This is a genomic window from Achromobacter sp. Bel (genome assembly GCF_012928505.1).
Lineage (GTDB): Bacteria > Pseudomonadota > Gammaproteobacteria > Burkholderiales > Burkholderiaceae_B > Achromobacter.
Window position 1 is genome coordinate 112,984 of sequence record NZ_JABBJN010000004.1, and the last position, 57,671, is coordinate 170,654.

The following is a 57,671-nucleotide window of genomic DNA, read 5'->3' on the forward strand; positions in this document are numbered from 1 at the left end:
GCGTCGCAGCGGCCCGATTCCAGCAAGCGGAAGTTCTCGTCGTAGTTCTCGACCAGCACCGGCTTGAAGGTCAGGCCGCGGCTGCGGAAGTAGTCGGCCAGGTTCAGTTCGGTGGTGGTGCCCGGCTGCACGCAGATGGTGGCGCCGTCCAGTTCCTTCACGCTTTTCACGTTCATCGACTTCTTGACGATCAGGCCTTGCGCGTCATAGAAGTTCACGCCCACGCCGATCAGGCCCAGCGTGGTGTCGCGGGTCAGCGTCTGCGTGGTGTTGCGCGACAGCATGTCGATTTCGCCCGATTGCAGCGCGGTGAACTTCGCTTGCGCCGTCAGCACGTTGCCCTTGACCTTGGAAGCGTCGCCGAACAGGGCGGCGGCCACCGCGCGGCACATGTCCACGTCCAGGCCGGTCCATTCGCCTTTGCTGTCCAGCACCGAGAAGCCGGGGATGCCGGCAAAGCCGCACTGCAAAAAGCCCTTCTTCTTGACGGCGTCGAACGTCACGCCGGCTTGGGCGCCGGAAGCGGCGCACAGCAAGGTCGCCGCAACGGCGGTGGTCAGAAACTTACGCATGGAGATTGCTCCTGGGGAGGTCGAAAGCGCTTGGGATAAGCGGGGGAGTCAAGACCATTCACGCGTGCGCCGGCGCACCCCGGACAAGAGCCGGAGCAAGCGGGGCCGCGTAAGCGGACGGGTAGGGAACGGTGAGATTCGCGGCGGGGCCGCTTGCGACCGGAAGCCGGTCAGGTGATAAGCCGATGAATGCGCGTGGCGTAGCGGTGGAACGTCGTGCGAAGGGAAAGGATCGGGTTCATCGGCGGCACTTGTACAACGTGGGTCATACGGTAGCGGGGCGCCTTGTCCGCCTATCTGGCGGCCACGCGCGACGCTAAGTCATAAGACGTATGATGGCAGCCGTCATACAAGTAGGCAAGTAAGGGGAATCCCGTAATTGCCTGGTGCCTGAGGCCGACGCCGGCGGTGACGAGCCGCCGGTTAGCCGTGCCGCTATTGCGCGGGCGCTTGCGACAGCAGCTTGCGATAGCGCGCAATGCTGTCGCCCAGGTGGCGCGCCATCGCGGCGCGCGCGGCGCCGGGGTCGCGCCGCATGATGGCGGTCAGGATGGCTTCGTGTTCCCGCACGTTGCGTGTCTCGTAGGTTTCAAGCTCTTCGGGCGTCTTGCCGCCATGCTTGATGTTCAGGTCCAGCATCACGTCGCGCACCGCGGCCTTCAGCAGCGCCGGAAAGTGCGGGTTGTTCGATGCCTTGGCGATGGACAAGTGAAATTCGTAGTCTGCCTTGACGGCCGCTTCCATGTCGCGCGTGGCGCGGTTGAAGGCGTCGAACGCTTCGATGATGCCGCTCAGGTCGGTGGCCGTGCGGCGCTCTGCCGCAAGCCCACAGGCCTCGACTTCAAGCCCGGCGCGCAATTCCATGATGTGCAGCGCCCAGCGCGGGTCCGCGGCGGGTTCAATGACGAAGTCGATGGGCTTTTCACGGTCTTCCGTGACGAACACGCCGATGCCGGGTTTGCTGACCAGGCGGCCGCTCAGGCGCATCGACGCAACCGCTTCCCGGATCACGGTGCGGCTCACGTCGAATTCGTCGCAGAGCTGGTGTTCCGAAGGCAGTTTGTCGCCCGCGCGGTACAGGCGCGAATCCAGGCGTTTGGTCAGTTCTTCGATCACCACGTCGGTCAGGCGCGAACGCGGGCGGGGCCGGGCGGGAGTTTGCATCGTCTCTCTTATGGGTAAGGCGGAACGCAGGCCGTAAGCCAGCGGCCGGAGCCGCAAGTGTACGCTTTTCAAGTGCCGCATCCGGGTGTCCGGCCCGGCGGCGGCAGTCTGGCAACAGGCCGGCAGACCGCAAAAAGGATAGCCATATGACAACATACAGCGGGGATTTCCGCCAACTTCTGTGTGACGGTGGGGCCAGCCGTCCGCCAAACGAAGCGCCCCGTTCCGCGCCCGGCAACAAAAACGCCCTCCGGAGGGAGGGCGTCGGGCGTTACTGTCGCACGGGCTTACTGCGGGCCGAGCTTCTTGATCAGGGCGTTGAGCATGTCGAGTTCTTCGCCGGTCAGGTCGGTCAGCGGGGCGCGCACGGGGCCCGCGTCATGGCCGACGAGCTTGGCGCCGGCCTTGACGATGCTGACGGCGTAGCCGGCCTTGCGGTTGCGGATTTCGAGGTAGGGGAGGAAGAAGTCGTCGAGCAGGCGGTTGGTGGTGTCGGAATCGCCGGCGGCAATGGCGCGATAGAAGTCCATGGCCGTCTTGGGCACGAAGTTGAAGACGGCCGACGAGTAGACCGGCACGCCCAGTGCGCGGTAGGCGGCGGCATAGACTTCGGCGGTGGGCAGGCCGCCCAGGTAGGAAAAGCGGTCGCCCAGCTTGCGGCGGATGCGGACCATGGCTTCGATGTCGCCGATGCCGTCCTTGAAGCCGACCAGGTTGGGGCAGCGTTCGGCCAGTTGCGCGAGGCTGTCGGCCGACAGGCGGGACTGGGCGCGGTTGTAGACGATGACGCCGATCTTGACGGAGTTGCAGACCTGCTCGACGTAGGCGGCGATGCCGTCTTGGGAGGCTTCGGTCAGGTAGTGGGGCAGCAGCAGGATGCCCTTGGCGCCTTGGCGCTCGGCTTCCTGGGCGTAGGCGATGGCGGTGCGGGTGGGGCCGCCAGCGCCGGCCAGGATGGGCACCTTGCCGGCGCAGGTTTGGACGGCAGTGCGCACGACGTCCGAGTACTCCTGGGGAGCCAGGGAGAAGAACTCGCCGGTGCCGCCGGCGGCAAAGAGGGCGGTGGCGCCGTACGGGGCCAGCCATTCAAGGCGGGCGGCGTAGCTCTTGGCGTTGAAATCGCCGTTCTGGTCAAAGTCCGTCACGGGGAAGGAGAGCAGTCCTTCCGATACGATTTCCTTGAGTTCCTGGGGAGTCGTCATGCCTGTCATCCATTAAAAGGGAATGGGTAAAGAGGGAAAGCGAAAAAAAGCAGGGCTGGAACAACGCAGCCGCTGTGGCCGATCAGTAGATGTATGTCATCGTACAACATACAACTGAAGCAAGCAACAAGTCTGGAAACCCTGGCGTTTCTGCCTACCATTGCCTAGTTCTTAACCTGACAAATTCGGAATTACCCTAGATTGAACCGCCTGCGGGATGAAAGTACTCTCTTTCTCCGAAAGTCGTACGACAACGTACAAGATATAAAACCATTCCCCACTTTCAGGAGACAAGCTTGAAGGCATTCCCCCTGCTGCGTCGCACGTTCGCCGTTTTGGCCCTGACCACCTTGGGCGCCACCAGTGCCCAGGCCATGGACGATTGGCCCCGCGCTAAACCCATCACGCTGGTGGTGCCCTTTGCCCCCGGTGGCACCTCAGACATCCTGGGCCGGCTGATCGCGCAGGAACTGGGCGCCAGCCTGAGCCAGACCGTGCTGGTGGAAAACAAGGGCGGCGCGGGCGGCGTGCTGGGCGCCGACGCCGTGGCGCGGGCCAAGCCCGACGGCTACACCTTGCTGCTGGGCACGATCGCCACGCACGCGATCAACCCATCGCTGTTGCCGGGCATCAACTACAACGCGGCCAAGGATTTCGCGCCGGTCATCCTGTTGGGCAGCATTTCGAACGTGCTGCTGGTAGGCGCAAACCAGCCATACAAGTCCGTGCAGGACGTGGTGGCCGCGGGCAAGGCCAATCCGGACACGATCGCCTTCGGCTCGGCCGGGCAGGGGACGTCCCAGCACTTGTCAGGCGAAGTCTTCAAGCAATTGACGGGCGCCCACCTGACCCACGTGCCGTACCGGGGCAGCGCGCCCGCCATCCAGGACCTGATCGGCGGTCAGATCCCCAGCTCGTTCGAAACCGCGCTGGTGGCGTTGCCTTACGTGCAAAGCGGCAAGGTGCGCGCGTTGGCGGTCACGTCGGCCAAGCGCACCGAGGTGATGCCCGATGTGCCGACAATGCAGGAGGCAGGCGTCGCCGGCTTCGACGTCAGCAGCTGGCAAGCCATCTACGCGCCGGCCAACACGCCGCCGGCCGTGGTCGACCGCCTGAACAAGGCCATCGCCGCCATCATCGCCAAGCCGGACGTCAGCGGCAAGATGAAGGGCCTGGGCCTGGCCTATACGCCGAATACGCCCGCGGAGTTCACGGCGTTCCAGACCGGCGAGCAAGCCAAGTGGGCGAAGATCATCGCGGACGGGAAACTGCGGGTGCAGTGAAGAAGTGGCGCGCGGCGTCAGACCACGTCGCGCCGCCGCCGAATCCCGGGGCTCAAGTGTTGCCGGGCGTGGGAGGCGCAAGCGGCTGCACGGCCAGCCGCAAGCCCATCGCTTTGAGAATGGCCGCAAGGCTGCTCAGAGACGGGTTGCCTTTCGGCGACAGCGTGCGGTAAAGCTGTGTGGGATTCAAGTGCGCTTGCTCGGCAACCGCCTGAATCCCGCCAAACGCTTGCGCCAATTGCCGAAGCATGACCAGCAGGTCAGCTTGGTCGCCGTCCTTCAAGGCACGGCGAAATTTTTCAAGGGTGATGATGTTGTCCACCCCGATCGACGGTGAAACGCGCGACTATGCCGGCCGGCTTTGCAGCGCCTTTTCCGCCCTGAGAAGGTCATCGGGATGATCGATGTCCTGGACGCATCCATGGTCGGCAATTGGCAGCGGATGCATCGTGCCCCGTTGGACGGCCTGGCGAACGAGTGGCATCGCGCCGGACTCCCCGCGAAGGCCCAGCAACGCGTCTTGCCAGGCGGGTCCGAAGCCCACCGGGTGGCCGGGTTGGGTCGTGCCGTCTGGCATGGCCACTTGGGGCCGCACTATCGCCCAGGGTTCGGCAAGGGCCGCGTCGCGCAACGACTGGGCGATGCTGAGCAGGCTGGCCGGTTCGATCAGGGGCAGGTCGCCGGGCAGGATCAGCCAACCGGGCGCGTCCGGCCGACGGGCCACGCCACGCGCGATGGAGTCGCCCATGCCGTAGGCGTCGGGTTCGTGCTCGGGCCGTTCCACCAGCACCCACGGCAAGCCGCTGGCGCGTACGGCGGCCAGCGTCCAGTCCAGCACCGGGCGGCCCAGCAGGTGGGCGTGAAGCTTGCTGCCGGTGCCGCCCGCCAGGCGGAAACGGCGTCCGGCGCCAGCGGCAAGAACCACAACGATGGGAGAGGAGGAAATGTCGGCCATGGGTTCAGGATATCGCGTCCCGTGCGAGGTCACCGAGATCATTGCGCCAGGCTGACTTTACCCAGATTCCACGGCGGGCGCCTGATCGGATTGCGGGGAGGCCGGTCCCTTTCCCATGGCGCCAAACCATGTATAGTCCAGCGCTTAGGCCAATAGCAGCGACTGCGCCCGGATCATCCCGGCGCCCGCTTTGTCGCACCGCTGGGCCATGCTCCCCCCTACATTGAATCCGTCACCCGCTACCATGCCGAATCCGTCGTCGCAGCCTGCCAACCGCTATGTCTTTCCCCGGACGCTATTGGCCGGATTCCTGACGGCGGCGTTGGCCACGCTGGTCATTGCCTTCGTCAATGTGCGTTCGGCGGACACCCGCCAGCAGGCGGTCAAGGCAGTGGACCGAACGACGGAGACCTTGCGCGAGTTGAGCCTGTTCAATTCGGCGCTGAAGGATGCCGAGATCGGGCAGAGGGGCTATCTGCTGACCGGCGACGTGACCTACCTGCAACCGTACCTGCGCTCCTTGGGGCTGATCGATCAGCGTCTTGCCCGCGTGAAAGAGGCGACGGCCAACGATTCGGCGCAACGCCGTATCGTCAGCGATATCGAGGGAATCACGCGCCAGAAGCTGACGGAACTGCACGAGACCGTCGAGATGCGCAAGGGCGGCAACGTCGAAGGCGCGATGGCCGTCGTGCGTACCGATTCGGGCAAAGAGGCGATGGATCGGCTGCGCGACCTGGTGGGCGACCTGTATGCGCGGCAGATGGACGAACTGGCCGAGGGCAAGGATGCCTGGGCCGCGGCCGCCGCCACGTCGACCTATTACTCGTGGGGCGGTTCGCTGCTGCTGCTGTTGCTGATCCTGGCGTCGGCGGGGATGACCGTGCGGGAATACCGGGCGAAGGCGCGCCAGTCCTGGGTGACGGCCGGCCTGTCGGGCCTGAGCCTGCGCCTGCAAGGGGATCACCGGCTGGACGAGATCGGTAAGCGCGCGCTGGACTATCTGGCCGAATATCTGGACGCCGACGTGGGGGCGGGCTACGTGGTGGACCGCAGCAGCGGCGAATTGGTGCTTTTCGGCGGCTTTGCGATGCCACCCGAGCGCCTGGCGCAAAAGATCCAATCCGCCGAAGGCCTGGCCGGGCAGGCGGCCAGTTCGCGCCGGTTGCTGCATGTGCGCAATGTGCCGGCGGGGCACCTTGAGGTCGCCTCCGCGACGGGCCGCTCGAATCCCGTCGAGCTGGTTTTGGCGCCGGCCATCCAGAACGGGCGCGTGTATGCCGTGATCGAGCTGGGTTTCAACCACCCGGTGGGCGAGAGCGAACGCAACCTGCTGGATGGGGCCTCGGAAATGCTGGCCTCGGCGATTCGTTCCGGCCAGGACCGCAGCCGCCTGGAAGCGCTGCTGGAGGAAACCCAGCGCCAGGCGGAAGAACTGCAGACCCAGCAGGAGGAATTGCGCGTCAGCAATGAAGAGCTGGAGCAGCAAAGCCGGATTCTGCAGGAGTCGCAGGCGCGCATGGAGCTGCAGCAGACCGAGCTGGAGCAGACCAACGCCAATCTGGAAGCGCAGGCCGAGCAACTGCTGCGGGTGCAGGGCGCGTTGACCGAGAAGGCCCGCGAGCTATCGCAAGCCAGCCAATTCAAGAGCGAGTTCCTGGCCAACATGAGCCACGAATTGCGCACGCCCTTGAATTCGACGCTGATCCTGGCCAAGCTGCTTTCGGACAACAAACCCGGCAACCTCAGCCCCGAACAGGTCAAGTACGCGCAGACCATTTATTCCGCCGGCAGCGACCTGCTGACGCTGATCAACGACATCCTCGACCTGTCGAAGATCGAAGCCGGACAGGCCACGCTGGAAGTCGAGCAGGTGGCCGTCGCCCCGATGCTGCAGCGTCTGCTGGAGCCGCTGCGGCCAATGGCGCTGGACAAGGGGCTGGCGCTGGAGCTGGACATCGATCCGGCCGTGCCCGCCACCCTGCATACCGATCCGCAACGCCTGGGCCAGGTGCTGAAGAACCTGCTGTCCAATGCCCTGAAGTTCACGCAACGCGGCACGGTCGCCCTGCGGGTGTCGCGCGCTTCGCGCGACAGGCTGTCGTTTGCGGTGCAGGACACCGGTATCGGCGTGCCCGCCGATCAGCAGGAATTGATTTTCGAGGCGTTCCGCCAGGCTGACGGCAGCACGCACCGCAAATTCGGCGGCACGGGGCTGGGCCTGTCGATCTCGCGCGACCTGGCCACGCTGTTGGGTGGCAGCATTTCCGTGACGAGCACACCGGGTCAAGGCAGCGTATTCACGTTGGAGGTGCCCCTGCGGCTGGAAGGGGAGCCGTCCGTACCGGGCGCCCGCAGCGTGGCGGTGCCGTTCGGCATGCCTTACGCTCCCGCGCAAGTGGCGTCTTCGGCGTTCCGGGACGACGCGCCGGCCGTGCCGGCCCGCCCGGCGGCCACTACGGCGGCGGCAGCTCCGGCAGCGGCGGACCATCCCGGCCCGAATGCGCGCAGCATGCTTGTCATCGAAGACGATGAGCGCTTTTCCGCCATTCTTGCCGACCTGGCGCGCGAGATGGGCTTCGGGTGTTTCGTGGCCCACACCGCCACGGACGGCTTGGCGCTGGCCTCGCGCGAGCGTCCCAACGCCATCGTGCTGGATATCAATCTGCCCGATTTTTCGGGGCTGGGCGTCCTGGACCAGCTTAAACGCAACCCGCAGACCCGGCATATTCCGGTCCATGTGGTTTCAGTGGCCGACTATGCCCGCGAGGCCATGGGCCGTGGCGCGGCCGGCTACGCGTTGAAACCGGTCAAGCGCGAAGAACTGGTCCACGCATTGCGGCGCCTGGAAGCCAAATTCACGCGCCATGTGCGGCATGTGCTGGTGGTTGAAGATGATGACCGTCAGCGCGAAAGCGTGCGCCAGCTGCTGGCGCGCAACGACGTCGAGATCGCGCCGGCGGCCACCGCGGCGGATGCGCTGGCGCTGTTGCGCCAGACGACGTTCGACTGCGTTGTCATGGACCTGAACCTGCCCGACATGAGCGGCTACGAGCTGCTGCAGCAGATGACCGAGCAGGAGGGCGTGTCGTTCCCGCCCGTCATCGTCTACACGGGCCGCGCGCTGTCGCGCGACGAAGAGCAGCATCTGCGCCGCTTCTCCAAGTCCATCATCATCAAGGACGCGCGCTCGCCGGAGCGGCTGCTGGACGAAGTCACGCTGTTCCTGCACCAGGTGGAGGCGGAGCTGCCGCCCGAACAGCGCCAGATGCTGGAACTGGCCCGCAGCCGGGATTCCGCGCTGGAGGGCCGCACCGTGCTGGTGGTGGAAGACGACGTGCGCAACGTGTTCGCGCTGTCCAGCATCCTGGAACCCACCGGCGTGCGCGTGGAGATCGCCCGCAACGGCCGCGAGGCGCTGGACGCGCTGGGCCGTGCCGGATCGGACGGCCAGCCGGTCATCGACCTGGTGCTGATGGACATCATGATGCCCGAAATGGACGGCTACACGGCCATGCGCGAGATACGCAAGCGGCCCGAGTGGCGGCGCCTGCCGATCATCGCGCTGACCGCCAAGGCCATGAAGGACGACCAGGAGAAATGCCTGGCCGCCGGGGCCAACGACTACATCGCCAAGCCGCTGGACGTCGAACGCCTGCTGTCGCTCGTCCGTGTCTGGATGCGCAGCTAAGGCGTCCGCCCGCGCAACGCCCTGTTGATCATCAACATGCCATCCACCGCCAAAGCGCGCATTGCAGACATCGAGCAGCGGCTGCTGCTCGATGCGATCTATCACCGTTACCACTATGACTTCCGCGAGTACGCGCAGGCGTCGCTGAAGCGGCGCCTGCAAAGCGCGCTGACGCAGTTCGGCTGCAAGACCCTGTCGCAGTTGCAGGACCGCGTGCTGCACGACCCGCCGGTGTTCACCGAGCTGCTGCAGTTCCTGACCGTGCAGGTCAGCGACATGTTCCGCGATCCGAGCTATTTCCTGGCGCTGCGCAACGAGGTCGTGCCCATCCTGCGCACCTATCCGTCGATCAAGGTGTGGGTGGCGGGATGCAGCGCGGGCGAAGAGGTCTATTCGCTTGCCATCCTGCTGGCCGAAGAAGGCCTGCTTGAGCGCGCGATGATCTACGCGACCGACATCAATCCGCATGCGTTGCGCACGGCGGAGCAGGGTGTTTTCGATATGGACCGGGTGGCCGCCTTTTCCGCGAACCACGCCCGGTCGGGAGGCCGCAGTTCGCTGTCGGACTACTACACCGCCCGCTACGGCCGGGTGGTGTTCGACAAGCGGCTGCGCGAGCACATGGTCTTCTCTGATCACAGCCTGGCCACGGATAGCGTGTTTGCCGAGGTCCATCTGATTTCGTGCCGCAACGTCCTGATCTATTTCGAACGCGATCTACAGAGCCGGGCCCTGGGCCTGTTCCATGAGGCGCTGGTGCATCGCGGCTTCCTGGGGCTTGGGTCGCGGGAGTCCTTGCGGTTTTCCGCGCAGGCCGGCAATTTCGACGATTTCGTCCTGGAAGACCGCATTTACCGCAAAAAGGCGGGGCAATGAGCAGGGGTGCGTCCGTTTCGCGAGCGCCGGCGGCGGCCTGCCCCTGGGAGACGATCGTCATTGGCGGCTCTTCCGGCGCGATCGACGCGCTGAACACACTGCTGCCCGCCTTGCCGGCCAACCTGGGGGCGGCGGTGATTGTGGTGCTGCACCTGGTGCGCGACCGCCGCAGTCTGCTGGTGGATATCTTCCGCGATCGCTGCGCATTGACCGTGCAGGAGGCTGAGGACCAGCTTCCGATACGCCCAGGCCACCTGTACTTCGCGCCGCCCGATTACCATTTATTGGTGGATCAGGGCCCCAGGCTGGCGCTGTCCGTCGGCGAACCGGTGTATTTTTCCCGGCCCTCGATCGACGTGCTGTTCGAGTCCGCCGCCGACTGCTATGGCCCGAGGCTGCTGGGCGTGCTGCTTTCGGGCGCCAATGAGGACGGGGCTGCCGGCCTGGCGGCGATCCATGCCGCAGGCGGCCGCACGATCGTCCAGGCGCCGTCCAGCGCCGCGATGCCCGTCATGCCCGCAGCGGCGCTGGCACGCCAGCCGGCGCACGAGGGGCTGACGCCCGCTCAAATCGCCAACCTGTTCACTCAACTGCGCGCGCCGCGCCTGCCGTAACCCCAACCTGTTCCGACACTATGTTCCTGACATCCGCCAAACCGCAAGACGAACGCATCAAGTGCCTGCTGGTCGATGACGTCCCGGAAAACCTGGTCGCGCTGGAAGCGCTGCTGGAAAGTGGCCGGGTCGAAGTGCTGAAGGCGCAATCCGGGCCGGAGGCCCTGGAACTGCTGCTGCATCATGGCGATGTGGCGCTGGCGCTGCTGGATGTGCAAATGCCCGACATGAACGGCTTCGAACTGGCCGAGCTGATCCGCGGCAGCGAACGCACGCGCCACATTCCGCTGATTTTCATGACCGCCGGCTCGCGCGAGCAGAACTGGCAGTTTCGCGGTTACGAGAGCGGCGCCGTCGACTTCCTGTACAAGCCCATCGATCCGCACATGCTGAGCATGAAGGCGAACGTCTTCTTCGAGCTGCACGAGCGTAAGCGTGCGTTGGGCAAGCAACTGGAAGAGCGCACGGAAGCCCTGCGGATCAATGAGATGTTCATGGCCGTGCTGAGCCACGATCTGCGCACGCCGCTGCAATCCATCGTCATGGGCGCGGCGTTGTTGCAGCGGCAGAACGACAGTGCGCGCGTGGCCAGCCTGGCCCAGCGCATGCTGCAAAGCAGCGAGCGCATGGCGCGCCTGATCGACGACTTGCTGGATGTGACGCGTATCCGGCAGGCTGGCGGCCTGACGCTGGAGCCGGCCTGGATCGGCCTGGACGCGTTGCTGCAACGCACCGTCGACGAGGTGCAGACCGGCTATCCGGATCGCCAGATCGAATGCGAGTGCGTGGGCAACCTGGCGGGCGCCTGGGACGCCGAGCGGCTATGCCAGGTCTTCACGAACCTGATCGGCAATGCGCTGCACCATGGCAGCCGCGACATTCCCGTGCGCATCCGGGCAGACGGGGCGGCGACTGAGCGCGTGGCCGTCACGGTCAGCAACGGCGGCAGCATTCCTCCGGCGTTGCTGCCGCACCTGTTCAACCCGTTCCGCGGCGGCGAGCGCCGCGCCGAAGGTCACAAGGGCCTGGGCCTGGGGCTGTTCATCGCGCAGCAGATCGTGCTGAGCCACGGCGGGCGCATCAGTGCGTCGTCGGAAGACGGCCTGACGCACTTCCGGGTGGACCTGCCACGCGAGTTCCCGCGCGGCGGGGAGTAGGCCCGCCACGCGGACGGCGTGGGTTCCGGGCGGGGTCAGAACTCCGCCGAGACCGACAGCAGCACCGTCAGCGGCGCGCCGACGGTCAGGCCTTCGCGGGCGGCGGATTGCCAGTAGTCCTTGTTGAACACGTTTTCCACGGTGGCGCGCACGACCATCGGCGTGCCGTTGGCCTTGAACGCATAGCGCGCGCCGACGTCGAAACGCGTCCATCCCGGAATCTGTTGGGTATTGCCGACGTCGACATACTGGCTGCTTGTGCGCAACATGCGCGCCGTCAATGTCAGGCCGGGCAGAAACGGGGTGTCCCATTCCGCTGCCGCATTGAACTGGAAGCGCGGCACAGCGGGTGCGACGTTGCCATCGTTCACGCCGCCTTCGGTGCGCGTCAGGCGCCCATCGGTGTAGGCCACGCCGCCCAGCAAGCGAACCCCAGGCGCGGCGTCGCCCTGCACCAGGAACTCCAGGCCGCGGTTGCGCTGCTGGCCGTTGGACACATAGCGGCGGCTGACGGGATCCAGGTAGCTGCTGGGCTTCTCGATCTGAAACGCGCTGAGCGTGGTGAAGAAGTCGCCAAAGTCGTATTTGCCTCCGACTTCGAATTGCTTGGAGATCTCGGGCGGGAACATCTGTCCGGCATTGACGGCGCCTTCCGGCGCGGTGCCGCCCTGGCTCAGGCCTTCGATGTAGTTGCCGTACAGGGACAACTGCTGGGTGGGCCGGACCGTCAATGCGAAGGCGGGCGTCACGGCCGATTTTTCATACTCGGAAGCGGTGCGGCCGGTGGCAGCGTCAAAGTTGGTGGATTCGATCCGCTGGTGCCGGAAGCCCGCGATGACCTGGACCCGGTCTTCGGCGAACGAGATCTTGTCGGCCAGCGCAATGCTGTAGAGCCGGGACTCGCTGGTCTTGGGCAAGTCGCCCGGCCGGGCGATGTCCGGCTTCGGCAAGTCGGCGGGGTGGTACAGGTTCGAGAAGACCGTGCTTGAGCGGATGCGAGCGGACGAATAGTCGATCGCCAGGGCGCTGGCCGAGAGCGACGGCTCGTGCTTGAGCGGGCCGGTATTGAAACGGCCGCGCACGCCGATTTCTCCCGTCTTGCTGAGCAGCGACTCGTTCAGACGGGAGGGGACGGCGCCGATGTCGCCCGCGCTGTCCAGCATCAACCAGCTGGTCTGCATGCTTTCGAAGTCGTGCTTGCGGGCGCCCACGGCGCCATATACCGTCCAGTCCGGCGTCACATCGAACTCGGCCCTGAGGGCGCCCGACCATTCCTTGGTCTTCCAGTAAGTCCAGGACGGGAAGAAGTTGCGGCGCGCATCAGGCGGCGGGCCGATGTCCATCCCGGGCTCCGGCGGGAACAGCAGGCCGCTGCGCGCATCGGTGGTCCGGTTTTGATAGTTGATGTCACCGTCGACGCGAAACCGCTCGCTCTGGTAGTCCAGGCCAAGGGCGACCGCGCCCAGGTCTTCCTTGGAGCCGTCCTGGGGCAGGTCGCCGCCGCTGCCGGCCACGTTCAGCCGCACGCCCCATTCCTGATTGTCGCCATAGCGGCGCGCCAGATCGGCGTGGACGCCGAACTGGGAGTCGCCGATATAGGTCAGCGTATAGCGGTTGAGAGGGTCGGGGCCAGCACGCTTTGGCACGAGGTTGATGGCGCCGCCTACGGATCCGTAAGGCGCCATGCCGTTCAGCAGCGCATTCGGACCGCGCAGGACCTCCACGCGCTCCACGCCGATCAGCGAACTTGCGTTGCGCGGCGAGACGCCATAAAGGCCGTTGAATGCCACGTCGTAGTTGAACAGGGTGAAGCCGCGGATATTGAATTCGTCGCGCCCGGCGCCGCGCGAATAGGTGTTGCGGACGGACGGGTCGTTGACCAGCACGTCGCCGATGTTCTGCGCCTGCTGGTCCTCGATCAGCTTGGCCGTGTATTGCGTGGCGCTGAAGGGCGTGTCCAGGTCGCCCAGATTGCCCAGCAGGCCGACACGCCCGCCGCTGGCCACCTGGCCGCCTGCATAGACGGGCGGCAAGCCACTCGCCAGGGCGCTGGCGGTCACCGTCACCGTATCCAGCAGCGCGGTGCCGGTCTCCGGGGCAGCGACCAGCCGGTATTGGTTCGGCGCTTCGCGCGTGGCGCGCAAGCCCGTGCCGGCCAGCGCAAGGTCCAGGGCCTCCGGGCGGGAATAGTGCCCGCGCACGCCGCCGCTCTGGCGTCCGGCCAGCAGCTCCCGGGGGGCCGCCAGCAAGATGCCCGATTCGTTGGCCAGGCGCGTCAACACCTGGTTCAACGGGGCCGCGGGAATGTCGAACATCAGCAACTCGGAAGCCTGGCCGGTACCGGCGGGCGCGGGCTGGGCGTGCGGCGCCGGCGTCCAAAGCGCCGAAAGGGCAATGGCAAGCGCCAGCGGCAGCCGGGATCCGTGGGAGTGGCCGCAGAAGGCCATGGGCCGCGCGGGAGGCCGGGCGGAAATGGTCAGGGCGGGCGGGAAACGATGGGGCATGACGGGACCTGTGCGCTCGATCAAGGGATAGGAAGGAAGCGAGAGGCGCGGCGGCCGCAACGGGAACGGAAAAGCCGTTCGGCGGCTGGACTCTCGGACTCTCACTTTCCTTAATCGAACAGGACGGCGAAATGCGGAACCGCCAGGACCATTTATTTTTGCAATTTCAATCCGACGCTCAATCGCGCAGTTCGATGCTTACCCACCAAGGCAGCGGGCGGCTCAGGCGGATCGGCAGCACCGAAGCCAGCATGTCGAGCGCGCGATCCGTGTCATTCAGGGGATAGCTGCCGAATACGGGCAATTGCCCCACCTGGGGCGACAGGCCCAGGTGCCCGCCGTGGTAGCGGCGCAGTTCGGCCACAACGTCGGCCAAGGGCAAGCCGTCTGCCAGCAGCAGGCCGTTGCGCCAGCTTTCCCGCGCGGGGTCGGCTGGCATCTGCGGCTGTAACCCATCGGCGGTGAATCGGGCCTGCCGGCCTGCCTGCACGACGGCGCTTGCGCCCGAGCCCGCCGGGGTCACGCGGACGGCGCCGTCGTAGACCGCGACCAAGATGCCGGCATCGTCCTGACTGACAGAAAAGCGCGTCCCCAGGGCCTGCAAGCGGCCCTCGGCGGTATCGACGACGAAGGGGCGCAGCGGATCCTTGCCGGTGTCGATCAATATTTCCCCGTCCACCAGTTCCAGGCGGCGCTGCGTGCCGCTGTAGGCCCGGTTGAACCCGCTTAGCGCCTTGATCCAGACCGTGGTGCCGTCGGACAGGGCGACCTGACGCGTTTCCCCCACGCCGGCGCGATATTCCGCGCCCCATAGCGTTGCCAGGGCGGACAAGGGTGTCTGGCGCCAGGCGGTCCATCCCAGCCAGGAGAGCCCCAGGGTTCCGGCCAGACCCAGCAGGACCTGACGCCGCCGACGGGGCGCGGTGCTGACGGTCTGGTGAAACGCCGCCACCGCGGCGTCGCGATCGGGGCTTGATTGCAGCGGGCTGAAGCGGCGGCCGACACGTTCGACATAGCTCCAGGCCAGCCGGTGCGCGTCATCGCGGCCCAGCCACTGATTCCATTTCTGCTGTTCAGCGGCGGAAGCCTGCCCGGTACGCAGCAAGGCATACCACTCGGCGGCTTCTTCCATCGCGCGATGCGAGGGTTCGGGCGAGAGCGTCACGGTCATGGCGCGGCGGGCAAGGGGGAGGGCGCCGCCGGGGACGTTTCGGCCAGGCCGGCGGTCAACCGGGCTTCGAGCTTCATGCAGCAGAGCATGGCCTGCGCCACATATTTGCGCACCATGCGCGACGACACGTTCAGCGTCGCGGCGACTTCGTTGTCCGTCATGTCGCAAGCGACGGCCAGGACGAAGGCGTGGGCCACCTTGGCGGGCAAGTCGCGCAGCATGGCGTCGATTTCGCCCAGGGCTTCAAGCACCATGGCCTGCTGTTCCGCGGAAGCCGCCGTGGGTTCCGGCTGCGCCGCAAGCGCTTCCAGCCACGCTTGCTCCAGGCTGCGCCGGCGCCACAGGTCGACGCACATGCCATTGGCCATTTTGCGCAGGTAAGCGCGAACCTGCTGCGGGCTCTCGAACTGGCAGGGGCGCGTCAGCAGGCGCACGAACGCGTCGTGCGCCAGGTCCGCCGCATCGGCCGCATTGCCCAGACGCCAGTTGACCCAGGCAAGCAACCAGTGGTGGTGATTGCCATACAGGTGCTCGAAGTCCTGGGACAAACGTTGTGATGCGCTCACGATCTCGCCCGCTCGCGATAAGGGGCCGCACCATTGCTAATGCGAACACGTATCAATTAATAAGTGAGCGCAGATTATGGCGCGTCGCGGACCGCCTTGGCAACCCTGGGGAAAGCCGACTGTGGCGCGCCGGCCTCAGGCTGCTGAAGGCGCAAGCCTTGGGCGCGACGCGTCCACAACGCGTGGCGCCGGCGTCAACCGGCCGTCATCACCCCGTCGACCATGCGCATCAGATCCAGCGGATTTCCGCGCTTCACCCCTTCGGGCAGCAGAGCGTCGGGCAGGTCCTGGTAGCAGACCGGGCGCAGGAAACGACGGATGGCGGTGGCGCCCACCGACGTGGAGGCGGCGTTGGACGTGGCAGGGAAGGGGCCGCCATGCACCATGGCGTGGCTGACTTCGACGCCGGTCGGGTAGCCGTTGGCCAGGATGCGGCCGGCCTTGCGTTCCAGCACGGGCAGTAGCGTTTGGGCCTGCGGCACGTCGGCGTCATCCACGAAAATCGTGGCGGTGAGTTGGCCTTCCAGGTGTTCGGCCACGGCCTTCATCTGGGCGATGTCCTTGCAGGCGACCACCAGCGAGGCGGGGCCGAAGACTTCGGCCTCAAGTTCGTGCGAGGCCAGGAAGCGGTCGGCCTGCGTGCCGAAGACGACGGCGCCGGCCGCGTTGGCGGCCGGTTTCGAGGCTTCGCCGCGGCCCAGGGTGGCGACGCTGGCGTGCTTGGCCAGCGCGTCGGCGCCTTCCTGGTAGGCCGCGAAGATGCCCGGGGTCAGCATGGTGGCCGCGCCCTTGGCCTGCACCGCTTGCGCGGCAGCCTGGCGGAAGCGTTCCAGCGCGGGGCCCTCGATGCCGATGACCAGGCCGGGGTTGGTGCAGAACTGGCCGACGCCCAGGGCCAGCGAATCCACGAAGCCGCGGGCGATGGTTTCGGCGCGGGCCTCCAGCGCGGCCGGCATCAGGAACACCGGGTTGATGCTGGACATCTCGGCGTAGACGGGAATCGGCACGGGGCGTGCGTTGGCGGCGGCAACCAGGGCCAGGCCGCCGCGGCGGGAACCCGTGAAGCCGACGGCGGTGATGGCCGGGTGCGTCGCCAGGGCCGTGCCGATGTCGCTGCCTGCGCCGAACAGCAGCGAGAACGTGCCTTCCGGCAGGCCATGGCGGGCGACGGCGGCCTGGATCACGCGGCCCACCATTTCAGAGGCGCCCGGGTGAGCGTTGTGGGCCTTGACGATGACAGGGCAACCCGCGGCCAGTGCGGACGCGGTGTCGCCGCCGGCCACCGAGAACGCCAGCGGGAAGTTGCTGGCGCCAAAGACCGCTACCGGGCCCAGCGGCACGTTGGCCAAGCGCAGGTCGGCGCGCGGCAGCGGCTGGCGGTCGGGCTGGGCGGGGTCGATGGTGGCGTCCAGGAAGTAGCCGTCGCGGACCACGCGGGCGAACAGGCGCAGTTGGCCGACGGTGCGACCGCGTTCGCCCTGCAGGCGGGCCACGGGCAAGCCGGTTTCCTGGTGGGTGCGCTCGATCAGCGCATCGCCCAGCGCCAGGATGCCTTCCGCGATGGTCTCCAGGAACTGCGCGCGGGTTTCCAGCGGCGCAGCGCGATAGGGATCGAACGCGGCGCGGGCCAGTTCCGCCGCGCGTGCGACGTCGTCGGACGAACCGGCCGGGAAGCCGGGTTCCAGGCGTTCGCCGGTGGCGGGGTTGATGGCGTGTTGGGCGGCGCCCGAGCCCAGGACGGCGGTGGCGCCGATCAGCATTTGGCCGGTCAAGGTCATAGGGATTCTCCGAAAAAAAGCGCCCCCGAATCGGGGGCAGGAATGCGTGGCGGTATTGCGCGCCTGGCTTGCGCTTACTGCGGGCCGAGCTTCTTGATCAGGGCGTTGAGCATGTCGAGTTCTTCGCCGGTCAGGTCGGTCAGCGGGGCGCGCACGGGGCCCGCGTCATGGCCGACGAGCTTGGCGCCGGCCTTGACGATGCTGACGGCGTAGCCGGCCTTGCGGTTGCGGATTTCGAGGTAGGGGAGGAAGAAGTCGTCGAGCAGGCGGTTGGTGGTGTCGGAATCGCCGGCGGCAATGGCGCGATAGAAGTCCATGGCCGTCTTGGGCACGAAGTTGAAGACGGCCGACGAGTAGACCGGCACGCCCAGTGCGCGGTAGGCGGCGGCATAGACTTCGGCGGTGGGCAGGCCGCCCAGGTAGGAAAAGCGGTCGCCCAGCTTGCGGCGGATGCGGACCATGGCTTCGATGTCGCCGATGCCGTCCTTGAAGCCGACCAGGTTGGGGCAGCGTTCGGCCAGTTGCGCGAGGCTGTCGGCCGACAGGCGGGACTGGGCGCGGTTGTAGACGATGACGCCGATCTTGACGGAGTTGCAGACCTGCTCGACGTAGGCGGCGATGCCGTCTTGGGAGGCTTCGGTCAGGTAGTGGGGCAGCAGCAGGATGCCCTTGGCGCCTTGGCGCTCGGCTTCCTGGGCGTAGGCGATGGCGGTGCGGGTGGGGCCGCCAGCGCCGGCCAGGATGGGCACCTTGCCGGCGCAGGTTTGGACGGCAGTGCGCACGACGTCCGAGTACTCCTGGGGAGCCAGGGAGAAGAACTCGCCGGTGCCGCCGGCGGCAAAGAGGGCGGTGGCGCCGTACGGGGCCAGCCATTCAAGGCGGGCGGCGTAGCTCTTGGCGTTGAAATCGCCGTTCTGGTCAAAGTCCGTCACGGGGAAGGAAAGCAGTCCTTCCGACACGATTTCCTTGAGTTCCTGCGGGGTGGTCATAGCGCGATCGTCCGGTGTGTCCGTTGCGGCCGGGTGTCGTGGCGTCGAACGGTTGGCGGGGTTAAAAGGTAAGTCATCGTACAACACGAATTTACGCATTTCAAGGCATCTTTCCCTATGAACATACTTGTAGACAAGGGGAAACCCGAAATTTATTTTTGATACTGTTCGAAGATATTCTCTTAGTTGTACGATAACGTATCGGATGCCAGCCTTACGCGCATCCTCATGTGAAAGGATTCTTCATGCAGGTTGCGGCAGACCAAGCGCCGGTGCTTATCAAGATTCACCCCCAGGACAATGTGGCGATCGTGGCCAACGAAGGTGGCTTGTCCGCCGGCACCGTGCTGCCGGACGGACTGCGGCTGGTGGACACCGTGCCGCAGGGGCACAAGGTCGCGTTGGCGGATCTGGCCGAAGGCGACGCCGTGGTGCGCTACAACGTGGTGGTCGGGTTTGCCGCGAAAGCGCTGCCGCGCGGCAGCTGGATCAATGAACGTGTCACGACCATGCCGGCGGCGCGCACGCTGCAGGATCTGCCCGTGGGCACGCGCATTGCGCCGCTGCCGCCGCTGGAAGGCTACACCTTCGAAGGTTTCCGCAATGCGGACGGTACCGTGGGCACGCGCAACATCCTTGCCATCAGCACCACCGTGCAGTGCGTGCAAGGCGTGGTCGAGCACGCCGTGGCCCGGATTCGGCAGGAAATGCTGCCGCGCTATCCCAACGTGGACGACGTGGTGGGCATTGAGCACACCTACGGCTGCGGCGTGGCTATCGACGCCCCGGGGGCGGCAATCCCCATCCGCACCTTGCACAACATTGCGCGCAACCCCAATTTCGGCGGCACGTCGATGGTGGTCAGCCTGGGATGCGAAAAGCTGCAGCCGGAACGGCTTCTGGCGCCGGGCGCCATTCCCATCCGGGCGGGCGAGGGCATGGGTGCCGACGGCGAGGGCGTGGACACCATCGTGCTGCAGGACGAAGAGAACATCGGCTTCCAATCCATGATCGACCTGATCATGCGCACGGCAGAACGCCATTTGCAGAAACTGAATGCGCGCCGGCGCGAAACCTGCCCCGTGTCGGACCTGACGGTCGGCGTGCAATGCGGCGGCAGCGACGCGTTTTCCGGGGTGACCGCCAACCCTGCCGTGGGCTTCGCGACCGACCTGGTGGTGCGGGCGGGCGGCACGGTCATGTTTTCCGAGAACACCGAAGTGCGCGACGGCATCGACCAGTTGACCGCGCGCGCCGCCACGCCCGAGGTGGCGCAGGCGTTGGTGCGCGAGATGGCCTGGTACGACGATTATCTGCAGCGCGGCATGGCCGACCGCAGCGCCAACACCAGTCCAGGCAACAAGAAGGGCGGCTTGTCGAACATCGTCGAAAAGGCGATGGGGTCGATCGTGAAGTCGGGCTCGTCGCCGATCCATGGCGTGCTGTCGCCCGGCAACCGCCTGACGCAAAAGGGCCTGATATTCGCCGCCACCCCAGCCAGCGATTTCATTTGCGGCACGTTGCAGTTGGCGGCGGGGATGAACCTGCATATTTTTACCACCGGCCGCGGCACGCCTTACGGGCTGGCGCAGGTGCCGGTGATCAAGGTGGCCACGCGCGACAGCCTGGCGCGCCGCTGGCATGACCTGATGGACGTAAACGCCGGGCGCATCGCCACGGGCCAGGCCACGATCGAAGACGTGGGTTGGGAACTGTTCCGCCTGATGCTGGATGTGGCTAGCGGCCGCCAGCAGACCTGTGCGGAAAAGCTCAAGCTGCACAACGCCCTGGCGTTGTTCAACCCCGGCCCGGTGACCTGAGGGCGCCCGCGCGCCGTCTTTGCCGCATTGCCATCGCCATACACCGACAACAGAGGAGACACCGATGGAGCATGCCCCCTTGGCCCAGCCTGGCCGCCGCCGGCTGCTGGGCGCCGCATTGGCGCTGGGACCGGCCGCGCTGGCAGAAGCGCAGTCGTTCAGTTTTACGCCACAGCAGCGTTATCCGGACCCGTCCGTTCGCATCCTGGACCCGGAGTTTTCCAAGTACCGCATCTACAGCAGCAGCGTCGAACAGCTGGCCAGTGGGTTCCGGTGGCTGGAAGGGCCGGTCTGGGTCGGTGATGGACGCTATCTGCTGGTGTCCGACATACCCAACGACCGCATTCTGCGCTGGGACGAAACGACGGGCGCGGTCAGCGTGTTCCGTCATCCCGCCAACTTCAGCAACGGGCTGGCGCGCGACCGTCAAGGCCGCTTGCTGGCCTGCGAACACCTGACGCGACGGGTCACGCGCACGGAATACGACGGGTCGATCACCGTGCTGGCGGACCGCTTCGACGGCAAGCCCTTCAATTCCCCCAACGACATCGTCTGCCAGCGCAATGGCGCGGTCTGGTTCACGGACCCGCCGTTCGGCATCGGCGGCCATTGGGAGGGCGACAAGGCCAAACCCGAACTGCCGCACGGCGTGTACCGCATCGACCCGTCGGATGGCCGCGTGACGCGCGCGCTGGCCGATCTGGCCGGCCCCAACGGGCTGTGCTTTTCGCCCGACGAAAAGCGCTTGTACGTGGTGGAGTCCCGCCATCAGCCCAACCGCGTGATCTGGGCGTACGACGTGGGCGCGGACGGCGCGCTGTCGGGCAAGCAGGTGGTCGTGGACGCGCAGGGCCCGGGCGCCATCGACGGCATCAAGTGCGACGAAGACGGAAACCTGTGGTGCGGCTGGGGCAGCAACGGCGCGCCCAACGCCAAATCCGAAGAGTTCGACGGCGTGATGGTGTTCAACCCCGCCGGCAAGCCCATCGGCCACATCCGGCTGCCCGAGCGCTGCGCCAACCTGTGTTTCGGCGGCGCCAAGCGCAACCGCCTGTTCATGGCCAGCAGCCATTCCCTTTACGCCCTATACGTTGAAGCGCGCGGCGCCGCCTGAATGCCGCGCAAGACGGCGATACCGCCGCCTGCGACCGCTTTACCGACAACACATCAAACCGTGTGGAGACAGCATGAATGCAAGCAAGAGGCAGTTCCTGGGCGGCGCCGCGGCGCTTTGCCTGTCGCCGTTGGTGCCCGCCTGGGCGCAACAGGCCAACGCATCGACGGCGGACGCTGCCGCCAACTGGCCGACGCGCCCCGTGCGCATCATCGTGCCGTACCCGCCTGGCGGATCGTCGGACATCATCGCCCGCATCCTGGCGCCGCGCCTGGCCGATGCGCTCAAGCAGACCGTAGTCGTCGAGAACAAGCCGGGCGCCAACGGCAACCTGGGCGCAGGCCTGGTCGTGCAGTCGGCCGCGGAGGGCCATACCGTGCTGCTGTGCGACGTGGGCGCGCTGGCGATCAGCCCGTCCGTCTACACCAGATTGTCGTTCGACCCGTCCAAGGACCTGCGCGCCGTCAGCATGCTGGCCTATTCGCCGCACGTGCTGGCCGTGCATCCCGACGTGCCGGCCAAGACCGTCCAGGAACTGGTGGCGCTGTCCAAGCAGCAACGCCTGAACTTCGCGGTGACGGCGATCGGCAGTGCGCCGCACCTGGCCGCCGTGGCCGTGCAGCAGGCGACCGGCGCCCAGTGGGAATACGTGCCCTACAAGGGCGGTTCGCAGGCGGTGACGGACACCATCGGCGGGCAGACGCAGGTCATCATGAACGGGCTGCTGGCCACCTTGCCGCACATCAAGGCGGGCAAGCTGCGGCCGATCGCGATTTCAAAGGGCGAACGCATGCAGCTGGTGCCGGACATCCCGACGATCTCGGAGCAAGGCGTCAAGGGATTCGAGTCGGGCACCTGGCAAGGTGTCATGGCGCCGATCACGACGACGGATCCGGTGGCGGAAAAACTGGCGATGCTGATGGCGCAGATCGTCAGCCAACCGGACGTGAAGGCGCAGTTGAACGAGCAGGGCGCCGAAATCGTGATCCGTAACCCGGCGGAGCTTACGCAGTTCTTCAACAGCGAGCGCGCCCGTTGGGCCAAGGTGGTGCAAAGCGCGGATATCCGGTTGGATTGATGCTGCCGACGGGGCCGCACCTTGCGAGGCGCTGGGGATGGGCGCACACTGGCCGGCATGCCGCGTTGCCACGGAGCTGCCATGAAAGCCCTGACCCTTGCCGCATGGATGGTGCTGGCCGCCGCTCCCGCCTTGGCGCGGGACGGCGTACCCAGCGTACCCCAGCCGCCCGCGTCCGCGCGCACCTTGCCGGACGCCTGTTTGGGGGCATCGTGCCCGAAAAAGGTCGATCCCGCGCAGACGAATTCCCCCTGCCTGGGGACGGCGTGTGCGGGGTCGGGATCATCCGTGCCAGGGACGAAGCCCGGCGCAAGCCCACCCCCCGCGCCATGGAGCGGCCCCGCCCAGCCCAAGTTGCCGCCGATGCCGTCGCGGCCTGGGCAACCCGCAGGGCCGCTGTCGCCGGGGCCCGCGATGCCGCGTTAGGATATCGAATCGCGCATGCGCGCCGGCCAGCTTGAAAGAATTCATGACGATGCTTGTTGCATAGCAACATGCCCTGCTATCTTCTTGCCCGTTACGCGTTCGCCGCGACTTGGGATCCTTATCCATGCCTGCCCGCCAACGTCTGCCCCTCGATCCCGCTCCCATGGCGCCGCCGTCTACCGACGCGCTGGGCTGCGCAGCCAGCAAACTGCTGGTGAATCAGCAATTCGAGGGCGGCGGCCTGACCTTCTATCGCAAGAGCACCGACCGGGAACACTTCGGCCACGTCTCGACACCCGCCTCCGACCGTGGCTTTCTGGTCGGGGTAGCGATGCAGGGCGGGCACCGCCGGCGCATCCTGGCAGGCCACCACGCATCAACCCATGACTTCGACACGGGTTCCATCTACATCCGCGATTTCAACGACGACTATCGGGCGGACTTGCACGGCGGATTCGACTTTGTGCTGATCGAGCTGTCCCGCGCATTCATCGAGCGCGTGAACGACGAGCGGGGCGGGCCGCGCATCAGCAGCCTGCTGCCGCGCGCCGGCACGCACGACCCGGTGTTGGCGCATTTGTCGCAAGTGGTGGGTTGCGTGATGGAGCAACCGGCGCAAAGCAGCGGCTTGTTCGTGGATCACCTGAGCCTGGCCATCGGCACGCATGTGCTTGAGCATTACGGCGCGGGGGCCACCTCGGGGTGGGCGGAATCGGGCGGCGGGCGCGTGCTGTCGCGCAATCTGGAGGCGCGCGCCAAGGACATGTTGCTGGCGGCCACGCGGGACGACAATTCCATTGCGGACATCGCCGAGGCATGCGGCTTGTCGCGCAGCTATTTCATCAAGGCGTTCCGGCAAACGGTGGGCACGACGCCGCACCGCTGGCTGCTGGAGCAGCGCGTGCAAAAGGCCAAGGACCTGCTGCGTGCACCGGGACGGTCCATTATCGATATTGCGCAGTCGTGCGGTTTTGCCGATCAAGCGCATATGACTCGGGTATTCACCAGCCTGGTCGGCGTGTCGCCAGGGGCCTGGCGCCGCATGAACGCGTCATAGGCGCGCCGTCGCGTCATTGTTCTTTCGTACAAAGCAGCGCGCAAGCGCGCAAGACTCGGCGGGCAGCGGAAAGCTACCGTTCGCGGTATCGTGCCGCTTTCCCGGAGGATCCGTGACTCAGTTCATCAACCATCTTGGCGCCGCTTCCGCATTTGCGTCCGCCTCCGCCTGTCGTCCGGCCGATTTGCCGGCGTTGCATGCGCAGGCGTTTCCGATGCTGCCATCCGCCTTGTTGATGCGGGTGGCGTCCTATGGCGACGAAATCGCGGCGGCTGGCGGCAGCGTCCTGTTGAACTGCGGTGAACGCGAGGGCGCCTTCTATATCGTCCTGGAAGGCTATGTCGAGGTGCTGGAATGCGAGCCCGATGGCACGATGCAGCGGCTGTTGACGCACCGCGACGGGGAGTTCACGGGCAGCCTGGACCTTTTCACCGACCGTCCCAACGCCGTGACGGTGCGCGCGGAATCCGCAAGCCGGTTGCTGCGCATCGACCGAGCGGCGCTTGCGCAGTTGATCCTGGCCGACCCGGAGTTCGCCGGCATCGTGTTGCGCGCCTTCATGCTGCGCCGGATCGGGTATCTGCGCCAACGGCCCTACGGTGGCGCGATCCTCCGATCGACGACGAAGGCCGAACCGGAGGATGCCGTACTGGACCTGGCCGTGGTCGGCGGCGGGCCGGCGGGCTTGGCAGCCGCAAGCTATGCCGCGTCCGAAGGGTTGCACACGGTGCTGGTGGGCGGTTCCCTGTGCGCTGCCGATTCGGGCGCCGGCCAGGTGCTGGCGGGTTTTCCAGGGACCATCACGGGCTTGTGCGGCGGCGGCCTGCTGCAGAGGGCGGAGGTCCAGAGCCGCCGCTTCGGGTCGCAGGTGCTGGCCCGGCGCATGGCGCAGGCGTTCGACAGCAACTGTTATCCCTACCGGATTACGTTGGACGACGGGCAGATAATCGAAACGCGCAGCCTGATCGTGGCCACGGGCATGCAGGAGGGCGCCTGCGAGGGCACGCCAGAGGCCAACACGGCATGGCTGGACGGCTGCCTCGACACGGATGACCTGGGTTACATCCACACGGGCCGCGCGGCGGCGGGTTCCATGCAGGCGCGAGCCTATGAAAGCTCGCAGCCTGGCGTGTTCGCGGTGGGCGCGGTGCGTGCAGGCTCGGCCAAACATGTGTTGGCCGGCATCGCCGAAGGCGCGGCCGCGGTGCGGGTGGTGCACCGCTTCCTGGACGCTTCGGCGCACTGAAGGCGCCGCGCGGTCAGGCGGCCGGTCCTGGCTTGGCCTGACGGATGTCCAGTGCCAGGAAATGATGCACCACGGGTTTCTCCGGGCCGATGTGAAAGCGCTGGGCTTCGCCCTGCAAATCGGCGTCGGCCTGCGACACGCGTTGGTGCTGGCGCAGGTGTTCCGCCCAGGACTCCACCAGGAACCACTCCTGCACCCGTTCCGGGTCGCTCGTATGTTCGGCAATGCCCCAGGCGTAAGCGCCGTCGCGCCGGCGTTCCTCCGCCACCGCCTTGAGCGCCTGCAGGAAAGCGGGCCGGTCCTGGACGCGGATGCGGTATTCGATCTGCACCATGACGGGACCGCGGTCATGTTCTACCGGCGTATCCAGCAAGGGTTCGGGCCAATGGTTGGAGGGATCCAGATTGGCCTCGCCCTGGGGCAGGCGCAGGCGGTGAAGCACGAGTCCCGCGACGAGCAGGCCGGCGGCGCCAGCGAGCAGGGTCGCGGGCACGCCGATTTCTTGCGCCAATAGGCCCCAGCCCAGGCTGCCGGCGGCCATCGCGCCGTTAAAGACCATCAGGTAGATCGCCAGGCCTCGCCCGCGGACCCAGTTGGGCAGGATTGCTTGCGCCACGCCGTTGAAGGTGGTCAGGGCGACGATCCATCCCACGCCCAGCAGCAGCAGGAGCAGCACCGCCGCCCATTGCGGGGGAGCGAAGGACAATGCCGCCATCACGACGGCCGCGACGGCGGCGGCGGCCAATACCAGGCCGTCCGTGTTCAGGCGCTGGCGCAGCTTGGGCAAGATGACTGCGCCCAGGATCGCGCCGACGCCCACCGCGCCCAGCAAGATGCCATAGAAGCCTGCGCTGCCGCCCAGCATGCGCCGGGCCACCAGCGGCAGCAGCGCCCAGACGGAACTGGCGAAGATGAAGAACACCGCCGCACGCAGCAGCACCACGTGCAGTTCACGGCTGGCGCGGGCAAAACGCACGCCCGCGCGGAATGCGCCGAAGAATTGTTCGGACAGGCCGTCGTCCACCTTTTTAGGCCGCTTCCACCATAGCAGGGCGCCAATCACGAACACATAGCTCAGCACGTCCGCCCCGTAAGCGGCGGCGGCTCCGAACGCGGCCAGCAGCAGGCCGCCCACGGCCGGGCCCAAGGCGCGCGCGATGTTGATGCCCAGCGAGTTCAGGCCGACGGCCGTCTTCAGTTCCGCTTTGGGCACCAGCTCGGGGACGATGGCCTGCCAGGTCGGCCCCATCAGTGCCGTGCCCACGCCGCCCAGGAAGGTCAGCGCGATCAGATATTCCACGGTCAGCGTATTCGTCTTGGCCATCATCAGCAGGGTGAAACTGACGCTAGCCAGCAGCACCTGGATGATGATCAGGAAGCGGCGCCGGTCCAGGATGTCGGACAGCACGCCTGCCGGAATGGCCAGCAGGAAGACCGGCAGCGTGGCGGCGGTCTGCATCATGGCGACGGCGGCGGGGTTGGATGACAGGTCGGTGACGAGCCAGGCGCTGGCGACGTCGCGCATGAAGCTGCCGATATTGCCCAGGATGGTGGCGCCCCACAGCACGGCGAACAGCGTGTGCTTGAGGGGGGCCATGCCGCCGACGGCGGCGGGCGGAGGGGGGGTGCGGTTAACGTTGGTCATTGGGGGCGCTCGGTCAAGTCATGCCATGCGACCAGGACCCAGGCCCCGGCCAATCCGAAGTGCTCGTAGAAGGCGTTCATGCTCATGAAGCGCGCGTTGGCGGGCGCTTCCCAGTATCGGTTGGCCATCAATGCCGCCGCCGCGGTGAAACCTGCCAGCGCCAGGGCGCCCAGCCAGCGCAGCCGGCCGCTCAGGACCAGCGCGCTTGCGCCCAGTTCCAGCAGAATAACGGCAGCGGCCGCGAGAGGGGCGGGGTGCAGGCCGAAATGCGCCATTTCCGCCTGGGCGCCGTCAAAGTCCATCAGCTTGACCAGCCCGCCCTGCAGGTAGGCGCCGCATAGCGCCAGCAGGGCAAGCCAATGGACGGTGCGCGAAGTGATTGCTGCGCCGCGTATCGTCATACGGCCCAGCATGCGCAACCCAGCGCGCCCCAAAAGCCCTTCAGGTCCGAAACGGGCAGTCTGCTGGCCCAGGCGCCCGCGTGCTGGTGGCCATGGACGTTGCAGTCGTTCGCGCATGCGCAGGCGGAGGCCGCCTCGCGCAGGGTGGCTTGCAGCGGCTTGCCTTGCGCGTCACCCCAAGCGCCATAACCGCCGAACAGCCGCGTGGGCGACCAGTCCGGCATCGCGGGCGGCGGGGGGGCCTCGTCATGGGCGGCGAATTCACCGGCGCCCCACACCACCTTGCCGCCCACGATCGTGAGCAGGCTTGCGATGTCGGCGATGTCAGATTCCGGGCAGGCGAAAAAGTCGCGGTCGGGCACGATCAAGTCGGCCAACTGCCCCTCGGCGATGCGGCCCTTCTTGCCTTGCTCATTCGAGAACCAGGTGACGTTTTCGGTCCACATCCGCAGCGCGGCATCGCGGTCGAGGCAGTTGCGCTGCGGGGTCAGCCGCAGGCCGCCGACGGTCTTGCCGGTAATCAGCCAGGACAGCGACACCCAGGGGTTGTAGGACGCCACCCGCGTGGCGTCGGTGCCGGCCGACACATTCACGCCTTGCTCCAGCATGCGCTTGACCGGCGGCGTGGCTTCGGCCGCGCCCGCGCCATAGCGTTCGACGAAATACTCGCCCTGGTAGGCCATGCGGTGCTGCACGGCGACGCCGCCGCCCAGCGCCGCGATGCGGTCGATGGAGCGTTCCGAGATCGTTTCGGCGTGGTCGAAAAACCAGTTCAGCCCAGCCAGCGGTATGTCCTGGTTGACGCGTTCGAACACGTCCAGCGCCCGCGAAATCGTTTCATCGTAGGTCGCGTGCAAGCGCCACGGCCAGCGGTTCTGCGCCAAAATGCGCACGACTTCCTCAAGCTCGCCTTCCATTTCGGGGCCCATCTCGGGCCGGGGTTGGCGGAAGTCCTCGAAGTCGGCCGCGGAAAACACCAGCATTTCGCCGGCGCCGTTATGGCGGAAGTAGTCGGTGCCTTGCTTGTATTGCGACGTGGCGGTCCAGTTCAGGAAGTCTTCCTTTTCCTGCTTGGGCTTTTGGGTGAACAGGTTGTAGGCCAGGCGGATCGTCAATTGGCCGGCATCGGCCAGTTGCTGGATGACCTGATAGTCCTCGGGGTAGTTCTGGAAGCCGCCGCCGGCGTCGATGGCGCCGGTGACGCCCAAGCGGTTCAGGTCCCGCATGAAATGACGCGTGGAATTCAGCTGATAGTCGAACGGCAGCTTCGGGCCTTTGGCCAGGGTGGCATAAAGGATCGATGCATTGGGCTTGGCCAGCAGCAGCCCCGTGGGGTTACCAGCCGCGTCGCGCACGATCTCGCCGCCCGGCGGCGCTGGCGTGGCCTTGTCGTAACCCACGGCGCGCAAGGCGGCGGCGTTCAGCAGCGCGCGGTCGTAAAGGTGCAGGATGAACACGGGCGTGTCGGGCGCGGCAGCGTTCAACTCTTCGATGGTCGGCAACCGCTTTTCGGCGAACTGATGTTCGGTGAAGCCGCCCACGACGCGCACCCATTGCGGAGCGGGAGTGATGGCGACCTGCCGGCGCAACATGCCCATGGCGTCCGCCAGGCTTGTCACGCCGTCCCAGCGCAGCTCCATGTTGTAGTTCAGCCCGCCGCGGATGATGTGCAGGTGGTTGTCGATCAGGCCCGGCAGCACGCCGCGCCCGTTCAGGCCGATGACTCGGGTGCCGGGACCTGCCAGCGGCAGGATGTCGGCCGCGGCGCCCACGCGGGTGAAGCGGCCGTTCCGGATGGCGACGGCGTCGGCCGTGGGGTTGGCGGGGTCCAGCGTCGTGAAGCGGCCCTGATGCAGGATCAGGTCGGGTGCGCCGGGGGGCACGGTGTTGGGGGTATCAGCCATTGCGCTTGTCTCCACATGCGTCCGGGGTCGATTGGGCGGGGTTGGCGGGCTTGGGGCAACTGGGCAGCTCGCCGAACATGTGCGGTTTGACCTGCTGGTGCAGCCAGGACGTGCGGGTGGCCTCGTCGGAAAGCAGGCGTTTGACCAGCGGTGGAATCTGTTCGCCCGCCAGGATGCCAAGCAGGCCTACCAGGGCGATCACGGGAGGCGCGGGGGACCGCACATTGAACAGCGCATAAATGATCCCGACCAGCAGGCCGAGCCCCAGTGAAACCAGGTAGACCTTCATCAGCGGACTCCGATCAGCCTTCGTGGGCGTTGAACATGGTCTTGGCGTAGATGATGCCCAGGCCATAGGCGCCGCCGAACTGCTTGGCGATGCCGGTCGTCATGTCGTAGGTATCCGTCCGTGCCCAGTCGCGCTGCATTTCCAGCAGATACTGCAGCGCGGTGATCGGCTGGCCGCCTGCTTGCACGATACGCTCGATGGCGCGGTTGTGGGCCTCCGCGGACACATCTCCGCATGCGTCGGTGATGACGTACACCTCGAAACCCTGGTCCAGCGCGGACAGGGCCGGGCCGACGATGCAGACGCTGGTCCACAGACCGGCCAGCACGATGCGCGTCTTGCCGATGTGGTTGACCTGTTTGATCACCGCGGCGTCTTCCCACGTATTCATGGAAGTGCGGTCCAACAGCGTCTGGCCAGGGAAGGGCGCAACGACTTCGTCGAACATCGGGCCCGAAAAGCTCTTTTTAGCAACGGTCGTGAGGATCGTGGAAGCCCCGAAACCTGCGGCGGCGTGAGCGACCAGCGCGGCGTTGTTGCGCAAGGTAACCGCGTCGATGGAATGCGTGGCGAACGCCATCTGCGACTGGAAGTCGATCATGATGAGCGTGTGGTCCTGGGGGGAAAGCAGCTTGGCGCCGGGCGTGGGGGTAGCGGTAATGGGCATGGTGGACTCCTGCGGATGCCGGGGTGGGAAAACCCCTGCAATGTGCCAGCGTGGCCGCCTGGCGTATTGAACATTTGTCCGCCCGTTTGAAGATTGTGACTGCGCCTGCGCGAATCGGACGCAACCGAAGCCGCCGGGCGGCGGGGGGACGGCGCGACCCGGAATCGGGCCAGGCATGCACCGCATTGGTGCGCGGCGCGCCCCAGCGGGGAGCCAGGCGGTTGCGCACCGGGCCGGCGCAGTCCGATTCCCCCGGGCATTGTCGACAATGCCCCACTGCCTCGTCCTGGCACGCAAGTTGCTTAATTATTTCAACGCGCTATTGCTATTATCAATCGTCGTGCCCGCCGTGCCAGGGGGCGGACGGCCCCGACGTTGTCAGCGTGACTTCGCAGTGTGGAGAGTCTCATGAAGCATCTCATCAAGCACGTGACCCGCTACCGCTATGCTGCCCCGGTGAACTACAGCATCCAGACCCTGCGGCTGACGCCGCGGCGCGACGACCACCAGCATGCGCTGCGATGGCAGATCCAGACGCCCGGCGAGATCCAGCCCCAGGTGGACGCGTACGGCAATGTCATCCACACGCTGACGCTGCACCGCACCCACCGCGAAATCGAAATCCATGCCGTGGGGCAGGTGGACATCCATCCGCTGGCCCAGGGCCATGTGGGCGACGAAGACGAACGCTTGCCCGTCCACATCTACGGCGTGCCCACGGCCTTGACCCAGTGCGACGACGACATCCGGGAATTCTGCCGCCTTGTGGTGCCCCGCGGCATGCAGGCCCCCGAGGACCTGCTGCGGTTAAGCGCCGCCATCCGCGAACGGGTGGCCTACACGCCAGGGCTGAACGATGCGCCGATGACGGCGGCCCAGGTGCTGTCGGCGGGGCGCGGCGGCAGCCAGGACCACACCCATCTTCTGCTGGCTTGCGTGCGCGCCTTCGGCACGCCGGCCCGCTATGTCAGCGGCTATTGGCACATGGCGGGCGATGATGCCGCCAACCACGGCTGGGCGGACGTCTGGCTGGCCCGGCACGGTTGGGTCAGCGTGGACGTCAGCCACGCGTGCTTCGCGTCCGACGGCCATTGCCGGCTGGCGGTGGCGCGCGACTATGAATCGGCCTCGCCCGTGCGATGGCTGCATGGCGCCGCCGCCGCGTTGTCGATGAACGTGTCGGTGCAGGTGCAGACCAGCCACTGAAACATCCGCGTGTTCCCGTAGCAATGCATTGGCCGCGCCGCGGCCGCCCCAGTCCACCCGGAGAAGGCAGTGACGATCCACGTAGCCCTCAAGCACGTTACGCAATACAAATATGACCGCCTTGTGGGCCTGTCGGCGCAAGTGCTGCGCCTGCGGCCCGCGCCGCACAGCCGGACCCCCATCCTGTCGTACTCGCTGACCGTCGAACCGGCGGACCACTTCATCAACTGGCAGCAGGATCCGTTCGCCAACTACCTGGCGCGGCTGAACTTTCCGGGCAAGACGCGCGAGTTCAAGATCACCGTGGATCTGGTCGCCGAGATGGCGGTCTACAACCCGTTCGACTTCTTCCTGGAGCCGGACGCCGAGACCTTTCCCTTCACCTATGACGACGGGCTGGCCCGCGAACTGGCGCCGTACCTGGTGTGCGGCAAGGCCACGCCGCGTTTTGCCGAGTTTCTGTCGCGCGTGGACGTGCGCCCGCAGCGCACCGTGGATTTCCTGGTGGGCCTGAACCAGCAGATCCACCAGGAGATCAACTACCTGATCCGCATGGAGCCGGGCGTGCAGACGCCTGAAGAGACGCTGGCGCGCAATGCCGGGTCGTGCCGCGATTCGGGATGGCTGCTGGTGCAGGCGCTGCGCCATCTGGGGCTGGCGGCGCGCTTCGTGTCGGGCTACCTGATCCAGTTGAAGCCCGACGTGCGGGCGCTTGACGGCCCCAACGGCGCGCAATCGGATTTCACGGACCTGCATGCGTGGTGCGAAGTCTATCTGCCCGGAGCGGGGTGGATCGGCCTGGATCCGACCTCGGGCTTGCTGGCAGGCGAAGGCCACATTCCATTGGCGGCCACGCCTGAACCGGGTAGCGCCGCGCCGGTCACGGGGGCGGTTGATGAGGCCGAGGTGACATTCACGCACACGATGGAAGTGATGCGTGTGTTCGAGTCCCCGCGCGTGACCAAGCCCTATACCGATGCGCAATGGCACGCCATCCGTGACCTGGGCGACAAGATCGACGACCATCTGGACCACATGGACGTGCGCCTGACGATGGGCGGCGAGCCCACTTTCGTGTCCGTGTCGGACCGCGAGGGCGCCGAATGGAATACGGCGGCCCTGGGACCAACCAAGCGCGGCTACGCGCTGGAGCTGTTGAACCGGCTGCGCGCCCGCTATGGCGGCAACGGCTTCCTGCATTTCGGGCAAGGCAAGTGGTACCCCGGCGAACAACTGCCGCGCTGGGCGCTGTCGATCTATTGGCGCACGGACGGGCAGCCCTGCTGGAGCGATCCGGCGCTGTTCGCCGACGAGCGCCAGCGCAGTACATACACCGTGGCGGATGCGCGCCGGTTCATGACAAGGCTGTGCGAGCGGCTGGGCGTGAACGGGCAGCATGTCGTGCCCGGCTACGAGGACGTGTTCTATTACCTGTGGCGCGAACGCCGCCTGCCCGCCAACGTGGATCCCTTCGATTCGCGGCTGGATGACGAGATGGAGCGCACGCGGCTGCGCCGCGTGTTCGAGCAGAAGCTGGACAGCGTGGTGGGTTACGCCTTGCCGATCCAGCCGGGCGAGGGCGGCCCGTGGGTGTCCGGCCCCTGGTTCCTGCGCGACGAGCGCATGTATCTGTTTCCGGGCGACTCGCCGATGGGGTATCGCCTGCCGCTGGATTCGCTGCCATGGGCGGATGAGGCCGACGCCCCGGTAGTGGTGGAGCGCGATCCCTACGAGGGGCGGCGTTCGCTGCCCGGGCCCGCCCAGTTGCTGACGCAGAACGCGCGCGCCCCGGCGCGCCGGGAGCTGGCCGGGACGTTCGACGGCGAAGCGCCCATCGCGAACGGCGCGGGGCATGGCGGACCGGGGGCTGGCCTGCCCGAGGCGCGGCAGCCCGGCAAGTTCGAATCGGCGGCCTGGCTGACGCGCACCGCAATGTGCGTCGAGACGCGCAACGGCGTCTTGTATGTGTTCATGCCGCCATTGCCGCGCCTGGAGGACTACCTGGCGTTGGTTGGCCAGGTTGAGGCCACGGCGGGCGACCTGAACGTGAAGATCGTGATGGAAGGCTATCCGCCGCCGCGCGATCCGCGATTGCAGGTGCTGCAAGTGACGCCCGACCCCGGAGTCATCGAGGTCAACATCCACCCGGCCAGCAACTGGGCCGAACTGGTCGACCACACCGAATTCCTGTACGACGCCGCATTCGAAACCCGGCTGTCCACCGAGAAATTCATGGCGGACGGCCGCCATACCGGCACCGGGGGCGGCAACCACTTCGTGCTGGGCGGCGCCACGCCGGCTGACAGCCCGTTCCTGCGCCGCCCGGACGTGCTCGCCAGCTTGCTGGCGTATTGGGTGAACCATCCCTCGCTGTCCTACTTGTTCTCGGGCCTGTTCATCGGACCGACCAGCCAGGCACCCCGCATCGACGAAGCCCGCAACGACCAGGTGTATGAGCTGGAGCTGGCGTTCCAGGAGATCCACCGGCGCTGCGCGCAGCAGGGCGCGTCGGTCCCGCCCTGGATGATCGACCGGGCCTTGCGCAACATCCTGGTCGATGTGACCGGCAACACCCATCGGTCGGAGTTCTGCATCGACAAGCTGTATTCGCCCGACAGCGCCACCGGGCGGCTGGGGCTGCTGGAGCTGCGCGCCTTCGAAATGCCGCCGCACGCGCGCATGAGCCTGGCGCAGCAACTGCTGCTGCGCGGCCTGATCGCGCACTTCTGGAAGACGCCTTACACCGCGCGCCTGACGCGCTGGGGCACCGAATTGCATGACCGGTTCCTGCTGCCCACTTTCGTGAAAATGGATTTCGAGGACGTGCTGGCCGACCTGAACGAGGCGGGCTATGGCTTCGACCCTGCGTGGTTCGATCCACATTTCGAATTCCGCTTCCCGCTGTTCGGCGACGTGGCGGCGCGCGGTATCCACCTGGAACTGCGCGGGGCGCTGGAGCCCTGGCACGTGATGGGCGAAGAGGGCTCGTCCGCCGGCACGGTGCGCTATGTGGATTCGTCGCTGGAGCGGGTGGAAATCCGGGTATCGGGCTTGAACGGCAACCGCTACGTCGTGACGGTAAACGGCCGCGCGTTGCCGCTACAACCCACCGGCCGGGTCGGCGAGTACGTGGCGGGCGTCCGGTACAAGGCGTGGGCGCCGCCGTCGGCGCTGCATCCCACCATTCCCACGCATGTGCCGCTGACCGTGGATATCGTCGATACCTGGAACCAGCGGTCACTGGGCGGCTGCAAATACCATGTGGCGCACCCGGGCGGGCTGAACCCGGAATCGTTCCCCGTGAATTCCTACGAGGCCGAGAGCCGGCGGCTGGCGCGTTTTGAAAAGACCGGCCATACGCCGGGGCGCATGGATGTCGCGCCCGCCGTGGCCAGCCGGGAATTTCCGTTCTCGTTGGATTTGAGGCACGATTGAGCCTTACCGCATGTTGAACCCCGGCCCACCGGCCGGCGATAAAGCCGCTATGCCGCAATTTCTTTTTCAGACGGATCCGTCGCAGGATGTCGCATCCCTGGCGGTTCATGCGGCATTGCCCGCACGGCCCGGGCATTACGACGAGCTGCGCCACGCTGCCGACGCGTCGGGCGCCACCCGCCTGCGCGAACCCTGGCCCCGTTTTTTTGAGCTACTCGGCACGGGCGGCTTCGCCGACCTGGATCGGCGCGTGGATGGGGTGGCGCGCCAGATCCGCGAAAACGGCATCACCTACAACATCTACGCCGAGGCCAACGGGTCGGCGCGGCCCTGGTCGCTGGATCTGTTGCCTTTCGTCATCAACGACACGGACTGGGCCACGATCGAACAGGGCTTGTGCCAGCGGGCCACCTTGCTGAACCGGCTGCTGGCCGACGCCTACGGGCCGCAGGCGCTGCTGGCCGACAGGCTGATCCCGCCCGCGCTGGTGCTGGGGCATCCCGGCTATCTGCGCCCGCTGCGCGGGTACGCGCCGCCGGGGGACACGTTCCTCCACATTGCCGCCTTCGACCTGGCGCGGGCCAGCGACGGTGGCTGGTGGGTCGTGTCGCAGCGCACCCAGGCCCCGTCCGGGCTGGGGTACCTGCTGGAAAACCGGCTGACCATCTCGGGTATGTTCCCCGAGGCGTTCAAGGAACTGCGGGTGCAGCATCTGGCCACCAGCTACCGGCGGCTGATGGACATGCTGTACAAGCTCAGCCCTGGCGGACTGTCCGCGCAGACGCCGCCGCGCATCGTGCTGCTGACGCCGGGGCCCTACAACGAGACCTACTTCGAACAGACCTATCTGGCGCGCTACCTGGGGGTGACCCTGGTGGAAGGCGGCGACCTGGTCGTGCGCGACAAGCTGCTGTACCTGAAGACGCTGCACGGCCTGGAACGCGTGCATGCGGTGCTGCGCCGGCTGGACGACGATTTCTGCGACCCGCTGGAGCTGCGCTCGGATTCAACGCTGGGCGTGCCCGGCCTGTTGCAGGTGATGCGCGCGGGCAATGTGCTGGTGGCGAATTCGCTGGGGACGAGCTTCCTGGAGTCGCCCGCCATCAATGGCTTCTTGCCGGCCATCAGCCGCCGCCTGCTGGATGCGGACCTGTTGTTGCCGTCGCTGCCGTCCTGGTGGTGCGGCGAGGCCGCGGCGCGCGAACAGGTGCTGGCGAATCTGCCGGGAGCCGTGGTCAAGTCCACGTATCCCAGCAATCTGCGCGGCGGGTTCGAACCAGTGATCGGCGGTGCGGTATCGCCGTCCGAGCGCGACGCGCTGCAGGCGCGCATTGCCGCCAACCCCGATGCCTACACCATCCAGGAATACCTGCCGCTCTCCCAGGCGCCCAGCTGGATCGCCGGGCATATCGTGCCGCGCGCCGCCATGCTGCGCGTATTCGTCATCGCCGACGGCGAGGGCGGCTGGAACGTGCTGCCGGGCGGGTTGACCCGCATCGCCAGCCGCGAACAGCAGATCGTGTCGATGCAACGCGGCGGCAGCAGCATGGATACCTGGGTCACGACCCGGGGCGCGGTCGATACGTTCTCGATGCTGCCCGCGCAATTGCGGCCCGAAGACCTGGTGCGGGCGCATCGCCCGGTGTCCAGCCGGGCGGCCGAGAACCTGTTCTGGATGGGGCGCTACACCGAGCGCGCCGAAAACGACGTGCGGTTGGCCAACGTGGCGCTGACCTGGCTGAATAGCGATGAGGACAATGCGGGTGAACTGTTCTCCGCCGTCGCTGCGCTGTGCCGGCGCAGCGGCCTCGCGCCGCCCGCGCCGACCTTGTCCGTGCGCATGTTCGAATCCACGCTGATCGCGGAACTGGCGGGCGAAGACGCCCAGGGCGGCGTGTCGCGCAATCTGGGCGCGCTGGCGTTTGCGGCCGGGCAGATCCGCGACCGGCTGTCGCCAGACCACTGGCGGCTGGTGGTGAGCGCAAACGACCTGTTCCGGCGCATGGCGTCGGGCGGCAAGGAGCGCGACGCCGATGCCCCGGCGACCGCGCCGGACGTGCTGCGGGCGCTGAAGAATCTGGGCATGCAGCTGTCGGCCATTACCGGTTCGCAGACCGACCGCATGACGCGAGACGACGGTTGGCGGCTGCTGACCATCGGGCGGCAGATCGAACGGCTGTCGGCCATGGCCGGCCTGTTGGGCGAACTGTTCCGCCGCAATGCGGTGCTGGGCGACAGCGGGTTCAATATCCTGCTGGACCTGTTCGACAGCAAGATCACGTATCGCGCCTACTATCCCGGCCGCCAGGAAGTGCCGGCGCTGTTGAACCTGCTGGTGCAAGAGCCCGCCAACCCGCGCGCCATCGCCTGTGTGCTGAGCGCGCTGCGCAAAGAGGTGGCACGCTTGCCCGGCACCGTGGCCGGCCCCGCCACGGACCTGTTGGCGCTGCTGCCCTCGGAAGACGCGAGGCCGTCGCTGGCGGCGTTGTGCCAGCAGACGCAGGGCCTGTATGCCGGCGTGCTGGCACTGTGTGAAACACTGGATGGCGCGGCCAGCGCGCTGTCCAACGAGATCAGCCGGCGCTATTTCAGCCATGCGGCCGGCTATGGCCAGACGCTATCGGCGTAACCCCCCCGCAACCAATCGGCCCTGTCCGCCACTCCCGCCCGCCGCCGCCATGACCTTGCCGACCTCTGTTCCCTGCCTTCATCCCGTATCTGCTGCGGGCGTGACCTTGGGCGTTGACCATGAAACTGCCTACCGCTACGACTCGCCGGTGGAACTGGCGCACCATTTGGGCTATCTGCGCCCGTGGGCCGACGCCTGCCAGGTGGTGGAGGACTACGCGCTGACCGTCACGCCCGAGCCGTCCGATTTCAGTGAAACCATCGACGGGTTCGGCAATAGCCGCTGCATGTTCGCGTTGGTCGCGCCGCATGAATCGTTGACGGTGCGGGCGACCAGCCGCGTCACCGTCCATGCCCGTTTCGACGGCCTGGATCCGGCGGCGGGGTTGTCCTGGGAGGCCGCGGCAGAGCGCCTGCGCTACGACCCCGCCGTGCCGTTCGCGCCCGAGGTCGAATTCACGTTCCCGTCTACCTATGTGCCGCTGCACGTGGAGCTTCGGGAATACGCCTTGCTGTCGTTCACCCCGGGCAGGCCGGTGGCCGAGGCCGCGATCGACCTGATGCATCGCATCCACGCCGACTTCAGCTACCAGCCGGCGCATACGCAGGTGTCCACGCCCGTTCTGCAGACGTTTCAGGAACGGGTGGGCGTGTGCCAGGATTTCGCACATGTGATGATCGGCTGCCTGCGGGCGATCGGGTTGCCGGCGCGCTACGTCAGCGGCTACTTGATGTCGCAGCCGCCGCCGGGACAGCCCAGGTTGATCGGGGCGGACGCCTCGCACGCCTGGGTCTCGGTGCATTGCGCCGGCGTGCCGGCGCATGCGGGATGGGTGGATCTGGACCCCACCAACGACGTGGTGCCGGGCACGGCGCACGTCATCCTGGCCTATGGCCGGGACTATGGCGACGTCACGCCCTTGCGCGGCGTGATACGGGGTGGGGGCCACGAACTGGATGTACGGGTGACGGTCGCGCCTATCGACGAATTTCCTACGAGGACGGACGCATGAGTTATTTCTTCGACGCGATCAACCGCCAGCTGCGCGCCCCGAAACGCCAGCGCGTGCGGCACGCCCGCGCGAAGGCATTCCAATGCGTATGTGGCCAGCCGATTTTTTTTTCCAACACCGAATGCCTGAACTGCCACCGGCAACTGGGCTTCGACCCCAAGCGCGGCCATGTGCTGGCCCTGGACGAAGGGACTACGCCGGGCTCGTGGCGGGAATCGGGCAGGGCACGCGGCAAGACTTACAAACGCTGCGCGAATTTCACCCTGCCGGCCCTGTGCAATTGGCTGTTGCCGGCGCATTCGCCCGATACGCTGTGCACCGCGTGCAGCTTGAACCGCACGATCCCGGACCTGTCCGTGCCGGAAAACGGCCCGCTGTGGTTCAAGGTGGAAGCCGCCAAGCGCCAGATGATCGCGCAGTTGATGACCCTGGGCCTGCCCATCCTCCGTTCCCAGGAACCTGAGGACGGCGGCCTGGCCTTCGATCTGCTGGCGCCCGGTGCCGATGGCGCGCCGCTGTTGACGGGCCATGCGAAGGGCCTGATCACCATCAACGTGCTGGAGGCCGACGACGCCTACCGCGTGAAGGTGCGCGAAGACATGCGGGAGCCGTACCGGACCTTGCTGGGCCATTTCCGCCACGAGATCGGTCACTACTACTGGGATCAGCTGATTGCGGGCAGCCCGTGGCTGGAGCCGTTCCGCCAGGTGTTCGGCGACGAACAGGCCGATTACGCGCAGGCCCTGCAACGCAACTATGAACAGGGGCCGCCCGCGGATTGGGACGTGCATTTCATCAGCACCTATGCGTCCTGCCACCCGTGGGAAGACTGGGCGGAAACCTGGGCGCACTACCTGCACATGATGGATACGCTGGATACCGCCATCAGCTTCGGTGTCACGCGGATGGCCGTCGAGCAGTCCTACGAGCCATTCACCACTGCGTCGCTCTATGACCCGCAAGATCCCGACGGACAGGCCTTCCTGGATCTACTCAATGCCTGGGTGGCACTGACCGGCGTGTTGAACGAGCTGTCGCGCAGCATGGGGCAACGGGACTTCTACCCCTTTGTGCTGCCGACCGCGGTGGTCGGCAAGCTGCAATTCGTGCATCAGGTGGTCAAGGGGGCGTCCACCAGCCTCATTGCGCCGCGATAAGGCTCTGCCGCCGTCATCTGCGCCAGCACTTCCCGTAACATCGCTTGCACAATCTTCACGGCCTGCGTCATGGGGCGACTGGACGCGGTGGCGAGCATCAGGCGGGTGGACAGGCCCGGATGCGTGATGCGGCGGGCGATCAGCTGGCCGGCGGCGACTTCCTTGATGACCGCGGGCAGGCCCAGCACGGTATGGGCCAGGCCTTCGGCCACGATCTCCTTCATCAGCTCCAGCGCGTCGATTTCAAACGCCACGGTAAGCGGCATGTCCGCCTGCGTGGCGGCATGCTCCAGCGTGCGGCGCAGGCCATGGTTGCGCGTGGGCAGCACCAGCGGCAGGTCGCGCAATTGGTCGAATTCGATGGACGCCATGGCGCGCGCGGCGGGCGACAGGTTCTGCGGCGGCGACACGAGTGCCAGGTCCAGTTCGGCCAGCGGGTCCACCGCGATATGCTGCGAACGCCGCGCGTCGTGCAGCACGGCGATATCCACGCGGGCGTTGGTCAGCCATTCGTGCACATAACCGCTGTAACCGGTGATGATGTTCAACTGGATGCGCGGGTGCCGCTTCCAGACTTCGGCCACCAGGCGCGTGCCGACCATGTGGCACAGCGTCGGCGTCAGGCCCAGCGTGACCTGGCCGGACGGCGACTTCTGGTCGTTGTGGAATTCGGTGACCACGTGGTCCATCTGCCGCAACAGCGGCCGCAGCCGGTCCAGCAGCTTTTCGCCGTCGGGCGTCAGCGACACGCCGCGGCCGTTGCGATAGAGCAGGGCGCAGCCGCATTCGTCTTCCAGCTTCCTGACCTGCCGGCCCAGCGCCGATTGGGCGATGCCCAGCACGGAAGCCGCTTTTGAAAAGCTGCCCTGATCGGCGACGTGGATCAGGTTTTCGATCTTGCGTAGGTCCATCCCGGGTCTGCGGGCGGGGGCGCGCCGCTGTCTCTAGTGTGCGTTTCTTGTATATCTGATTGCCAGAGTATGCCTAGTCGGCCCCGCCTTGCCAATCTAGAATTTCCGGGAGTCGACCCAGACTTCCAACCCTGAATCCAGACGCCGCCCATGACCGTATCCGCCGAATCGAACACGTCCTCCCACGCCTTGCTGAAGGTGTTCGCCGCCAATGGCATCGACCGCGTTTTCGTGGTGCCGGGCGAAAGTTATCTGGGGGTGCTGGACGCCTTGCATGATTTTCCCGGGATCGATGTGGTGACATGCCGCCACGAGAGTGGCGCGGCGTTCATGGCGGGCGCCGATGCGCGGCTGACCGGGCGGCCGGGCGTGGCGATGGTGTCGCGCGGGCCGGGCGCGACCAATGCGTCCATCGGCGTGCACGCCGCGCAGCAGGACGGCGTGCCGATGATCCTGCTGATCGGCCAGGTGCCGAAGCAGGACGTGCGCAAGGAAGCGTTCCAGGAGATCGACTATCAGAAGATGTTCGGATCGATGGCCAAATGGGTGGGCGAGGTGTCCACGCCCGAGGACCTGGCGGCGGCGGCCTTCAAGGCGATCCGTGTCGCGATGTCGGGCACGCCGGGCCCGGTGGTGCTGGTGGTGCCGGAAGACGTGCAGCAGGCCGCCGTGCCGCAACCCGTCTGGGTCGCTGCGCCCGAGAGCGCCGCGCAGCCGGCCCCCGGCACGCTGGAGCGCATCCACGGACTGTTGGCGCAGGCACGCCGGCCCTTGATCATCGCGGGTGGCGCGTTCAACCGGCCCGACGGGCGCTGTGCGTTGCGACGGCTGGCCGAACGGCATACGGTGCCGGTGGCGGTGTCGTTTCGCCAGCACGACCTTTTTCCCAACACCCACGCGCTATACGCCGGCGACCTGGATCTGGTGACGCCTGCTGCGCAGGTCGCCGCGTTCGATTCCAGCGATTTGATCCTGGCTCTGGGTACGCGCCTGGGCGATATCACGACCCAGGGCTATACATTCCCGGCGCACCCCAAGCCGGCGCAGGCGCTGGTGCATTGCTATCCCGACCCGCACATCGTGAACCAGCATTTCGCCGCGGATGTCGGGTTGGTGGCGGATCCGGCGGCGACTGCCCACGCCCTGGCGAACCTGCCGGCAACGGGGCAGGGCCTGGGGCGAGACGACTGGGCGGCCTCGTTGCGGGCCATCCAGCAGCGGACTGCCGCCTGGCCGGACCCCGTTGCGGCCGACGGCGTGCCGTTTGTGTCGGTGGTGCGGGCGCTGGCGCGGCGGGCGCCCAATGATGTGGCCGTCTGCCTGGATGCGGGCACCTTTGCGGCGCCCGTGTACCGGCATTTCCCCTTCGTCTATCCGCAGCGGTTGATGGCATCGCAGTCCGGCGCCATGGGTTACGGCACGCCGGCGGCGGTCGCGACCCAACTGCGCCACCCCGACCGCAAGGTCGTATGCCTGGTGGGCGACGGCGGTTTCATGATGACGGGCAACGAAATGGCGGCCGCGGCTGAGCGGGGCCTGCCGATCCTGTTCATCGTATCGAACAACAATTGCTACGGGTCGATCCGCCTGCATCAGGCGCGCACCTATCCTGGCCGTTACGTGGGCACAAACCTGTCCAGCCCTGACCTCACGATGATGGCGCGCGCCTTTGGCATGCAGGCCGAGTATCTGACGCGCGCGGATCAATTGGACGCCGCGATTGCGCGCGGCCTGGCGTCCGATCGCCCTTACTTCCTGGAAGTGCGGACCAGCCTGGCGGCCATCCTGCCGGCCGGCGCCAGCCATGCTGCCGGCGTGGACCTGTTGCCGCGAGGCGAGTAGGCGGGGTGTCGCTACCTTGCGGCGAGCCGGCGCGCGTGGCGGGCGCCGGTCAGTCCCGGTAGCCGGGGTCCTTGCGGTCCATCAGGCGCAGCATGGCGGGCCATTCCAGTTCACCGAAGGGACGACGGGTGGTCGGCTGGTACAGGTGCCAGGTTTTTTCGATGACCGCCGGCGGCGGCAGGCAAAGCTCCCGGTTGGCGCTCAGGGCGTCCACCTGTGCCTTGCAGGCCATCTCCAGCCAGTACAGGGTGTTGAACGCCTGGGCGATGGTGGGCCCCACGGCCAGCAGGCCATGGTTGCGCAGGATCATCGCGTCGGAGGCGCCCAGGTCCGCCACCAGCCGTTCGCGCTCGTCCAGGTCGATGGCCACGCTTTCGTAGCCGTGATACGGGATCTTGGCAAAGCGCATGGCGGTCTGGGTCAGCGGCAGCAGCCCGCACTCCAAGGCCGATACCGCCATGCCGGCGCGGGTGTGCGTGTGGATCACGCACCCCACGTCGTGCCGGGCGCCATGCACCGCGCTGTGGATCACGTAGCCTGCGGCGTTGATGCCGTATCCCGTGGTCGATGGGTCCAGGATATTGCCGGCCAGGTCGATCTTGACCAGGCTGGACGCGGTGATCTCGTCGTACATCATGCCGTACGGATTGATCAGCAGGTGATCCTCGGTGCCGGGGATGCGCGCGGTGATGTGGTTGTAGATCAGGTCGCTCATCCCGAAGTGCGATACCAATCGGTAGCAAGCGGCCAGTTGGATGCGGGTGTCCCGTTCCTGCGGGCTCATGTCGGCGCTAGCGTGCATGGTCGTCGTGTCCTGTTCAGTCGGTGGCTTTGACATTGAATTCGCTGACGATGGCGCCCCACGAGTCGTATTCGGACTTCATCATGGCGCCGAAGGCGGCGGGCGTGGGCGTGGTGCGCACCTGGGCGCCCAGGTCGCCCAGCTTGTCGCGCACGGCCGTGTCGGCCAGCACGGCGTTCATCTCGCGGGCCAGGCGGTCCTGGATGGCGGGCGGGATGCCGGCGGGCGCGATCAGGCCCAGCCAGGCGCCCATGTCGAACCCCGGGAAGCCCTGTTCGGCCACGGTCGGCACGTCGGGCAGCATCGCGACGCGCTCCGGCGTGCTGACCGCCAGGGCTTTGAGCCGCCCCGACTTCACCATGGCCAACGAGGACACCATCGTGTCGAAAGTCGCGGTGGTGCGTCCGCCGACGATGTCGGTCTGCCCCTGGCTGCTGCCCTTGTAGGGCACGTGAACCATGGTGGCGCCCGCCTTGGACAGCAGCACCGCCGTCACCAGATGGCTGGTCGTGCCGATGCCGGTGGTGGCGTAGGTCAGCTGATCGGGTTTGGCCTTCGCCGCGGCCAGGAACCCCTTCAAGTCCCGGGCGGGGTTGTTGGGGCTGACGACGAACAGGTACGGCAGCCACGTGATCAGGCCGATGGGCGCGAAATCCTTGCGCGCGTCGTAGTTCAGGTTGCGATAAACGTGCGGGTTGATCGCCTGGGGCGCCGAGGCGCCGATCATCAGCGTGTACCCGTCTGGCTTGGCACGGGCGCCCAGGCCCGCGGCGATCGAGCCGCCCGCGCCCGGCTTGTTTTCAACGATGAACTGCTGGCCCATGCGCTGCGCCAGCCGCTCGCTCAGCATCCGGGCGACGGTGTCGGTGGCGGTGCCGGGCGGGAAGCCAACCAGGATGGTGACCGGTTTGGCGGGATAGGGGGCGTCCTGGGCCTGGGCCGTGGTGCTGGCGGCCCACAGCGGGGCGGCCGTCGCCAGCGCCAACGCCGCGGCCAGCGTGCGACGGCGAGCAAGGGCAAAGGCAAGGACGGGGGGATTGCGCATGGTTGTCTCCTGTCATGTTTTTCATGGCGGGAGCGCGCTGGCGCCGGCCCGCATCGGGGCCGGCTCCTCATCCCGCCCCGATGTGTCCAAGGTGGCACAAGGGGCAAGCGGGTTCAATGGCCCGGGCGGCCAAGCAGATAGCGCGAAACGGCATGGGCGGGCCAGGCCGGGCGCCTGCGCCCCGGCTGGCTCGCGCCCCGGCGGGGCGGCGTTACACGGCCAGACTGATCCAGGTGGTCTTCAGGTCCGAGTACTTGTCCAGCGCGTGCAGGGACTTGTCGCGGCCGAAGCCCGACTGCTTGACGCCGCCGAAAGGCACCGTGATATCGCCGTCGGCGTAGCAGTTGATCCAGACCAGGCCCGCGCGCAGGCGGCGCGACAGCCGGTGCGCGCGCGACAGGTTCGATGTCCACAGGCCGGCGCCCAATCCATAGACCGAATCGTTGGCCAGGCGGACGGCGTCCTCCTCGGTAGCGAAGCGCTGGGCCGCGAGCACGGGGCCGAAGATCTCTTCACGCACCAGGGGGGAGTCCTGGTTGGCGCAATCGAAGATGGTGGGTTCGATGTAGTAGCCGCCCGTGGCGGTGCGGGCCTGGTTGCCGCCCATCCGCAGGCTGGCGCCGTCGGCCCGGCCGGCCGCGATGCGCGCCAGCACGCCTTGCATCTGGCGTTCGTCGACCATTGCGCCCATGGCGGTGGCGGGATCCAGCGGGTCGCCGGGCTGCAGACCGGCGGCGTAGGCGGCCACCTTGTCCATGAAGGCGTCGTAAATGCCATCCTGCACGTATAGGCGTGATCCCGCGATGCAGACTTCGCCCTGGTTCGAAAAGATGCCCAGCGCCGCGGCCTGGGCCGCGCGGTCCAGGTCGGGGCAGTCGTCGAACACGATGTGGGGCGACTTGCCGCCGCATTCCAGCCACACGCGCTTCAGGTTCGATTCGCCGGCGTACGTCATGAACCGCTTGCCCGTGACGGTGGATCCCGTAAAGGCCACGCAATCCACGTCCGGATGCAGGCCCAGCGCCTGCCCGGCCACCGCGCCCAAGCCGGGCACGACGCTGAAGACGCCCGCGGGGATGCCGGCTTCCGCGGCCAGGGCCGCCAACCGGAGGGACGACAACGAGGCCTGTTCGGCCGGCTTCAGGATGACGCTATTGCCGGCGGCCAGCGCGGGCGCGACCTTCCAGGCGGCCATCATCAACGGGTAGTTCCACGGCACCACGGCCGCCACCACGCCTAGCGGTTCGCGGGTGATAGTGGCCAGCGCGTCGGGGCCGGTCGGCGCGATCTCGTCGTAGATCTTGTCGATGGCCTCGGCGTACCAGGCATAGCAGCGCGCTGTCTCGGGCACGTCGAAGGCCAGCGCGTCGCGGATGGGCTTGCCCATGTCCAGCGTTTCCAGCAGCGCAAGTTCTTCGGTGTGCTGGCCGATCAGGGCGGCCAGCCGCAGCAGGCGTTCCTTGCGCTGGCGCGGTGCCAGCCCGCTCCAGACGCCGGCTTCGAAGGCGCGGCGCGCGGCCTCGACGGCGCGGTCCACGTCGGCCTGGCCGCAGGCGGCCACGTCGGCCAGCTTGCGGCCGTCGATGGGGCTGGACGCCGGGAACGTCGCGCCGTCGGCGGCGTTGCAATAGGCGCCGTCGATGTAGGCCTGTCCATTGAAGCGAAGTTCGGCGGCACGGGCGTGCCAGTAGGCGGAATCGTGGTGGCTCATGCTTGCTCTCCAGGAGGGTTGGCGCGCGCGACCATGGCGTCCAGCAGCACGTTGCAGCCGGCTTCCAGGTCGTTGGGCTTGGCGTCTTCGATTTCGTTGTGGCTGACTCCGTCCTTGCACGGCACGAAGATCATGGCGGTGGGGGTGACGCTGGCCATATAGACGGCGTCGTGGCCGGCGCCCGTCACGATGTCCATGGCGGCCAGGCCGCGGCGCACGGCGCCGTCACGGACCTTACCGATCAGGTCCGGATCGAACGGGGTCGGCGGGAAGTACTGCACCTGCTTGACCTCCACTGTCACCCCGTGGCGCTCGGCCACGTCCGTGCAGGCGGCCAGCCAGCTCGCGTCCATCTGCGTCAGCGTGGCTTCGTCTTGATGGCGCAGGTCCACGGTGAAGCGCACCTGGCCGGGGATGACGTTGCGTGAACCGGGGTGCGCGTGGATCTCGCCGACGGTGCCGCGACCATTGGGCTGATTGTCGTTGGCGATGCCGACGACGGCTTGCAGCAGGAATGTGGCGGCGTACAGGGCATCCTTGCGAATGGGCATCGGGGTCGGGCCGGCGTGCATTTCCATGCCGGTCACGACCACGTCATACCAGCGCACGCCCAGCGATCCGGTCACGACACCGACCACTTTTTCTTCGTGTTCCAGGATCGGGCCTTGTTCGATGTGCGCCTCGAAATAGGCGCCTACCGGGCGACCGCCCACGACATCCGGGCCGGCGTAGCCGATGGCGGCCAGCTCGTCGGCGACCGACTTGCCGTCGTGGTCGCGGGCGTTCAGGGCGGTTTCCAGCGGGAACTTTCCGGCGAAGACGCCGGAGCCCATCATCACGGGCAGGAAGCGCGACCCTTCCTCGTTGGTCCAGATGGCCACTTCCAGCGGCGCCTCGGTGACGACGCCATGGTCATTCAGGGTCCGCATGACCTCCAGCCCGGCCAGCACGCCGTAGCAGCCGTCGAACTTGCCGCCGGTGGGCTGGGTGTCGATGTGGCTGCCGGTCATGACGGGCGGCAAGCCGTTGTCCCGGCCGGCGCGGCGCGCGAAGATGTTGCCGATCTGGTCCACGCGCAGGGTCATGCCCGCCTCACGCATCCAGCCGGTGACCAGGTCGCGCCCCTGGCCGTCCAGCGCGGTCAGCGCCAGCCGGCAGTTGCCGCCCTTGGGGGTGGCGCCGATCTGCGCCAGATCCATCAGCGACTGCCACAGCCGCTGCCCATTGATTGAAATCGTCGTTGTCGTCATCGTCATCAGTCCTGGTTCAGTGCCCGCTGCGGGCGATACGGGCCTGGGCGGCCTCTCGGATGCCCATCAGCGTTTCGCCCGGTGCGATGCCGTCGGCGTCGTAGCGGATCTCAAGCAGCGCGGGCATGCTGTGTTCTTGCGTAAACGCCAGCGCGCGCTCGAAGGCCGGTCCGAAATCCGCTGTGTGTTCAACCGCCTCGCCGTAGCCGCCGTAGCCCCGGATGATCTGCGTGAAGTCGGGGTTCTGAAAGCCCAGGGCGATCGTCCGGGCCGGGAATTCGCGCTCCTGGTGCGCGCGGATGGTGCCCCAGATGCCGTTGTTGAACACCAGCACCACCACGCCCAGCTTGTACTGCAGGGCCACGCCCAGTTCCTGCATGTTCATCTGGAAGCAGCCGTCGCCCGCATAGCAGACGACGGTGCGCTGGCGGTCTTCCAGTTTGGCCGAAATGGCGGCGGGCAAGCCGTAGCCCATCGATCCGACCGTGGGGGTCAGGCTGGTGCCCGGGCCGGTGTAACGGCGATAGCGGTGGGGGTACAGCGCATAGTTGCCCGCGCCTACGGTGATGCAGGCGTCGGGCGGAACGTGCGCGTCGACGTAAGCCGCGGCCGCGTCCAGGCTCATGGGGCCGGGCGAGGGCAGCGGCGCGAGGCTGTCGACCAGTTCTTGATGCGCGGCGCGAACGGCGTCGCCGCGCGGCGTGGCGTGGGCGGGGACCAGCGCGGCGACGCTGGCGGCAAAGCTGGCCACGTCGGCCACGATGGCCTGCGTGGGCGAGAAGACGCGGCCCAGCTCGGCGGCGTCGGGGTAGACGTGGACAAGCCTCTGGCGTGGCAGCGGGCTTTCGATGACGGTATAGCCTTCGGTCGTCGCCTCGCCCAGGCGCGTGCCCACGGCCAAGACCAGGTCGGCGTCGCGCAGCCGTTGGCGCAGCGAAGGCGTCATGGCCCAGCCCACGTGGCCGGCGGCGTTGGGGTGGCGCTGGTCAAAGCACTCCAGGCGGCGCCAGGCGGTGCCCACCGGCAGTTCGAAACGCTCGGCAAAGCCGGCGATCTGGTCGATGGCGGTCTGATGCCAGCCGTTGCCGCCCAACAGCAGGAAGGGACGTTCGGCCGCGTCCAGCAGTTGCGTCATGCGCGCCAGATCGGCGGCGCCGGGGTGGCTGTGCATGCGCGGATAGCGCGGCAGGTCGGCGACGCGCGCGGTGCCCCACAAGGTGTCCTCGGGCAGCGCCAGCACGACCGGACCGGGGCGGCCGCTGGTGGCGACCGCGAACGCGCGGGAAATGTACTCGGGGATGCGGTCGGTGCGGTCGATTTGCGCGACCCACTTGGCCATCTGGCCGAACATGCGGCGGTAGTCGATTTCCTGGAAGGCTTCGCGCTCCATGAAATCGTTGCCGACCTGGCCGACGAACAGGATCATCGGCGTGGAGTCCTGGTAGGCGGTGTGCACGCCGATGCTGGCGTTGGTGGCGCCCGGGCCGCGCGTCACAAAGCAGATGCCGGGCTCGCCGGTCAGCTTGCCGTAGGCCTCGGCCATATAGGCCGCGCCGCTTTCCTGGCGGCAGACGATCGGCTCGATGGCATCGGTGTGCTCGTTCAGCGCATCGATGCAGGGCAGATAGCTTTCACCGGGAATCATGAATACGCGGCGCGCGCCATGGATGCGCAATTGCTGCATCAAGATCTGACCGCCATTGCGTTCGGGTAATGCGGCTGACGTCATGCGGAGTCTCCTTGTTGCGGGACGGCCTGCGCACGGCGCTCGGCGGCCCATCGTTCGAATTGGTCATGGCGCGCCAGCAGGCGGCGCGCGGTGTTGTAAACGGGGGGATCGATGCGTTCGGCATCGTGGCGCCCGGCACGCTGGGCCTCGAAACGGGCCACGCAGTCGCGGGCGGCGTCGATCTCGCCGGCGGCAGGCGTGAACACCGCATGGATCAGCGGAATCTGTTCGGCCACGGTCGCGCACTTGGACTTCAAGCCCAGGCGGCGCGCCCAGCGCAGGTCGGCTTCCAGCGCGGGCAGGTCGCGGTAATTGAACGGGCAGTCGATCGGGACGCAGCCGGCGGCCGTGCAGTCCACCAGGAAGCGGGCGCGCACGGCGTGCAGTTCGATCCCGTCCTTGCCGCGCTCGGCGCCCAGGCTGGCGGTCAGGTCTTCGGCCGCCAACAGGCAGGCGGACACGCGCGGGCTGGCGGTCAGGATGTCATAGGCGCGCACCAGGCCCAACGCCGATTCCAGCGTGGGCACGATTTCGGTGCGGCCGGGCGGCAGACCCAGTTCGGTCTCAAGGGCCGTGATGGCCTGGTCCAGCGCCACGATCTGGGTGGCGCTTTCCGTATGCGGCAGGAACACCGCGTCCGGCGCGCCGGGCATCACGCCGCGCAGGTCGGCCAGGCCGTCGTCTTCCAGCTTGTTGATGCGCACGGCGGCTACCACGCCCTGGGCGCGGCAGTCGGCGAACAGCGCGGCGATGCGCGGGCGCGCCGCCGGCCGTTCCGCCTTCGCGGTGAATTCTTCCAGATCGGCCACCAGCGCATCGGCGCCGCTGGCCAGGCCCGAGGCCTGGGCGGTCGCGTCAAGACCCGGCACGAACATCCAGCTGCGGCGCAGCGCCGCGGGTCGGCGGAAATAGGCAGATTGGGTCATTGCACGTGCCTCGGCAGGAACAGCACCAGTTCAGGAATAAAGGTCAGCAGCAGCATGACGGCGGTCATCGCCAGCATCATCCACGACAGCGGGCGAAGCGTCTGCATCATGTTGATGCCGCCGATCTTGCACGCGGCCATCAGGTCGACGCCGACCGGCGGCGTGTTGGCGCCGATGGCCATGTTGATGGACAGCAGAATGCCGAAATGCACCGGGTCGATGTTGTAGTGAGCCAGCACCGGCATGACGACCGGGGCCACGATGATGATGACTGGAATCGCTTCCATGAACGTGCCCAGCAACAGCAGGACCACCGTCAGCACCAGCAGTACGGCCGTCTTGCTATCGGTCCATTCCACCAGCAGGGTGGACAGCGCCTGCGGCACCTGTTCGGCCACCAACACCCAGGCAAACAGGCCCGAGGCGCCAATGAGCAGCAGAATGGATGCACTGCTTTCGCCCGTGGACTTCAGGTTGTCCCACAGCGACTTCAGACTGAGTGTGCGGTACCAGAAAAGGCCGATCAGCAGGGCGTAGACGATGGCGCTGGAGGCCGCTTCGGTCGCCGTGAAGATGCCGAAGCGGATGCCGCCGATGATCAGCACCGGCACCATCAGCGCAGGCAGGGCGTCGATGGCGGAGGCGCGCAGCTCGCCCCACGAGAACGGCTGGCCGCCGGCCCAGTTGTGCTTGCGCGATTGCCAGATGGCCACGCCGATCAGCGACACGCCCAGCAGAATGCCGGGGATGATGCCGGCCACGAACAGTTTGCCCACCGAGGTGTCGGTGATGGTGCCGTAGACGATCAGCACGATGCTGGGCGGGATGATGGTGGACGTGGCGCCGGCGCTGCCGACCAGCGCGCAGGAAAAGCCCTTGTCGTAGCCACTGCGCGCCATTGCCGGCAGCAACAGGCTGCCGATGGCCACCACGTCGGCCACGCCGGAGCCGGATAGCGCGCCGAACATCAGGCAGGCCAGCACCGCCACGACCGCCAGTCCGCCCTTGATATCGCCGACGATGGCGGCGCACAGGCGCACGATGCGCTGGGTCAGGCCCGCGCTGTTCATCAGCTGGGCGGCCAGGATGAAGAGCGGGATCGCCAGCAGCGTGAAGCTGTCCAATCCCACGACGTACTGCTGCGCCGCCACCATCAAGGGCGCGGCGTCGTAGACCGCCAGATAGGCCAGGCATGACAGCACCAGGCCGAAAGCAATGGGCATGTCGATCAGCACCGTGATCGTGAACACGCCCATCAGGAAGAGAGCACCCGAAGACATCTTGTTAATCCTTTGCCGCGGCGGGAGCCGGCGAGAACAGTTGCGCCAGATGCACCACCACGGTGACGGCGCACGCGAACGGCAATGCCAGGTAGACGGTGCCGGCCGACACGTCCAGCGCGGGCAGCGTCTGGTCCATCGTCAGCTCGGCCAGTTGCCAGCCGGCATAGCCCAGCGCCACCAGCCCCACGATGACCAGCACCTGGTTGATGCGTTCGAACACGTTCAGCGCGCGCGGGCTGCGCACCACGAAGGGCAGCAGGCCGGCCATCAGGTGCGACCGCTCGTAGCTGCAGGCGACCCCGCCGATAAAGGCGGACCACACCAGTACCAGGCGTGGCAATTCCTCGGCCCAATGGGGCGTGGTGTGCGTGACGAAGCGGGCGAACACCACGTAGGTGATCAGGATCGCCAGCAAGGCCACCGCCAGGGCGGCGAAGGCCTTGCTGATGCCCGACAGGATGGCGGACAGTCGATTCAGCATTACGGGGCCTCGCGGTACTTCTGCACGATGGCCATCAGCTCGGGGCCGTAGGTGACCGAATAGGTCTTCCACACGGGTTGGACGGCGGCGGCGAACGCGGTCTTGTCGACCTCGTTGACCTGCATGCCTTTTTCTTTCAGCTGCGCCACGAACTGCTGATCGCCGTCGGTGATCATCTTGCGCTGCGCGTCGCGCCAGGTGTCCGCAGCGGTCTGCACGATCTTCTTGTCGTCGGCCGAGAGGCGGTTCCAGACCGGCTTGGAGATGATCAGGTTGGCCGGACCCCAGACGTGGCTGGTCAGCGAGAGGTACTTCTGCACTTCGAAGAAGGACGAGGTGTAGATAATGGACAGCGGGTTTTCCTGCGCGTCGAACACCTTTTGCTGTAGCGCCGAATACAGTTCGCCGAAGGCCAGCGGCGCCGGGTTGGCGCCCAGCGCGGTGAAGGTGTCCAGGCGCATCTTGTCGGGCGTCACGCGCGTCTTCAGGCCGGTCAGGTCGGCGGGCTTGGCGACGGGGCCGCGGTTGTTGGTCACGTGGCGAAAGCCGTTTTCCCACCAGGAAATGATGGTCAGGTTCTTCTTGTCGGCCAGCTTGGCCAGCGCTTGGCCCAGTTCGCCGTCATAGGCTTTGTAGGCTTGTTGCGAGGTCGCCCACGTGTAGGGCAGTTCGACCACGCCGAACTTGGGCTCGATCGGCTGCAGCGAGCCCGAACCGATGATGGCCGCACCCTGGCTGCCGATCTGCAGCCCTTCCAGCATGGTCTTTTCGTTGCCCAGCTGGCCACTGGGGAACAGGATGAAGTTGACCCGGCCGGCGGTCTTTTCCTTGACCTCGGCGGCGAAGCCTTCGGCGGCCTTGTTCCAGCTGTGGCTGGGGGCCAGCACGTGGCCCAGCTTGATGTCCAGGGCGTGGGCTGACAGCGGCGCCAGGCCCGCCACGGCGAACACGGCGCCGGCCAGCAGGGCGTGGGTTTTCTTGAGTTTTTGGATCATGGGGGGTTCCAGATGCGAAAAGGATCGGATGGACAAAGGGAATTCGGCGGCGGGGTGCGGCCCCGCTCAATAGGACTGCCCCCGCATGGATGCGGGGTGGCCGGGCAAAGGGATGCGGGTGCCGGTATCGGTCAGGCCGTTGTCTCCGACGGCCAGCACCTGCAAGGTCGCATCCAGGAAATTGCCCACATACAGGTAACGGCTGTCGGGGCTGAAGGCCACGCCCTCGGGCAGCGCGCCGACCTCGATGGCGTTGACCCGCGCCACGCGCCGGCCGTCGATGCGCAGCAGCACGATCTGGCCGCGAGGGTGGTGGAACCATTCCGACGCCGGGTTGTTCGACCCCTGCACGATGGCCACCGCGGCATGGCGGCCGTCCGGGCTGATCGCGATGCCTTCCGGGCCGTCTTCGACCATCAGGCGGTCGATGACGCGGGGCGGCGTGGCCGACAGGTCGACGACGCTGACAGAGTCCGCGTGGCCGTCGGACGCCGTCGGGCTGCCCATGTCCACCACCAGCGCCAGCGCGCCGTCGGGCGACACGACCAGATTGAACGGCACCAGGCCGGTGGTCAGGTCTTCGGCAGGGTCATGCGTGACGCGGGGCGCGGGGCCGCCTTCGTCGATGTGCAGCACGCCCAGGCGGTGCGTGTCGGTCTTGACGACGAAGGCGCGCCGGCCGTCGGCCGAAAACGACACTGCCACCACGGGCGTGCCCACGTCGACGTCGCCGCAGGCTTGCACCCGGCCATCGGCGATCTTCAATACCGACACGGATCGGCCCGCCTTGTTGGCGACCAAGGCCAGCGTCCCCGCGCGGTTGATCGACAGGCCCGAGGGCTGCAGGCCGACCTGGAGCGTCTGCACCCATGCGGGCGGGGTCGCGCGCAGGTCAATCACGTGCAGATCCCGGCCGGGCGTCGGCTGCCAGCCGGCGCCGTCGGCGCGCGCCGGCCAGGCCATGGAATCGGCGACCAGCGCCAGCCGCTGGTCCGGCGTGACGGCGAGGTTGACGGGCGGGCCGAACAGCGAATTGGGCAGCGGCAAGGTCGCGATCAGCACGGGCGCGGCGGGGTCGGCGGCCGCGTCGAAGACGCTGAGCGTGTCGCGTCCCGGGGCCAGGAAGCGGATCCGGCCGTCGTCCCAGGTCACTTTCTCGTCGTTGCCGACCAGCAGGAAGTGGGAGGCCGGCTTCATGCCGCCCGCTCCTGGACTTGCGGCACGGCCAGCGTCGCGCCGATCAGTTGCCGCGTGTAGGGGTGGACGGGCGAAAAATACACCTGGTCCGCATTGCCGCGTTCGACCACGCGGCCGCCTTGCAGCACCACGATCTGGTCCGCGATGTGCTGCACGACCGCCAGGTTGTGGCTGATGAACAGATAACCCAGGCCGCGCTCGCGCTGTAATTCCATCAACAGGTTCAGGATCTGGGCCTGCACCGACACGTCCAGCGCGGACGTGGGTTCGTCGCAGATCAACAGCTGCGGTTCCAGCATCAGCGCGCGGGCGATGGCCACGCGCTGGCGCTGCCCGCCCGATAGTTCACGGGGATATCGTGCGGCGAACGCCGGCACCAGCCCCACGGCGTCCATCATCCGGCGCACGGCCGTTGCCTGCGTCGAGGCGTTGCCCATGCCGTGGACGCGCAACGGCGCCGTCAGGATCTCCTGGATGGTGCGGCGCGGGTTCAGCGATGAATACGGGTCCTGGAACACCATCTGGATGCGGCGGGCGCGGGCGCGCGCGGGCATTGCCGCCAACGGCTGGCCGTCCAGCAGCGCCTGGCCCTGGGTCGGGGCCAGCAGGCCCAGCATCAGCTTGGCGATGGTGGACTTGCCGCTGCCGGATTCGCCGACCAGGCCGATGGTCTGGCCGGCGGGCACATGCAGGTCGACGTCGTGCAGGATGCGCGGCGCGGGGCGGCGCGAGAACAGGTTGGCGCGGCCATACTGGAAGCACAGGCCATTCAGGCTGATGCTGGCGTCGGTCGGGGTCATGCCGGGGCTCCATGGCGCATGGCGCCGGGTTTGACGCAAAGGCAACGGTGCCCGCCCTGCACGCGGGCGGTGACGGGCTGCGCGCAGCGCGCTTCGGCCACCGGGCAGCGCTCGCGGAATGCGCAGCCCCGGATGGCCGTGTCCAGCGACGGCACGGCGCCTGCGATCGTGGGCAGGTCGGTGCCGGGCGCGGTGCGGCCGGGCTGCGGTATGCAGTTCAGCAGCATGGCGGTGTACGGGTGGCTGGGATGTTCAAGCACTTCCTGCACGCTGCCGCCTTCGACGATGTCCCCCGCGTACATGACGATGACGTGGTCGGCGATGCGCGCCACCAACCCCATGTCGTGGGAAATGAACACCATGCCCAGTCCGAATTCCGTCTGGATGTCGCGCAGCAGGTCCAGCAGTTCGGCCTGCACCGTCACGTCCAGCGCGGTGGTGGGTTCGTCGGCGATCAGCAGGTCGGGGCCGCACATCAGCGCCATGGCGATCATCACGCGCTGGCGCAGGCCGCCCGACAGTTCGAACGGGTACTGCTTCATGCGGTCCTGCGGGTTCGTGATGCCGACCCGGCGCAACAGGTATTCAGCGCGCTCGACGGCCTGCCTGCGGCTGACGGGCTTGTGTCGGCGCAGCACGTCGACCAGTTGCGTGCCGATCGGGAACACCGGGTTCAGCGACGTCATCGGATCCTGGAAGATCATGGCGATGCGCGCCCCGCGCAGCGCCGCCAGTTCGCGCGGCGTCAGCGTGGACAGGTCCTGGCCGTCGAAGGCCAGCTTCGCCACGCGGCGGCGCGCGGCGGCCGGCAGCAGGTCCAGCAACGCCAATGCGGTCAACGACTTGCCGCAACCTGATTCGCCAACGATGCATAGCGTCTTGCCGCGTTCCAGGCTGAAGTCCACGGCGCGCACGACGTGCTTGGTGTGCGTGGGGGTGTGGATGTCGATGTGCAGGCCCTGGACCTGCAGGAGGGGGGAGCCGGTCGGTGTCATGGCGTCAGCCCTTCTTCATTTGGATGGCGCGCAGCGTCTCGCCCGCGCGGTTCACGCACAGCACCAGCACGAACAGCACAATGCTGGGGATGACGACCAGCGACGGCTGGAACAGCATGTTTTCCTTGCCCTCGGCGATCATCAGGCCTAGTGACGGCATCGGGGCCGGCACGCCCAGGCCCAGGAACGATAGCGAGGCCTCCAGCGTGATCGCCATGGCGGCGTCTACCGTGCCGATGATGAGCAGGTTGCCGACCAGGTTGGGCAGGATGTCGCGCCAGATGATCTGCAGGTGCGTGCAGCCTTGCAGGCGGGACGCCGTGACGAATTCGGCATTGCGCAGGCCGGCCGCCATGGTGCGAGCCACCAGCGCATAGCGTTCCCACAGCAGCAGGCCCAGCACCAGCACCACCACGGTCAGGGACGCGCCCACCACCGACACCACGGCCAGCGCCACCAGGATGATGGGCAGCGCGAGGCGGGCGGTGATCAGGAACGATACGACGCGGTCGACGGTGCCGCCGAAGTAGCCCGCGACGACACCCAGCGTCGTGCCGATCAGGCCGCCCATCAGGGCGACGGACAGGCCGATCAGCGCCGAGACGCGCACGCCGTACAGGGCGCGTGCCAGGACGTCGCGGCCCAATTGGTCAGTGCCCAGAATATGGTTCCAGTCGCCGCCTTCACCCCAGACGGGCTCTTGCAGCCGGGCCAGCAGGTCTTGGGAGTACGGGTCATGCGCAATCAGGTAAGGGCCGATCAGGCCCGCCAGCACCAACAGCGCCAGGACGATCAGGCCGAAACGGCGGCCGGCGCGGGCCAGGCGGTCGCCGCGCGGCGCGGCGGGCAGGGAAGAAGACAGGACGGTGCTCATGAGGCGGCTCGCACGCGGGGGTCCAGCCAACCGTTGATCAGGTCGGCGGCCAGGGTCAGGACGATGTAGATCAGCGCAAAGATCAGGATCAGCGCCTGCATCGTGGGGAAGTCACCGCGCAGGATGGACGTCCAGGCCAGCAGCCCGGCGCCGTTGATGGCGAAGACGGTTTCGATGACGACGGAGCCGGCCAGCAGGGTGCCCATCTGGGCGGCCGCCAGCGACACCAGCGGCCGCAAGGCGTTGCGCAGTGCGTACTTCAGCACGACGCTGGCGCCGCCCAGGCCCATGGCGCGGGCGGTGCGGATGTAGTCCGTGGCCAGCACCGTCTCCATCTCGGATTTCATCAAGCGCAGCATCGCGGGCATCGCGAAAAGCCCCAGCGCGACGACGGGCATCACGTAATGCTTCCAGGTGTCGAACCCCGACGCAGGCAGCCACTGGTTGCGCACGCTGAAGACGATGATCAGCAGGAATGCCAGGCAGAACGGCGGCATCGCCTGCGCGCAGGCCGACAGCAGCATGGTCGCGCGGTCGGCGAGCGAACCCTTGCGCAACCCCGCCAGCACGCCCAGCGGAATAGCCAGCAATAGCGCGAACGCCATCGCGGCCAGGCCCAGTTTGGCGGTGGCGGGGAAGTGCTGGCCCAGCAATTCGGCCACGGGACGGCTGAAGTACAGGCTGTCGCCGAAATCGCCGCGCACGACGCCGGCCAGCCACCGCCCGTACTGCACCAGGATGGGGTCGGAAAAGCCGTGCTGCTGCGACAGCCGGACGGCGTCGGCGGCGCTGCCTTCACCGGCCAGGCGTGCGGCCGGGTCGCCGGAGGCGAACACCAGCGAGAAGCTGATCAGCGATACGAACACCACCAGCAAGGCGGCGACCAGCAATCGGCGGAACAGGAATGCAATCATGCGTCAACCTTTGTCGCGGTGCACCGGCGCGCGCCGCCCCGCCGGGACGCCGAAGCGGCCCGGCCGAACAGGCATTGCGCCGGCGCGGCGGCCGTCCGGATCAGTTCCAGGTGGCCTTGTAGAAACGCGGGAATTCATCGCCGTCGACCGAGAAGTTCAAGTCCTTGGCCTGCACGGCGTTCAGCGAGTGGTTCCACAGCGGCACCCAGTACGCCTGGTCGGCCACGATCTTCTGCGCGGCGGCGTAGTTCTTGGCGCGCAGGTCGCGGTCTACGGACGTGTCGGCCGCTTCCAGGTACTTGATAACT

General features: G+C 67.1%; 47 protein-coding genes (2 of these 47 only partly in view). 16 read left to right on the top strand and 31 right to left on the bottom strand.

Annotated elements, in window-relative coordinates; all coding sequences use genetic code 11:
* From HG262_RS04150 to kdgD (HG262_RS04160), 3 genes are all read right to left on the bottom strand, one after another.
* Positions 1-572 carry the 5' portion of an amino acid ABC transporter substrate-binding protein gene (locus HG262_RS04150; RefSeq protein WP_169269837.1) on the bottom strand. 445 nt of this gene lie to the left of the window's left edge, so 572 of the gene's 1,017 nt are visible here — the first part of the coding sequence; its start codon is at positions 570-572; its stop codon lies off the left edge, out of view.
* A gap of 435 nt (positions 573-1,007) precedes the next feature.
* On the bottom strand, positions 1,008-1,736 hold the full coding sequence (locus tag HG262_RS04155; protein WP_169269838.1) for a FadR/GntR family transcriptional regulator: 729 nt from the start codon (positions 1,734-1,736) through the stop codon (positions 1,008-1,010).
* 287 nt (positions 1,737-2,023) lie between these two features.
* The gene (kdgD, locus tag HG262_RS04160; RefSeq protein WP_169269839.1) at positions 2,024-2,938 is read right to left on the bottom strand and encodes a 5-dehydro-4-deoxyglucarate dehydratase; all 915 of its coding nucleotides are present in this window, start codon (positions 2,936-2,938) and stop codon (positions 2,024-2,026) included.
* A 296-nt stretch (positions 2,939-3,234) separates the two neighbouring features.
* Here kdgD (HG262_RS04160) and HG262_RS04165 point away from each other — a divergent pair, with 296 nt between their 5' ends.
* Positions 3,235-4,221 carry a tripartite tricarboxylate transporter substrate binding protein gene (locus HG262_RS04165; protein ID WP_169269840.1) on the top strand — a complete coding sequence of 329 codons (987 nt, stop codon included), beginning with the start codon at positions 3,235-3,237 and terminating at the stop codon, positions 4,219-4,221.
* 52 nt (positions 4,222-4,273) lie between these two features.
* Here HG262_RS04165 and HG262_RS04170 read toward each other — a convergent pair whose 3' ends face one another.
* Entirely contained in the window at positions 4,274-4,543 is a 270-nt protein-coding gene (locus HG262_RS04170; RefSeq protein ID WP_348984360.1) for an addiction module antidote protein, read from the bottom strand.
* Positions 4,544-4,567: 24 nt separating this feature from the next.
* Positions 4,568-5,176, bottom strand: a complete 609-nt coding sequence (locus HG262_RS04175; RefSeq protein WP_169269841.1) for an NTP transferase domain-containing protein — start codon at positions 5,174-5,176, stop codon at positions 4,568-4,570.
* A 244-nt stretch (positions 5,177-5,420) separates the two neighbouring features.
* Between HG262_RS04175 and HG262_RS04180 the strand changes: the two genes are divergently transcribed.
* Genes HG262_RS04180 through HG262_RS04195 form a run of 4 tightly spaced genes read left to right on the top strand, consistent with a single transcriptional unit; the run spans position 5,421 to position 11,514 of the window.
* Positions 5,421-8,867 carry a response regulator gene (locus HG262_RS04180; protein ID WP_169269922.1) on the top strand — a complete coding sequence of 1,149 codons (3,447 nt, stop codon included), beginning with the start codon at positions 5,421-5,423 and terminating at the stop codon, positions 8,865-8,867.
* A 36-nt stretch (positions 8,868-8,903) separates the two neighbouring features.
* On the top strand, positions 8,904-9,743 hold the full coding sequence (locus HG262_RS04185; RefSeq protein WP_169269842.1) for a CheR family methyltransferase: 840 nt from the start codon (positions 8,904-8,906) through the stop codon (positions 9,741-9,743).
* The gene (locus HG262_RS04190) at positions 9,740-10,357 is read left to right on the top strand and encodes a chemotaxis protein CheB (RefSeq protein WP_169269843.1); all 618 of its coding nucleotides are present in this window, start codon (positions 9,740-9,742) and stop codon (positions 10,355-10,357) included. The genes HG262_RS04185 and HG262_RS04190 overlap by 4 nt, the downstream gene beginning before the upstream one ends.
* Positions 10,358-10,377: 20 nt before the next feature.
* Positions 10,378-11,514 (top strand): hybrid sensor histidine kinase/response regulator, encoded by a 1,137-nt coding sequence (locus HG262_RS04195; protein WP_169269844.1) that lies wholly within the window; start codon positions 10,378-10,380, stop codon positions 11,512-11,514.
* Positions 11,515-11,549: 35 nt separating this feature from the next.
* Here the strand turns inward: HG262_RS04195 and HG262_RS04200 are convergent, their stop codons facing one another.
* The 5 genes from HG262_RS04200 to kdgD (HG262_RS04220) form a co-directional block, all read right to left on the bottom strand.
* Positions 11,550-14,018, bottom strand: coding sequence for a TonB-dependent receptor (locus HG262_RS04200; RefSeq protein WP_248293232.1), 2,469 nt, complete (start codon positions 14,016-14,018; stop codon positions 11,550-11,552).
* Positions 14,019-14,196: 178 nt separating this feature from the next.
* Positions 14,197-15,189 carry a FecR family protein gene (locus HG262_RS04205; RefSeq protein WP_169269845.1) on the bottom strand — a complete coding sequence of 331 codons (993 nt, stop codon included), beginning with the start codon at positions 15,187-15,189 and terminating at the stop codon, positions 14,197-14,199.
* Positions 15,186-15,737, bottom strand: a complete 552-nt coding sequence (locus HG262_RS04210; protein WP_169269924.1) for a sigma-70 family RNA polymerase sigma factor — start codon at positions 15,735-15,737, stop codon at positions 15,186-15,188. Before HG262_RS04210 ends, HG262_RS04205 begins: the two co-directional genes overlap by 4 nt.
* A 212-nt stretch (positions 15,738-15,949) precedes the next feature.
* Positions 15,950-17,533, bottom strand: coding sequence for an aldehyde dehydrogenase (NADP(+)) (locus HG262_RS04215; protein ID WP_169269846.1), 1,584 nt, complete (start codon positions 17,531-17,533; stop codon positions 15,950-15,952).
* Positions 17,534-17,607: 74 nt separating this feature from the next.
* A complete protein-coding gene (kdgD, locus tag HG262_RS04220) occupies positions 17,608-18,522 on the bottom strand; it encodes a 5-dehydro-4-deoxyglucarate dehydratase (RefSeq protein ID WP_169269839.1) in 915 nt (304 codons plus the stop codon).
* 245 nt (positions 18,523-18,767) lie between these two features.
* Between kdgD (HG262_RS04220) and garD the strand changes: the two genes are divergently transcribed.
* From garD to HG262_RS04245, 5 genes are all read left to right on the top strand, one after another.
* Complete coding sequence (gene garD / locus HG262_RS04225; protein WP_169269847.1) at positions 18,768-20,342, top strand: galactarate dehydratase; 1,575 nt, start codon at positions 18,768-18,770, stop codon at positions 20,340-20,342.
* A gap of 64 nt (positions 20,343-20,406) precedes the next feature.
* Positions 20,407-21,456, top strand: coding sequence for an SMP-30/gluconolactonase/LRE family protein (locus tag HG262_RS04230; RefSeq protein WP_169269848.1), 1,050 nt, complete (start codon positions 20,407-20,409; stop codon positions 21,454-21,456).
* A gap of 73 nt (positions 21,457-21,529) precedes the next feature.
* Positions 21,530-22,534 (top strand): tripartite tricarboxylate transporter substrate binding protein, encoded by a 1,005-nt coding sequence (locus tag HG262_RS04235; RefSeq protein WP_169269849.1) that lies wholly within the window; start codon positions 21,530-21,532, stop codon positions 22,532-22,534.
* Positions 22,535-23,084: 550 nt separating this feature from the next.
* The gene (locus HG262_RS04240; RefSeq protein ID WP_169269850.1) at positions 23,085-24,017 is read left to right on the top strand and encodes a helix-turn-helix domain-containing protein; all 933 of its coding nucleotides are present in this window, start codon (positions 23,085-23,087) and stop codon (positions 24,015-24,017) included.
* Between the two features lie 112 nt (positions 24,018-24,129).
* A complete protein-coding gene (locus HG262_RS04245) occupies positions 24,130-25,263 on the top strand; it encodes a Crp/Fnr family transcriptional regulator (protein WP_348984361.1) in 1,134 nt (377 codons plus the stop codon).
* A 13-nt stretch (positions 25,264-25,276) separates the two neighbouring features.
* Here HG262_RS04245 and HG262_RS04250 read toward each other — a convergent pair whose 3' ends face one another.
* Genes HG262_RS04250 through HG262_RS04270 form a run of 5 tightly spaced genes read right to left on the bottom strand, consistent with a single transcriptional unit; the run spans position 25,277 to position 30,169 of the window.
* Complete coding sequence (locus tag HG262_RS04250; RefSeq protein WP_169269851.1) at positions 25,277-26,908, bottom strand: MFS transporter; 1,632 nt, start codon at positions 26,906-26,908, stop codon at positions 25,277-25,279.
* The gene (locus HG262_RS04255; RefSeq protein WP_248293233.1) at positions 26,905-27,321 is read right to left on the bottom strand and encodes a DoxX family membrane protein; all 417 of its coding nucleotides are present in this window, start codon (positions 27,319-27,321) and stop codon (positions 26,905-26,907) included. Before HG262_RS04255 ends, HG262_RS04250 begins: the two co-directional genes overlap by 4 nt.
* A complete protein-coding gene (locus HG262_RS04260) occupies positions 27,306-29,213 on the bottom strand; it encodes an amidohydrolase (protein WP_169269852.1) in 1,908 nt (635 codons plus the stop codon). The genes HG262_RS04255 and HG262_RS04260 overlap by 16 nt, the downstream gene beginning before the upstream one ends.
* Positions 29,206-29,502: a XapX domain-containing protein gene (locus HG262_RS04265; RefSeq protein WP_169269853.1), complete on the bottom strand. Its 297-nt coding sequence runs from the start codon at positions 29,500-29,502 to the stop codon at positions 29,206-29,208. Before HG262_RS04265 ends, HG262_RS04260 begins: the two co-directional genes overlap by 8 nt.
* A gap of 13 nt (positions 29,503-29,515) precedes the next feature.
* Positions 29,516-30,169, bottom strand: coding sequence for an isochorismatase family protein (locus HG262_RS04270; RefSeq protein ID WP_169269854.1), 654 nt, complete (start codon positions 30,167-30,169; stop codon positions 29,516-29,518).
* 408 nt (positions 30,170-30,577) lie between these two features.
* Between HG262_RS04270 and HG262_RS04275 the strand changes: the two genes are divergently transcribed.
* The 5 genes from HG262_RS04275 (at position 30,578) to HG262_RS04295 (ending at position 39,608) form a co-directional block, all read left to right on the top strand.
* Entirely contained in the window at positions 30,578-31,375 is a 798-nt protein-coding gene (locus HG262_RS04275; RefSeq protein WP_169269855.1) for a transglutaminase family protein, read from the top strand.
* Positions 31,376-31,444: 69 nt separating this feature from the next.
* Positions 31,445-34,810 carry a transglutaminase family protein gene (locus HG262_RS04280; RefSeq protein WP_169269856.1) on the top strand — a complete coding sequence of 1,122 codons (3,366 nt, stop codon included), beginning with the start codon at positions 31,445-31,447 and terminating at the stop codon, positions 34,808-34,810.
* Between the two features lie 49 nt (positions 34,811-34,859).
* Entirely contained in the window at positions 34,860-37,439 is a 2,580-nt protein-coding gene (locus HG262_RS04285) for a circularly permuted type 2 ATP-grasp protein (protein ID WP_169269857.1), read from the top strand.
* Positions 37,440-37,539: 100 nt separating this feature from the next.
* A complete protein-coding gene (locus HG262_RS04290) occupies positions 37,540-38,451 on the top strand; it encodes a transglutaminase family protein (protein WP_348984362.1) in 912 nt (303 codons plus the stop codon).
* Positions 38,448-39,608 (top strand): putative zinc-binding peptidase, encoded by a 1,161-nt coding sequence (locus tag HG262_RS04295; protein WP_169269859.1) that lies wholly within the window; start codon positions 38,448-38,450, stop codon positions 39,606-39,608. Before HG262_RS04290 ends, HG262_RS04295 begins: the two co-directional genes overlap by 4 nt.
* On the opposite strand, the gene HG262_RS04300 is transcribed toward HG262_RS04295, so the two are convergent.
* A complete protein-coding gene (locus tag HG262_RS04300; RefSeq protein ID WP_169269860.1) occupies positions 39,563-40,519 on the bottom strand; it encodes a LysR family transcriptional regulator in 957 nt (318 codons plus the stop codon). The two genes, HG262_RS04295 and HG262_RS04300, sit on opposite strands and share 46 nt — an antisense overlap.
* A gap of 150 nt (positions 40,520-40,669) precedes the next feature.
* Here HG262_RS04300 and HG262_RS04305 point away from each other — a divergent pair, with 150 nt between their 5' ends.
* On the top strand, positions 40,670-42,361 hold the full coding sequence (locus HG262_RS04305) for a thiamine pyrophosphate-dependent enzyme (RefSeq protein ID WP_169269861.1): 1,692 nt from the start codon (positions 40,670-40,672) through the stop codon (positions 42,359-42,361).
* 49 nt (positions 42,362-42,410) lie between these two features.
* Here HG262_RS04305 and HG262_RS04310 read toward each other — a convergent pair whose 3' ends face one another.
* The 15 genes from HG262_RS04310 to HG262_RS04380 all read right to left on the bottom strand — a co-directional run.
* Positions 42,411-43,163, bottom strand: a complete 753-nt coding sequence (locus HG262_RS04310; RefSeq protein WP_169269862.1) for a class II aldolase/adducin family protein — start codon at positions 43,161-43,163, stop codon at positions 42,411-42,413.
* Between the two features lie 16 nt (positions 43,164-43,179).
* Entirely contained in the window at positions 43,180-44,208 is a 1,029-nt protein-coding gene (locus tag HG262_RS04315; protein ID WP_169269863.1) for a tripartite tricarboxylate transporter substrate binding protein, read from the bottom strand.
* A gap of 211 nt (positions 44,209-44,419) precedes the next feature.
* Positions 44,420-45,919: an aldehyde dehydrogenase gene (locus HG262_RS04320; RefSeq protein ID WP_169269864.1), complete on the bottom strand. Its 1,500-nt coding sequence runs from the start codon at positions 45,917-45,919 to the stop codon at positions 44,420-44,422.
* Positions 45,916-47,169 (bottom strand): Zn-dependent hydrolase, encoded by a 1,254-nt coding sequence (locus tag HG262_RS04325; RefSeq protein ID WP_169269865.1) that lies wholly within the window; start codon positions 47,167-47,169, stop codon positions 45,916-45,918. The genes HG262_RS04320 and HG262_RS04325 overlap by 4 nt, the downstream gene beginning before the upstream one ends.
* 16 nt (positions 47,170-47,185) lie before the next feature.
* Positions 47,186-48,898: a thiamine pyrophosphate-binding protein gene (locus HG262_RS04330; protein WP_169269866.1), complete on the bottom strand. Its 1,713-nt coding sequence runs from the start codon at positions 48,896-48,898 to the stop codon at positions 47,186-47,188.
* Positions 48,895-49,824, bottom strand: coding sequence for a CoA ester lyase (locus tag HG262_RS04335; protein WP_169269867.1), 930 nt, complete (start codon positions 49,822-49,824; stop codon positions 48,895-48,897). The genes HG262_RS04330 and HG262_RS04335 overlap by 4 nt, the downstream gene beginning before the upstream one ends.
* Positions 49,821-51,104 carry a TRAP transporter large permease gene (locus HG262_RS04340; protein WP_169269868.1) on the bottom strand — a complete coding sequence of 428 codons (1,284 nt, stop codon included), beginning with the start codon at positions 51,102-51,104 and terminating at the stop codon, positions 49,821-49,823. The genes HG262_RS04335 and HG262_RS04340 overlap by 4 nt, the downstream gene beginning before the upstream one ends.
* A 4-nt stretch (positions 51,105-51,108) precedes the next feature.
* On the bottom strand, positions 51,109-51,588 hold the full coding sequence (locus tag HG262_RS04345; protein ID WP_169269869.1) for a TRAP transporter small permease: 480 nt from the start codon (positions 51,586-51,588) through the stop codon (positions 51,109-51,111).
* The gene (locus HG262_RS04350; protein WP_169269870.1) at positions 51,588-52,583 is read right to left on the bottom strand and encodes a DctP family TRAP transporter solute-binding subunit; all 996 of its coding nucleotides are present in this window, start codon (positions 52,581-52,583) and stop codon (positions 51,588-51,590) included. The genes HG262_RS04345 and HG262_RS04350 overlap by 1 nt, the downstream gene beginning before the upstream one ends.
* Before the next feature lie 66 nt (positions 52,584-52,649).
* Entirely contained in the window at positions 52,650-53,780 is a 1,131-nt protein-coding gene (locus HG262_RS04355; protein ID WP_169269871.1) for a YncE family protein, read from the bottom strand.
* Positions 53,777-54,580 (bottom strand): ATP-binding cassette domain-containing protein, encoded by an 804-nt coding sequence (locus HG262_RS04360; RefSeq protein ID WP_169269872.1) that lies wholly within the window; start codon positions 54,578-54,580, stop codon positions 53,777-53,779. The genes HG262_RS04355 and HG262_RS04360 overlap by 4 nt, the downstream gene beginning before the upstream one ends.
* Positions 54,577-55,575, bottom strand: coding sequence for an ABC transporter ATP-binding protein (locus HG262_RS04365; RefSeq protein ID WP_169269873.1), 999 nt, complete (start codon positions 55,573-55,575; stop codon positions 54,577-54,579). The genes HG262_RS04360 and HG262_RS04365 overlap by 4 nt, the downstream gene beginning before the upstream one ends.
* Positions 55,576-55,579: 4 nt before the next feature.
* Positions 55,580-56,449: an ABC transporter permease gene (locus HG262_RS04370; RefSeq protein WP_169269874.1), complete on the bottom strand. Its 870-nt coding sequence runs from the start codon at positions 56,447-56,449 to the stop codon at positions 55,580-55,582.
* On the bottom strand, positions 56,446-57,363 hold the full coding sequence (locus tag HG262_RS04375) for an ABC transporter permease (protein ID WP_169269875.1): 918 nt from the start codon (positions 57,361-57,363) through the stop codon (positions 56,446-56,448). The genes HG262_RS04370 and HG262_RS04375 overlap by 4 nt, the downstream gene beginning before the upstream one ends.
* A gap of 100 nt (positions 57,364-57,463) precedes the next feature.
* On the bottom strand, positions 57,464-57,671 hold the 3' end of the coding sequence (locus HG262_RS04380) for an ABC transporter substrate-binding protein (RefSeq protein WP_169269876.1). Its footprint extends 1,298 nt past the window's final position; the window shows 208 of its 1,506 coding nt (coding positions 1,299-1,506); the start codon falls outside the window, past its right edge; the stop codon is at positions 57,464-57,466.

What these genes read in the sequence shown, in the direction of transcription:
- HG262_RS04175 (WP_169269841.1), bottom strand. Translation starts at nt 5,176, where the DNA reads ATGGCCGACATTTCCTCCTCTCCCATCGTTGTGGTTCTTGCCGCTGGC.
- HG262_RS04230 (WP_169269848.1), top strand. Translation starts at nt 20,407, where the DNA reads ATGGAGCATGCCCCCTTGGCCCAGCCTGGCCGCCGCCGGCTGCTGGGC.
- HG262_RS04190 (WP_169269843.1), top strand. Translation starts at nt 9,740, where the DNA reads ATGAGCAGGGGTGCGTCCGTTTCGCGAGCGCCGGCGGCGGCCTGCCCC.
- HG262_RS04240 (WP_169269850.1), top strand. Translation starts at nt 23,085, where the DNA reads ATGCCTGCCCGCCAACGTCTGCCCCTCGATCCCGCTCCCATGGCGCCG.
- HG262_RS04200 (WP_248293232.1), bottom strand. Translation starts at nt 14,018, where the DNA reads ATGCCCCATCGTTTCCCGCCCGCCCTGACCATTTCCGCCCGGCCTCCC.
- HG262_RS04325 (WP_169269865.1), bottom strand. Translation starts at nt 47,169, where the DNA reads ATGACGACAACGACGATTTCAATCAATGGGCAGCGGCTGTGGCAGTCG.
- HG262_RS04195 (WP_169269844.1), top strand. Translation starts at nt 10,378, where the DNA reads ATGTTCCTGACATCCGCCAAACCGCAAGACGAACGCATCAAGTGCCTG.
- HG262_RS04295 (WP_169269859.1), top strand. Translation starts at nt 38,448, where the DNA reads ATGAGTTATTTCTTCGACGCGATCAACCGCCAGCTGCGCGCCCCGAAA.
- kdgD (WP_169269839.1), bottom strand. Translation starts at nt 2,938, where the DNA reads ATGACGACTCCCCAGGAACTCAAGGAAATCGTATCGGAAGGACTGCTC.
- HG262_RS04365 (WP_169269873.1), bottom strand. Translation starts at nt 55,575, where the DNA reads ATGACACCGACCGGCTCCCCCCTCCTGCAGGTCCAGGGCCTGCACATC.
- HG262_RS04315 (WP_169269863.1), bottom strand. Translation starts at nt 44,208, where the DNA reads ATGCGCAATCCCCCCGTCCTTGCCTTTGCCCTTGCTCGCCGTCGCACG.
- HG262_RS04310 (WP_169269862.1), bottom strand. Translation starts at nt 43,163, where the DNA reads ATGCACGCTAGCGCCGACATGAGCCCGCAGGAACGGGACACCCGCATC.
- HG262_RS04350 (WP_169269870.1), bottom strand. Translation starts at nt 52,583, where the DNA reads ATGATCCAAAAACTCAAGAAAACCCACGCCCTGCTGGCCGGCGCCGTG.
- garD (WP_169269847.1), top strand. Translation starts at nt 18,768, where the DNA reads ATGCAGGTTGCGGCAGACCAAGCGCCGGTGCTTATCAAGATTCACCCC.
- HG262_RS04345 (WP_169269869.1), bottom strand. Translation starts at nt 51,588, where the DNA reads ATGCTGAATCGACTGTCCGCCATCCTGTCGGGCATCAGCAAGGCCTTC.
- HG262_RS04180 (WP_169269922.1), top strand. Translation starts at nt 5,421, where the DNA reads ATGCCGAATCCGTCGTCGCAGCCTGCCAACCGCTATGTCTTTCCCCGG.
- HG262_RS04305 (WP_169269861.1), top strand. Translation starts at nt 40,670, where the DNA reads ATGACCGTATCCGCCGAATCGAACACGTCCTCCCACGCCTTGCTGAAG.
- HG262_RS04340 (WP_169269868.1), bottom strand. Translation starts at nt 51,104, where the DNA reads ATGTCTTCGGGTGCTCTCTTCCTGATGGGCGTGTTCACGATCACGGTG.
- HG262_RS04355 (WP_169269871.1), bottom strand. Translation starts at nt 53,780, where the DNA reads ATGAAGCCGGCCTCCCACTTCCTGCTGGTCGGCAACGACGAGAAAGTG.
- kdgD (WP_169269839.1), bottom strand. Translation starts at nt 18,522, where the DNA reads ATGACCACCCCGCAGGAACTCAAGGAAATCGTGTCGGAAGGACTGCTT.
- HG262_RS04275 (WP_169269855.1), top strand. Translation starts at nt 30,578, where the DNA reads ATGAAGCATCTCATCAAGCACGTGACCCGCTACCGCTATGCTGCCCCG.
- HG262_RS04235 (WP_169269849.1), top strand. Translation starts at nt 21,530, where the DNA reads ATGAATGCAAGCAAGAGGCAGTTCCTGGGCGGCGCCGCGGCGCTTTGC.
- HG262_RS04250 (WP_169269851.1), bottom strand. Translation starts at nt 26,908, where the DNA reads ATGACCAACGTTAACCGCACCCCCCCTCCGCCCGCCGCCGTCGGCGGC.
- HG262_RS04285 (WP_169269857.1), top strand. Translation starts at nt 34,860, where the DNA reads ATGCCGCAATTTCTTTTTCAGACGGATCCGTCGCAGGATGTCGCATCC.
- HG262_RS04155 (WP_169269838.1), bottom strand. Translation starts at nt 1,736, where the DNA reads ATGCAAACTCCCGCCCGGCCCCGCCCGCGTTCGCGCCTGACCGACGTG.
- HG262_RS04375 (WP_169269875.1), bottom strand. Translation starts at nt 57,363, where the DNA reads ATGATTGCATTCCTGTTCCGCCGATTGCTGGTCGCCGCCTTGCTGGTG.
- HG262_RS04265 (WP_169269853.1), bottom strand. Translation starts at nt 29,502, where the DNA reads ATGAAGGTCTACCTGGTTTCACTGGGGCTCGGCCTGCTGGTCGGGATC.
- HG262_RS04205 (WP_169269845.1), bottom strand. Translation starts at nt 15,189, where the DNA reads ATGACCGTGACGCTCTCGCCCGAACCCTCGCATCGCGCGATGGAAGAA.
- HG262_RS04255 (WP_248293233.1), bottom strand. Translation starts at nt 27,321, where the DNA reads ATGCTGGGCCGTATGACGATACGCGGCGCAGCAATCACTTCGCGCACC.
- HG262_RS04270 (WP_169269854.1), bottom strand. Translation starts at nt 30,169, where the DNA reads ATGCCCATTACCGCTACCCCCACGCCCGGCGCCAAGCTGCTTTCCCCC.
- HG262_RS04335 (WP_169269867.1), bottom strand. Translation starts at nt 49,824, where the DNA reads ATGACCCAATCTGCCTATTTCCGCCGACCCGCGGCGCTGCGCCGCAGC.
- HG262_RS04360 (WP_169269872.1), bottom strand. Translation starts at nt 54,580, where the DNA reads ATGACCCCGACCGACGCCAGCATCAGCCTGAATGGCCTGTGCTTCCAG.
- HG262_RS04185 (WP_169269842.1), top strand. Translation starts at nt 8,904, where the DNA reads ATGCCATCCACCGCCAAAGCGCGCATTGCAGACATCGAGCAGCGGCTG.
- HG262_RS04320 (WP_169269864.1), bottom strand. Translation starts at nt 45,919, where the DNA reads ATGAGCCACCACGATTCCGCCTACTGGCACGCCCGTGCCGCCGAACTT.
- HG262_RS04260 (WP_169269852.1), bottom strand. Translation starts at nt 29,213, where the DNA reads ATGGCTGATACCCCCAACACCGTGCCCCCCGGCGCACCCGACCTGATC.
- HG262_RS04215 (WP_169269846.1), bottom strand. Translation starts at nt 17,533, where the DNA reads ATGACCTTGACCGGCCAAATGCTGATCGGCGCCACCGCCGTCCTGGGC.
- HG262_RS04370 (WP_169269874.1), bottom strand. Translation starts at nt 56,449, where the DNA reads ATGAGCACCGTCCTGTCTTCTTCCCTGCCCGCCGCGCCGCGCGGCGAC.
- HG262_RS04300 (WP_169269860.1), bottom strand. Translation starts at nt 40,519, where the DNA reads ATGGACCTACGCAAGATCGAAAACCTGATCCACGTCGCCGATCAGGGC.
- HG262_RS04330 (WP_169269866.1), bottom strand. Translation starts at nt 48,898, where the DNA reads ATGACGTCAGCCGCATTACCCGAACGCAATGGCGGTCAGATCTTGATG.